Below are 56,013 nucleotides of genomic sequence, written 5' to 3' on the forward strand. Positions count from 1 at the left end.
GCGGGTGGCCTTATTTGCAGCGGTCACAAAATGCGTCGTATTCGATATTGAATGACTTGCTTATGTCGCTGGTCAGCGCCCTTGCCGCGGCCCTCAGTTCGTGGCAACTGTCACGGACCACTGCGGAGTTGAGGCAAAGTTTCACGTTGGCCGGTATGTCTTCAGCTTTGACGGTCATGTCGACCCCATTTCCCTTGGTGATGTGGAGGGAATCGGTGTAGTCGATCTTGAAGTCATCTTTGTAGTCGCATCTCATCTCTCTCACCTCTTTTCACCTCTTCATTATGCCAGATCGTGACTCTAACGGGTAGGGGAACTCCCCGGGGAACCAGGGGTACACACCCGCTAGCATTTCCGATCAACCTCCCCGTTCAAGTCAGGGCGTGCCCCATACTGCAGCGCCGGACTGCGCCGCTATGGAACGGACCGGCTGTTCCAAAAACGGTACGTGTTCCACCGTGGACCGCGGCAGTCGTTCCGTTTTAAAGCATGTCCTCGTAATCTTCCTGCCTCGACAAAAGCTCTTATAAGTGAAAACCCCTTTGTTTACAAACAGTAATAGGTTCATCAGGTTTTGATATCAATCCGGAGGCTGGTGTAGGTACGACAGTTGCTATAAAGGCATTCTATTTAACCGTATGCATTGTTGCCGCTTCAAAGCGTGCAAGAGAAATACTAGATAGTACGCGTTTATGTCGTACATTCATGTGCAGGAATTTTGTCATACAAAAACTGCGTCAGAAGCAAGTGGTAAGTTGATGTCTGTAAAGTATGACAATGCAGTAAAAAGAGTTTTTCGATTATGAATTGGAGAAATCAGGAGGAAAGAATGCAGAAAAAGATGATCACCATGCTGGCGGCCCTGGCTGTCGCGGCAATCGCACCTTCGGCGCAGGCCTTCGACATCGGCGGCGCCAACGGCTGGAAGTTTTCCACGGACGGCTTCCTCAACGTCTTCGCCACCTATGAATCGGTCGGCACGCGCCCGGCAGGCGTCATCGGCGGGGAGATCGGCGGGAACCAGACCGGCACCGGCGAAAACCAGCAGCAGTTCAGGGTGAGGACCGGCCTGCTTCCGGTGGGCGTGGGGCTCAACATCCAGGCTCCGACCACCAATGGCGTGGACTACGCGGTACGCCTGGGACTGTACCCGCAGGTCCAGAACAACGGTGGTTCCCGCACCGACCTCTCGCCCAACATCGACTTCCGCGAGATCAACATGACCGCCACGGGTTCCTTCGGCCAAGTGCTCGCCGGCCGCGCCATCAACCTGTACCAGGCCAAGAACATCCTGACCGACATGACGCTCTTCGGGGCGGGGGTGATCGGCCCGGTGGACAGCGGGCCTACCATGGGGCACATCGGTTACGGCTACCTCTACCCGAACTTCGGGGCGCAGATCAGGTACACCACCCCGGACCTCAACGGTCTGAAGGTCGCCTTCAGCGTCAACGACACCAACAACATCGGGGCCGCGACGATCCGCAACGTCCCGCGCCTGGAGACCGAGATTTCCTATGCCACCCCCTTCACCGGCGGCAAATTCCAGGCCTGGGTATCCGGCCTGTACCAGCAGGCGGGTTTCTCCGACGCCAAGTTCGTCACGGTTCCGGTCACCGTGAATCCGGATGGAAGCATCACTCCCGAGCACGTGGTCCCGGCGGTTCGCCCGGGCGGACACGTGACCTCGTTGGGCGGCGCGGGTGGCGTGCAGCTTGACGTTCGCGGTCTCCAACTCCTCACCTCCTGCTACGGCGGGAAGGCGCTGGGCATGCTCGGGATGCAGGGTGCTGACGCGCTCTCCGCGGACGGCAAGGAAAGGACCAACTGGGGCTTCCTGAACCAGGCGACCTACCAGGTCACCCCGGTGGTGAAGCTGGGACTCAACTACGGCCAGAGCAGGGCAGAACTGGCAGGAGACGATACCGAGCTGAACATCCAGAAACAGCAGGCGGCCACGGTCGCGGTGACCTACAACGTGAACAAGTTCGTCCAGGTGATCGGCGAGTACACCTGGGCGCAGGACCGCTGGTTCAACGGCGCGACCCAGGACGCCAACATCGGCGCCGTCGGGACCTTCATCTACTGGTAGTTGCACGGGGCGGGAACGCTCCGCCGACTTCCCTGCCGCTTCATCACGGGCGCATCCCATTCGGGGTGCGCCCGTGTTCGTTCAAGGAGGCCACGATGAAGGAGGGCGTTGCGGGAATTTTGACATTCGATGGGCCGCTGCTAGAGTTTGGTCCTGAATCAGTCGGGCGAGCCAACCCACTATGACTGCGAGCGCATCGTCCGCTTCGGCGTCGGTGGCTATCGCAATGGAGAAATGACATGACAAAGCCAGCAAAGAACACCGTCTGCCTCTGGTACGATGGGGACGCCGAAGAAGCGGCGCGCTTTTATGCCGGGATCTTTCCCGATTCATCCGTGGACGCCGTGCACCTCGCGCCGGGAGACTACCCGTCCGGGAAGAAGGGCGATGTGTTGACGGTCGAGTTTACCGTGATGGGTATTCCGTGCCTCGGGCTCAATGGGGGACCCGAGGTCAAGCACAACGAGGCATTCTCGTTTCAGGTCGCAACCGCGGATCAGGCGGAAACGGACCGGTACTGGAACGCCATCGTCGGCAACGGGGGGGTGGAGGTTGTGTGCGGCTGGTGCAGGGACAAATGGGGCATCTCCTGGCAGATCACGCCGGTGGCCCTGACGGAGGCGATAACGGATCCCGATCCCGCGGCGGCCAAGCGCGCCTTCGATGCGATGATGCAGATGGTGAAGATCGACATCGCCGCCATCGAGGCGGCGCGACGGGGGTGAGAGGGCTTGGGGTGCCGCGTTTTGCTTGCATCGATTCATAAAAGTGGCTAGAGTCGCTCCCATGTCACTGGAACAGTACCTGGGCGACCAAGGCAACAGCATCGATATAGGACTGGTTCTCCTGTCGCAGGACTGGCAGGTGCTCGGCATGAACGAGCACGCCCTGCGCATTGCGGAACCGGGCATGGCACCCGTGGGGCAGAACCTGTTCCAGATGCACCCCGCAAGGAGCCGGGAGAAGGTGCGCGGCATCCTCGACGCGCTCTCGGGCCTGCAGGGGGCGAAGCCGAGGTCGATGGTCATCGATTTCCTGGGCAAGGTGCTCATGATCACCCTGTCGCGTCTGGTGGTGCCTGGCAGCCAGATGGCGTGGGCGGTCTCCTTCATGGACCTGTCGGAACAGACCGGCGCCCGCACCAACCCGACGAGCGGCCACCTGGAACTGAAGAAAATGCCGATCTACGAGAACGGCGCCTTCCACTTCCTTTCCGCGGACCAGGTACACCTGATCGAGGCCGACGGCAACTACTGCCGCATCCATACCCCGCAAAAAAAGTTTTACCTCCTGATGAGCCTCAAGGCGGTCCTGCAGCGCTTCCCGACCCCCGATTTCCTCAAGGTGCACAAGAGCTTCGTGGTGAACCTCAGGCACGTGAAGGCGATCGGGCCTGCCGGCGACAGCCGCATGATGGTCTCCTTCTCCGAACCCGCCATCCCCGCCGTTCCCGTTTCCCGCCGCCTGGTGCCGGCAGTCAAGAAGGCCCTCTGCTCCGCCGGCACCGTTCATCCCTTTGATTGACCCGTTCATCAAGTTCTCCTTGAGCCTGCGGCAGCTGAGTGGGATAGTGCGCGGCAACGGCGTTACGCCGTGTACGGAACTTTCTGACTGAAGGAGAACTCGGATGAACATCAGATCCACTAGCGGCAAATCGATCACTCGCATGGCGCTCCTGCTTATCTGCCTCGCCCTCCCGGCATGGGCCGGCGCGGTTGGCCCGGGCGACGGGAAAGGGGAGCGCCGGGGCTCACCGGTACAGGTTGCGGGATCGGCCCAGTTGTCGGAGGAGATCCTCAAGAGGAGTGCCTCATTTTTTGCGGCTCCCCCCTTCATGACGGCCGAAGAGGTGTACTCGGAGGTGGTGAAAGGCGGCGACCATGGCTTCTTCCTGGTAAGCCTGCAGTCCCGCGCGGAGTTCGCCAGGGGGCACGTCCCGGGTGCGGTAAACATCCCGTTCGACGAACTGACGGAGCAAAAGACGCTCGACCTTCTGCCGCGCGACAAAAAGATCGTGCTGACCTGTGACGACGGGCATCGTTCCATGGTGGCGTCGCTTTACTTCAACCAGCTCGGCTACAGCGCCACCGCCATGCCGATGGGGCTCAGCCACTGGAACCGCGCCGAATCCGCCGCACCTTACACGGCTTCGGCAGGGTATCCCGCCGGTGTCGAGAAAACGGAAGCTGCACCGGGGAAGGCGCTTCCCCCCCTTTCCAGCAAGGCGGCGAACGGGATGGGACTCATCATGGAACGGACCAGAGACGTGGTGAGCTCGGGCAGGAATCTGTTCATGGACCGCAGCGAACTTTCCCGTGAGGCCGCCAAAGACGGGGGCAAGGGGGTCTTCGTGGTCAGCATTCAGCGCCCGGAGGACTACGACAAGGGGCATGTCCCCGGGGCGATCAACATCCCCTTCAAGGACCTCGCCAGCAAGGAGAGCCTCGGCAGGCTGCCGACGGACAGGAAGATAGTGGTCGTCTGTTACATCGGCCACATCGGAGCTGCGGCGACCCTGATGCTGAACCAACTCGGCTACGAGGCCTACGATCTCCGCTTTGGCACGCTGGGATGGAACGACACGACGGAAGGACTGGGAAAGATGAAGGGCTTTCTCCTCAGCCTGGCGGAAGACAGGAAGTACCCGGTCGAACGGGGGAGCGGGAAGTAAGGTGGTGAGGACCGGAACAGGAGCCCGAGCCGCAACGCCCGGCGGCGATGGTCCTGTTCCGGGCGTCTTCAGCCTTGAACATCCTCCGCCGATTTCTTGCGCGTGTCCCAATCGGTAACTGCCGCGAGCCAACTGGCTATGGACACAATGTTGAGGCCGTACAGGCCCCAGGCGGCATTGGTCAACGCCTCGGAAAGAAAAAGCATGCTGATCGCGGTCGATATGGTGGCCGCGATGACCCTCACCCTATGCAGCTCGAAGAATGAACAAATGGCGTAGGCAAGCGAGCATACCACCAATATGTAACTGATATTGCCGATCTGCCTCCCCCCCACGTACACGTTGAAGCCCACCTTTACCAGCGGCATGAACCACAAAATCATTCCCACGACGCCCAGAGAAACCCCTATCGCTTTGCCTTTCATGCAGTTCCCCCTTGGCCGCGGCGTTCCCGCAAACGGGTAGCGTCGATGTTTTGTCGGCGAGGCTACCTCTGTGGCTCTGGTACAGAAAAGAGCCGCGCCATCTGCGGACTAAATGAAAGTATCCTAATGGTTTGTTTTGTCAATGCGCGAAGGAGAGGAACGGTGGGAACGGCGGCTGAAATGGGGAAGGGGGGAGGGAGCGAAGAACAAGGAAGGGCACCCGCTCGGTAACGGGTGCCCTCGGGAATCGGGAGAAGGATCAGTAGCCGGGGCGATGCCTGGCCACGCGCCGGTACACCGGACGATAGACCCGGCCGTCGTAGTGGCCCCTGTCGCGCACGTAACGCCGGTATTCGACATCGCGGTATTGGCGTATGTTCACGACTTCGTAGCGCACGAAGAGCGGAGGATACGCGTTGCGCGGGACATAGCTCCACGGGCCGTTGTAGTAGGCGCCGCGGTACCAGTTGCCGCCGTAGAAGTAGAAGTATTCGTTGCCGGTGTAGATGAGATCATACGGGACACCCACCGCGACGTAGGCGCCCATCTGGGGCGAGTAGACGAATTCGGGGGGCTCCGCTTCGTACTCTTCCGGCGCAGGCACGACGACGCGCTCGGGGGGAGGAGGCGGAGGGGGCGCCATGACCGGCGGGGCGTCTACCGGCGGCGGAGGAGCGACCGGGGGAGCGGCCACCAGCGCAGGAGGCGGTGCGGCGGGGCGGGCCGCTACCGTTTGCCTGGTCCCGGGAATCTGGTTGTTGTAGGTGTACATGCACTGGACGTAGGCGTTGTCGTACTGGCGCTGTGCCTGCGCCCCGTAGACCTGGGCCGAACCGGAACCGGCCGCGGCCCCGAACAAAAGCCCGGTCGCGGCACCGATGGCGGCGCCGGCACCGGTGTTGCCCGAGGCGGAGCCGAGCACGGCTCCGACGCCGGTGCCGACTGCGGTACCCACCACCGCGCTGGTCGCCATGTTCTTGTCATAGGTTTCCTGCACCGGCGACCCGATCTGGGAATTCGCCCACTGCCTGCAGGTCGCGTCTTCCTTCATGAAGGTTTCGAAGGATTTCCCCCTGGTCGGGAGGACCTTCACGCTGGGGCCGGTGGGTACCGTAACGCACCCTCCCAGGGCCAAAAGCACAACAAACGATGTGATCCGTCTTTTCATTGATACCCCCTTCTGTGTGGCACTGCCTGCGGTCCGTACCGGCCTACTCCAGGCAGATTCCTCATTGCACGGGCTCACCTTAACCACAAAATAGGGAAGCAATGTGGCAGAAATGAGGAAATTTCCCGGAGCTGAACCGTCTCAAGCGACATTTTCCTGCGCCTGTGGCTGGCTCAAGGCCCGCGCCGACCTGAAACGGCGCACCACCATCGGTACCAGGAGCATGAGCGCCAGGATGATCCACATGGTGGTGTCCGGGTCCTTTATGTACTTGTTAAGGCGCAAGGTGGAGAAGGCGATCACGCCGAAGTAGAGCATGTCGCCGGCTATGGCAAAGGCCCACCCGGCCAGGAAACCGTGCCCGGCGGCGAGCGCCGAGGCCCGCCCGGTCATGGGATCGACGCCGAAGGCGATCATGACCAGTGCGACCGGTCCGGTGGCCGTCCCCTGGAAGTGGGCGGCGCTGCGGGCGTTGGCCGCCCGCATGGCGGCGCTGACGCGGCGCAGCAATGGGACCCTGCCGCAGACGAAGGCGATCACCTGAAGTACGGGTTCGAAGGCGATGGCCAGGATGACATCCGAGACGAGGTAGAGGAGCGTGGTGACAGGCCAGGTCAACCCTTTGGTCTTGGCGAGGAGCACTCCGGCGGGGATGCCGCCACCGACCGGGATCAGGAACAGCGCCAGCACCGACTGCATGGCGGAAGCCGAGGGGAGCCGGTCGAGGAGGAACTTGAACAGGTGGGGAATGGTTTCTGTCATCGGGTCGGGTACGCACTCTTCTTTGGTTCGGGAAGTTCGCCCGCAAAGGGAGCAAACCAGCGAGCATCGTACCTTAAAGAAGGAGCGGACCGCAACAGCTTTCGCAGTACGGGGAGGCTAGCCACCCTCCACCAGGGTCAGGGTGACTTCCCCGATCTTCATGGTGGTGCTTATCCTGACGGGGACCCGGCGGCTGTCGTCGGTGAACCAGAAGGTGGCGTTGCCGACTTTGGCCGCCTCGCCGTTGTGTGTCAACCGGGAGGTCACCATCACGGTCTTGAACGTCCCCCGCGGCGTCTTCAACTCCTGGCGCCGCACCACCCGGACCTCGGTGTTCCACAGGCGCTGGGTGTCGTAAATGTCGAAGGAGATGGACTGCCCCGGGGTCAATTCGCTGCTGCGTATGAAGTATATGCTGGAGAGATTGTCGTAGGTCCTGGGCGTGATGGCATCGCTCTTCTCGATCCTTTTCAAAAGGTCGACGCTGTTGGCCTTAAGCGAGGTGAAATTGAAGGTCGCCTCCCGCGCGGCCCGGTAACTCCCCTCCCGCTTGTTCTCGCGGAAGAACTTCGGCTTCCCGGCGCGGGTGATCACCGATTCGGTCCGATCGTCGATCTTGAAGAAGGCGGCGACGATCCCCGTTGAGCGGATGGTGTTGGTAAGGCGCAGTTCCTCCCCCTGGGGGGCCACCTCGAGGAGTGCGGAGCCGGCCTTGATCCCGGACCAGGTCACCTCGTAGACCAGGTGCTCGGGGACGGGAAGGGGGGCCGCCGGTGCGGCGATCAGGAGAACGGCGAGGAGGGCGCCTGTCAGGGGACGGATTTTTTCCATCCCTAGAGGGTACAACAGTGTTGGCGTTTTTTAACCTGCTACCCCTGGAAAATCATGCTCGGGCCTCGTCGAAACGGCGGGTCGTGCGCGACAAGTGGCGGTGCCAGTCACAGGTTTCCGGCTTGACGCCGCACTGCAGGCAGGGATTGCCGCCGGTACGAAACCAGAGGTAGACAAATCGCTGGGAGTCGCTTACTGCTTCGCAACTGCTACCGACATAGTCATTCATGGTTATTCTCATAGTCACCTCCATTGGTGACAACAAGAGTACAGCGTTATATATTCATTGCATCAACGACGAGAAAAAATTTCTTCTTATGGAAATATAAGTTATTTGATTCGGAACCGGGCCGCGGCAGGGGAATAAAGTGGAGCCGTGGATGCTGCGGTGAAAAAGAAAGCGGCAGGAGGCCCGGGGCTCCCTGCCGCTTTCGTGCAAACTCCGGGGGGAGTTTACAGGTCCCAGTTGTCTATCTTCATGGTTCCCTTCTTGGCCAGGTTCACCTGCATCTTGAAGACGCGGTCCAGAAGCTGCGGCTCGTGGCCGGCCTTCCTCCCCAGGCAGTCGTGGGCGGCGCGCTCGAAGTAATCGGAGAGGAGCGGCTTGTAGTCGGGGTGCGCGCACTTCTGGATGATGAGCTTGGCGCGGCTCTTGGGATCGAGGCCGCGCAGGTCGGCAAGCCCCTGCTCGGTGACCAGGACGTCCAGGTCATGCTCGGTATGGTCGACGTGCGGCACGTGCGGAACCACGCAGGTGATGCCGGTCGGATCGGTCTTGGTGGGACGCGCCGAAGGCGTGTGCATGATGGAGAGGTACGCGTTTCTCAGGAAGTCGCCGGAGCCGCCGATGCCGTTGATCATCCTGGTGCCGCCGACCAGGGTGGAGTTGGCGTGGGCGTAGATGTCGAACTCCACGGGGGTGTTCATGGCGATGCAGCCCAGGCGGCGGATCGGCTCGGGGTGGTTGGCGATGGAGAGCGGGCGCATCATCACCTTGTTGCTGTACTTGTCCCAGTTGCCGTAGAAGCGCTTGAAGCCGTCCACCGAGAAGGAGAGCGAGACGGTGGAGGCGAAGTCGAGCTTGCCGGAGTCGAAGAAGTCGAGCATGGTGTCCTGCAGCACCTCGGTCCAGACCTTGAGGCCGGTGAAGGGGCCGTTGGCCAGACCGCCGATGACGGCGTTGGCGATGGAGCCCACGCCGGACTGCAGCGGCAGGAGGTTTTTCGGGAGCCGCCCGGCCTTCACCTCGGCGGAGAAGAAGTCGATGATGTGTGTCGCGATGGCCTCGGAGGTGTCGTCCTGCTCGCTGAAGGCGCGGCCGTTGTCCGGGCGGTCGGACTCGACGATGGCGACGATCTTGTCGTTGTCGACGCGGACGTAGGGGGAGCCGGCCCGGTCGTCGACGCGGCAGATCAGGTAGGGGAGACGGTTGGGCGGGGTTATCGGTTCGACGATGTCGTGCAGCCCCTCGAAGTTCGGGATCGAGGTGTTGATCTCGATGATGATCTTGTCGGCGATCTGAACGATTTCGGGAACGGCGCCGCAGGAGGCGGTGAGAACGAGATCGCCGTTCTCGGTGATGGCGGAGCACTCGATGATGGCGAGGTCGAGGCGGCCGCCGTTCTCCTTGGTGTAGAAGCCGTACCCCAGGTCCTGCGCGAACATGGAGAGGTGCTTGTCACCCATGCGGATGCGCCCTTCGTTGATGCCGGCCTGGATGTTCTTCCCGGTCTGGTAGGGCCAGCGGCGGTCGATCATGTCGAGGGAGGCCCAGCGGTCTTCGGTCTCGACGCCGACGGAGGCGCCGATGAAGAGGTTGAACCTCAGTTTCCCCTGCAGCTGGTTCTTCTCAACGTGGTCGGCAAGCGCGATCGGCACCACCTTCGGGTAGCCGGCCGGGGTGAAGCCGGACCAGCCTATGTTCATCCCGTTTTTGAACATGGGGATGACCTGGTCGACGTTGACGATCCGTGAGTGAAGGCTGGACTTCCTGATCCTGTTGTGCAATTCGGACATTAATCTGGATCCTCCTGTAATGGTTTCAATCCGCTGCTCAAGCGGAAAAAGGGATTGCAGAGTTCCGGTGGCAGAAGCGTTAAAATCGAACGTTCGTTCGAATACAACATAACAGCACGTCGTTTTATTTGCAATAGAATTGGTATTTCGCCTGGAATTTTGCTAATGTCTTGCCGGTTTGCATCACTTGGGCGGGGTTTGGTCGATGGAAAAGACGGATTGCAACAGGAAGCTACTGGAGGTGGCCACCCAGCTCTTCTCCGAGCGGGGGCTGCACGGTGTCAGCATCAGGGAGCTCTCGCAGGCGGCGGGGACCAGCATCTCGATGATCTCCTACCATTTCGGGAGCAAGGAAGGGCTCTACTCGGCGGTATTGCAGCAGCAGTTCGCCTGTTTCGCCGAGATCCACGAGATCAGGCAGCGGGTGAGCGACCCGGTCGAGATGGTGGAGAGTTACCTGCGCTGGACCTTCCAGCGGCACCGCAACAACCCCTACCTGCTCCGCTTTTACACGAGCGAGCTCACCAACCCCACGGCGTTTTTCGCCACCCTGGTCATGCCGGTCATCGATGAGGTGATCGTGATCATGGCGCAGGCCATCGCGGAGGGGATACGGCAGAAGCGTTTCCGGGCCGATGTCGATCCCACCAACGCGGCCCTGGCGCTGGCGGGGATGGTGAACTACTTCTTCCTGAGCAGCCAGGCGACCGAAAACCTGATCAGCCATTCACCGGAGCAGGACGAAAAGCTGGTGCAGCAGTACCTGGCCATCTTCACCCGCGGGGTGGGCGCCCCGTAATCGGCCCCGGCCGCGACCATTCCCTTCCCGCATCCCGTGCCATCGAGCAGGCCGGTCTCACCGCTTCGCGGGGAGCTTCGGGCAGTCGACGGTGCAGCGGTCGCAGCCGCCGACGCAGGGCTCGATGTGCACCAGGATGTGGCTGTAGGGGAGGCGGCGCTCGATCTCGGCCGTCACCTCGTGGCTCAAGGCGTGCCCCTTCTCGACGGTCATCTGCCTGGGGACCACGAGGTGCATGTCGATGTAGCGGATGTGCCCGGACTTGCGGGTGCGCAGCTTGTGATACTCGATCAGGTGCTCGCGGTAGTTCTCCAGCACGTCGCGGATCACCGCCTCCTCCTCTTCCGGGAGCTTCACGTCGAGGATGTGGAAGAAGGCGGTCTTGGTCAGGTCCCAGGCTGCCTTGACGATCATGAGGGCGACCACGATGGCGACGATGGGATCAAGTATCGGGACCCCGGTCAGCTTGATCGCGACCAACCCGCCGAGGACCCCTGCCGAGGTATAGACGTCGGTGCGCAGGTGCATGGCGTCGGCTTCCAGCGCCACCGAGTCGGTGGCGGCCGCGACGTTCAACAGGTGTCGGGACACCAGGTAGTTGGCGACCGCCGAGACGGCCATGACCGCCGCGCCCAGACCGAGACTCTCGATCTCGACCACGCCGGTCCTCAGTTTCTGGACGGCTTCCCAGATGATGTAGAACGCGGCACCGAAGATGAGGACGGCCTCGATGGTGCCGGCGACGTTCTCGATCTTGCCGTGACCGTAGTGATGGTCCTCGTCGGCTGGCTTTGCGGACTCGCGGACCGAGTACCAGGCGATGCCGGCCGCGACGAGGTCGATGCCGGAATGGATGGCTTCCGAAAGGACGGACACGGAGCCGGTGACCAGGCCGACCGCCAGCTTGAGGGCCACGAGGACCGCGTTGGACGCCACCGACAGCCGGGCGGCTCCCCTTTTCATGGCGTCGTGTTCTGCTGAAACCATTTTTCTCCTTCCTCCGAAACCGCCGGCGGCTCGTCACTAAAAAAAGGCCCCGGATTTCCGTGGCCTTTTACCTGCGCTTATCGCTTTAAAACAAATGATTCTATACAACTCCCGCCGGGAGATGTCAACCCTTGCCAAGAATCTGCCGTGCCCGGTCGATCTGGTTGGGAAAGAGGTCCTCCGGCACGGCTTCCTTGCCTGCTTCCCTGCGCACGGTGAAGCGCGCGCACGCCTCGAAATTGTCAGTGCAGTACATCATCTTGAAGACGGTGCTGGTGGAAGGCATGTTCGCCATCTGGTCGTTGAAGAAGATACATCCCGACAAAACCTCGCAATCTGGCATCACTCTCCTCCTGTCCTTTTTGACGGTGGGGTTAAAACCGGCCGAGCGTCTCACCCCGCACGATAAAGCCGCACGAGTTGTGCGGGAATATATACCTTTGTCGCCGCCGCTGCAATAAGATTTTATTAAATAGTGGAGACTCAGGAGTGTGCCGGAATCCTGCGGGCGCTGATCAGGCTGGCGAGGGTGACGGAGCCGAGGATCAGCGCTCCGCCGACCAGGGTGTTGGCGGTGGGCGCTTCACCCAGGACCAGGAAGACCCAGACCGGGTTGAAGACCGGCTCGATGACGGCGACGAGGTTGGCGCTGACGGCCGAGATCCGCTTGATGCCGTAGGAAAAGAAGAAGGCTGCCAGGCCGATCTGCACCACGCCGAGGACGAGGATGCTGCCGATGGACTTGGCGGAGAAAACGGGCAGAGGAAGGAAGACGGCGATGGCCAGGGCGACCAGCGCGGCAACGGCGTGCGAGGCCATGAACGACTGCAGCGGGTCCCCCTCCTTCTGCATCCGGGTGAAGATGAACATGAGCGAGAAGGTGAAGGCGGAGGTGAGCGCCATCAGGTTCCCCGCGAGCTGTCCCGGCGAGAGGCGGTCCAAAAAGAGCACCACCATGCCGACGAGGGTCATGAACAGGGCGAGCACCTGCTCGCGGTACAGGCGCTCCTTGAGAAAGAGCACGCCGAAAACGGCGGTGAACACGGGCGCCAGGTACTGCAGCAGGATGGCGTTGGCGGCGGTGGTGGTCTTGTTGGCCGCCACGAAGAGGAGCATGGTGGCGGCGTTGGCGAGCGCGGCACCGGCAAGAGGCCAGGACCATTGCAGCCGTACCGTGCCGACCAGCGCCAGCAGGAACAAAAAGGCGATCAGGCTCCTGAGCCCGGCGATCAGGAACGGGTTCCAGTCCAGGACCTTGATGAAGAGGCCGGCGAGGCTCCAGAGAAAGCCGCAGACGACCATGGCGAGGACGCCGGAGAGCGCGGGTGAAAACCGGTTTTGCATGTTCCAACCATAGGACTGCGGTGCAATAGGGTGAGAGGGCGGTGCGATCGGCAGCAGATTAAGACACGCGCCGCGCGATGTCAAAGGGATTCAGGGAAGGGTGGGGCGGGAAGGCTGCGGACGGCCCGCGGGGCGTCGGGGCGAAGGGGCAGCTCCGGGGGGGGGCCGCCCCTTGTTCGCTCGCTAGTTTTTGGGTGCTTCTTTGGGAGCCTCTTTCTGCTTCTGGATGACGGCGCTCTTGTCGCCATAGACCACGGTGCAGTCGGTGCTGAAGGGGAAGTACCAGTAGCCGGTCTGGCCGATCAGTTCAACGTTGTTGATGCCCCCCTTGTGGGCGGCGGTGAGGATGGAGCCGTCGCCGAAAAGCGGGATGAAATAGAAGATGTTGAAGGTACATGCCTCCCCTCGCTTCATCTGGTTCAGTTCGATGAACTTGATGTTTTCCACTCCGACGGGTGTGTTGTCCGCATAACGCAGACTTTTCGCAAGGTCATGTGTAGGAATGCAGCCGCACAGACCAGCCAGTACCAGCACCACTGCGCCCAGCCTTTTCATAGCGCCTCCTTTTCCTGCTTGTTATGAGAGACAACCCATCATAAATAGTACTTCGACGCGGTTTCGTGACAACGATTATAATTGTTCAATGTGCGGCGGCGGGACAGGAATGAAAGGGATGGATTTCCTGTTGGTCGCGCACAGCAAAGCGGCTACAATCGCCGGGTGCCGGCGGCGGGTGTCATCCCCGACGGCGCCATGGAGGCGGCAGATGCATAAGACAGTAACGACATCGGAAGCGGCGTCTTTTCGGCGCATCATTCTCGACCACTACCGTACCCAGGGACGGCGCCTCCCCTGGCGGGAGACCCGCGATCCCTACGCCATCCTCGTCTCCGAGATCATGCTGCAGCAGACCCAGGTGGACCGGGTGCGGGAAAAGTACCTCGAGTTCCTGGCCGTCTTTCCGACCTGGCAGGAACTGGCCGGTGCGGAACTCTCCCGGGTGCTGTCGCTGTGGCAGGGGCTTGGTTACAACAGGCGCGCGGTGTCGCTGCAGCTTTGCGCCCGCGCCGTCTTGCAGCGCTTCGGGGGGGCACTCCCGGAAGAGGTGGAGCGGCTGGAGTCGCTGCCCGGGATCGGCCCCTACACCGCCCGCGCCGTCGCCGCCTTCGCCTTCGGCCTGGCCACCCCCTTCATCGAGACCAACATCCGCTCCGTCTTCATCCACCATTTCTTTGCCGACGCAGAAGCGGTGCGCGACGCAGAGATCCTCCCCCTGGTGGAGTTCACCCTGGACCGGGACAACCCCCGGGATTGGTACTACGCGCTTATGGACTACGGGGCCACGCTCAAGCGCGGCGGGGCGAACCCGGGGCGCAAGAGCGCCCACCACGTGCGCCAGTCGCCGTTTCGGGGCTCTAACCGGGAGCAGCGGAGCCTGATCCTGAAAAGGATCCTGGCGCAGCCCGGTCTGAGCATCGCCCGCCTGGAGGAGACGCTCTCACTGGATGCCGCGTCGCTGGCGCGCAACATCGCCCAACTGGAACGGGAAGGGCTCATCAGGCAGGAAGAAGGAAGGCTCTGGGTGCCTTGAACGATGCTCGCGGCTGTTGCAAAAAACCTTTCCCCAGGTAGACTACTATGTGCGGTATCCTCCAAAACGGTCCATCTGCAGCGAAAAGTCCTATTGCTGTTCCCCTGTTCCAGTTGAACGTCAGGCGTTGACAGTCGCACCCGGCTCCAAGAGATTCCTGATCGACATGCACTGAAGGAGGAGAGGGTGGACGAAGTGCCAAAAAAGAATGCGAAGGTCGCGCTGGCGCTTCTGCTTCCATTTCTGGCCTGCGCGGTGCAGTTGCTCCTCTGGGATTTCCTGCAGCCTTTCGCCTACCTCCTCTTCTACCCCGCCGCTTATTTCAGCGCCCGCCTGGCCGGCAAAAAGGGGGGGGGCGCCGCCACCATCATCTCCGCGCTGCTCATCGTCTACTTCTTCATCCCGCCGCGCTTCTCGCTGCTGCTTCCCCAGGGAAGCCACCTCTTTTCGGTCCTGGTCTTCGTGGTCATGGGGTTCCTGTTCTGCTTCTCGCAGGAGCGCCTGCAGCAGGCACGCGAAGGCGAGACGGACGCGCGGGCGCTGGCGACCAGTTCCGAGGCGGAGCTGCGCGAGGCGCGCATCGAGCTCCTGGAGATGGAGCGGCGCCTGGCCCAGGAACGGCTTCAGGAAACGGAGGAGCAGTTCCGCATCATGTTCATGGAGTCGAGCGTTGGGGAGGCCCGGCTGGACCCCGAGAGCGGCGCGTTCCTCAAGGTCAACCCCGCCTTCTGCCGCATGACCGGTTATCGGGAAGCTGAACTGCTGGGGACGGACCTGGTCGCGGTGACCCATCCGGCCGACCGGGACACCTGCCGGGAGAGCCTCAGGAGCCTGGGGCAAAGCGGGCGGAGCGCGGTGCAGACGGAGCTTGGCCTGCTGCGGCGCGACGGCGCGTCGGTCTATTGCCAAGCCACCCTCAACCTGCTGCGCGGCTCCGATGGCCGCGCGAACTCCATCCTCGCGGTGCTTCAGGACGTTTCCGACCGGCGCCAGGCCGAAGAGGCCCTGCTTAAGTCCGAGGAGAAATTTTCCCGTGCCTTTTCCGGGAACCCGGCCGCCATCGCCCTGAGCCGGTTCGAGGACGGGGTGTTCCTGGATGTGAACGAGACCTGGGAGGCCCTGACCGGCTACAGCAGGGCAGAGGCGATCGGCATGTCCGGGCGGCACATCTGGCCCGACCCGGAAGCGGTGCAGCGCTTTCTGGCGCAGTTGCGGAGCACCGGCACGCTGCGGGGATGGGAACAGCAGTTCCTGCGCAGGAACGGGGAAACCTTCGTGGCCCAGCTCTCCTCGCAACTTCTCTCGGTGGGAGGGGAGCGGGTCATCCTCTCGACGCTGGTGGACATCACCCAGCTCAAACAGGCGGAGGCCGCTCTCAGGGACAGCGAAAACCGGTTCAGAACCATCTTCGATCAGGCGCCGGTGGCCATCGGCATCGGTGCCGTCGATGACGGCCGGCTCTTGGACGTGAACCCGGCCTGGCTGCGGCTCATGGGGTTCCAGCGGGAAGAGGTGGTCGGGCGGACCGCGCTGGAACTCGGGATCTACCTCGACGAGGGGACGCGCGAGGAGATCGTGGCGACCATCCGGCAGGGGCAGGGCTTCAGCCAGGAACTGCAGCTGAAGCGGAAATCGGGGGAGGTGATCGACGTCCTTTTTTCCGCCGACGTGGTGGTCCTGGAAGGCGCCCCATCTCTGCTGGTCATGCTCAACGACGTCACCGTTCAGAAACAGGCCGAGCGGGCGCTGCAAAAAAGCAAGCAGGACTACCAGCAGCTGTTCCGGAACATGCTGGAGGGGTTCGCCTCCTGCCGCATGGTCCGGGACGATTCGGGATCGGCCGACGATTTCGTCTTCCTGAACGTCAACCGCGCCCTGCTGCAGCTGACCGGACTCGAGGACCTGGTCGGCAAGCGGGTCTCGCAGGTGATTCCGCGGGTGCGGGAGAGCAACGCCGACCTGCTCGAGGCCTGCGGGCGGGTGGCGCAGACGGGACAGCCGGAGCACCTGGAGACCTTCGTTCCCCCGCTGGAGCAGTGGTACGCGGTGTCGCTTTACAGCGTGGAGCGGGGCTACTTCGTCGCCCTTTGCAGCAACATCACGGCGCGAAAGCGCGAGGAGATGCGGCGCAACGCGACGGTCGAGCTGTTGCGCATCTGCAACGAGGCCCAGAACCTAAACGAGCTGATGTCGCGCACGGCGCGGTTTTTCCGCGAGCTCACCGGGTGCCGTGCCATCGGCATCCGCCTGCGCTCGGGGGACGACTACCCCTACTACCAGACCATAGGGGTGCCGGAGGACTTCCTGGGGGCGGATGACGTGTTGTGGTACCGCGACGCCCAGGGGCGTTCGGCGCTGCGCTGCCTGTGCGGCGACGTGATCACCGGACTTTTAGGCGACTCCGACGGGGGCACCCCGCACGGCAGCTACTGGACCTCGAACGGGATAGCGGTCCCGCCGGGGACCGCGGGAAGCCGCTGCCATGTCGAAGGGTTCCAGTCGTTCGCCCTGATCCCGTTTCGGGCCAACGGCAGGCAGATCGGCCTTTTCCAGTTCAGCGACCGGGCGGCGGGGCTCATGTCCGCAGAGAAGGTCGCACTGTACGAGGACCTGATCGACTACATCGCCATCTCCTTCTCCAAGCTCAAAGCGGACGAGGCGCTGCTCGAGGCGAGCCAGTTCAACCAGCAGATCATAGCGGGAGCCCAGGAAGGGATCATCGTCTACGACCGGGAGCTGCGCTGCCAGGTCTGGAACCCGTACATGGAGCAGCTCACCGGGATCGGGGCGAAGGACATCCTGGGACGGCACCCGCAGGAGCTCCTCCCCTCCCTCGAGGAGAGCGGCATCGTGGCGATGCTGAAAAAGTCGCTCGAAGGGGAGGAATCGAGGTCCATCGACTTCCGCTTCTCCGTGGAACAGACCGGGCGCTCGGGATGGGCGACGGACACCCGCGCTCCGCTGCGTGACGCGCAGGGGGAGATCATCGGCGCGATCGCCACGGTGCGGGACATCACCGCGGAGCGCCGCCTGGAAGAGCAGCTCCGGCAGGCGCAGAAGATGGAGGCGGTGGGGCTTTTGGCGGGGGGGGTGGCGCACGACTTCAACAACGTGCTGCAGGTGATCATGGGGTACTGCTCGCTGCTGGAGGCGGACCCCAAGCTGGACGAGCGGCAAAAGGGGGAGGTGGAGCAGATCCTCGTCTCCGCCGAGAGGGCGGCGCAGCTCACCAAGGGACTTCTGGCCTTCAGCAGGAAGCAGGTCATGGAGCCCAGGCGGGTCAACCTCTGCGAGATCGTGCAGCACGTGCAGAGGTTCCTGGTGCGCATCATCGGGGAGGACATCACCCTCAAGGTGGTGCCCTGTGCCGAGCCGGACCTGCCGGTCATCGCGGACAGCGGGCACATCGAGCAGGTGCTGATCAACCTGGCCACCAACGCCCGGGACGCGATGTCCAAGGGAGGATCGCTCACCGTCGAGGCGGAGGTGGTGGAGGTGGAGGAACCGACCGAAACGCAGTTCGGACACCGCGAGCCGGGAAGCTACGCCTGCGTCGTCATGACCGATACCGGCTCCGGTATGGACGAGGCGACCCGCAACAGGATCTTCGAGCCGTTCTTCACCACCAAGGAGGTCGGCAAGGGAACCGGTCTGGGGATGGCCATCGTCTACGGCATCGTCAAGCAGCACGGCGGTTTCATAAACGTCTACAGCGAGCCGGGGCGGGGCACGACCTTCAGGGTCTACCTGCCGCTGGTAAAGGACGTCACGACCGGGCCGACCGGGCAGGTGGAGCTCCCGCCGCCGTGCGGCGGTACCGAAACACTGCTTTTGGCCGAGGACGACCTGGAGGTCCGCAGGTTGCTGGTGACCGTCCTCACCAGGTTCGGCTACCGGGTCATCGAGGCCGCGGACGGCCAGCAGGCGGTGGATCTCTTCGCCGCGCACCGCGACAGCATCGCGCTGGTGGTGATGGACCTCATCATGCCCAGGAAGAACGGCATGGAGGCGGGGGTGGAGATCGTGCAGCTGAAGCCGGGAACCAGGATCCTGTATTCCAGCGGGTACACCTCCGATTTCATGGAGCGGCGCGGGATCCTGGAACAGGGGATCCAGCTGATCACCAAGCCGGTGCAGCCGGTACAGCTTTTGAGAAAGGTGCGCGAGATGCTGGACGGGTAAGGGGTGGAATGCAGCGCAGATGGTGGAAAAGGCCTATTGAGAAAAAGCATACCGGGTTCTATATTTGGCTGATCTGATGCGCCTCGACAGGCGCAGCAGCAACGACCAATTGGCAGGAGGCCCCTCATGACTAGGATACCGTTTGGCATAGCTCTTCTGGGCATACTTTCCCTGGTGCAGGTTGCGGCAGCGGCCCCCGACGATCCCGCCCCCATCTACGGGGTGGGCGCCGAGCGGGCCATCCCCGGGCGCTACATCGTCGTCTTCCGGCCCGGCAGCCCCGGACAGCAGGTGAGCGCCGCGGTGCAGGCGGCAGGCCGGCTGGGAGGCAAGGTGCACTACCTCTACACCGACGCGCTGCAGGGATTCGCGGCGACGCTCCCCGACCAGGCCCTGCAGGGGGTGCGCCACAACCCCAACGTAGAATACATCGAGCAGGACCAGGCGGTCTCCATCGGCATCGAGGTCTCCCAGGCCGTCTCGACCTGGAACCTGGACCGCATCGACCAGCGCGCCCTTCCCCTCGACGGCTATTTCAACTACCTAAACAGCGGCGTCGGCGTGACCGCTTACGTCATCGACACCGGCATCCGCACCTCGCACACCGAGTTCGGCGGCCGCGCCTCGATAGGCTACGATGCGCTTGGGGGGAACGGCCAGGACTGCAACGGGCACGGCACCCACGTCTCGGGCACCATCGGCGGCTCGCATTACGGCGTGGCCAAGGACGTGGCGCTGGTCGGCGTGCGGGTGCTCGATTGCTCCGGCTCGGGTGCCATCTCCGGCGTCGTTTCCGGCGTGGACTGGGTCACCAAATACAAGAAGCTGCCGGCCGTGGCCAACATGAGCCTTGGGGGCGGCGCTTCCACCGCCCTGGACAGTGCGGTCAGCAACTCCATCAACGGCGGGGTGACCTACGCCATAGCCGCGGGTAACAGCAAGCAGGACGCCTGCCGGTATTCGCCGGCCCGCGTTCCGGCGGCCCTGACCGTCGGCGCCACCACCTCCAGCGATGCCCGTGCCTCCTACTCCAACTACGGCGCCTGCCTCGACCTCTTCGCGCCCGGCTCCAACGTCACCTCCTCGTGGTACAGCAGCGACACCGCGACCGCCACCCTGAGCGGGACCTCGATGGCCACCCCCAACGTCACCGGCGTCGCCGCGCAGTACCTGCAGACAAACCCCGCCGCCACCCCTGCCGGCGTCGCCGCCGCCCTGACCGGGAACGCGACTCCGGGTGTGGTGGGGAACCCGGGCAAGAAATCGCCGAACCTCCTTTTGTTCACCGACTACTGACAGAACCCGTCACGGGTCGAAGCACCCAGGCCGGCCGCGATACCTCTTCGCGGTCGGCTTTTTTTTTCGCCGGCGTGCCGGACGGTTGACAGGGACGGTAAAGAAGTTGTAGAGTGCAACTATATGGACACCCTGACCGAATACAGATTGGACAAGTCGCTGGGGCACCTGGCCTCCCGGTTCTCGAGAATCGTGCTCAGGCGCTTCACCGCGGTGCTGCAGCAAAACGGCATGACGATCACCTCGGAGCAGTACTCGCTGCTGGTGCAGCTTTGGGACTGCAACGGGCTCCCCCAGGGAGCGCTGGCGGAGAAGACGGCCAAGGACAAGACCACCATGGCCCGCCTCGCGGCCGGGCTCGAGGAGCGAGGACTGATCGCCAGGCTGCCGAGCCCAAGCGACGCCCGCGAGCGGCTGCTCTACCTGACCGACCGCGGCAAGGAGCTGATGGATCAGGCCACCGCCCTGGCGCGCGGCATCCTGGAAGAGGCACAGCAGGGGATCGACGCGAAGGAACTCGAGATCTGCCGCGATGTCCTGCGCCGCGCCTGCCGCAACTTGCAGTAGTTTTTTTGACCCGATAGTTGTATTGAACAACTTTTCGGCCAAGCGAGGTTGTACCGATGGTTTTCGCCAAAACCGCAGCAACGATCCACCCGACCGAGATGACCCGGCGCCAGCTGACCGTCTTCGTCCTCATCCTCGGCGCCCTGACCGCGTTCAGCGCCATGTCGATCGACATGTACCTCCCCGCCTTCCCGCAGATGGCCCATGACCTCAAGGTGCCGCTCGGCACGGTGCAGCTCTCGGTGTCGGCCTTTTTGTTCGGATCGGCGGCCGGGCAGCTCTTCTACGGGCCGCTGGCGGACCGCTGGGGGAGGCGCCGCCCGCTGCTTCTGGGGCTGTCCCTGTACGTCGCCTCGACCATCGGCTGCGCCATGGTGCACACCGGGGGTGGCCTCCTGGCGTGGCGGGTGGTCATGGCGCTCGGGGGGGGAGCGGGTATGGTCATCTCGCGCGCGGTGGTGCGGGACCTCTACGACACCGCCGAGGCGGCGAGGATGTTCTCCCTGCTCATGCTGGTCATGGGGCTGGCGCCGATCCTGGCGCCGGTGGCGGGGGGGCAGCTGCTGCTTTATAGCGGCTGGAGGGGGATCTTCGTCTTCCTGGGCGTCTTCGGCCTCGCCTCGCTTTTGGCGGCGGCGCTGGCCCTCCCCGAGTCGCTCCCCGCGGAGCGGCGCATCCGGCGCAGCGCCTCGGACATGACCAAGGTGTACTGGCACCTGCTGAAGAACCGCCACTACCTGCGCTACGCCGTCGCCCTTGGGTGCGTGGCCGGCGTCAACTTCTCCTACATCTCGGGCGCGCCCTTCGTCTTCATCGAGCTGCACGGACTTTCGCCCCAGTTCTTCGGCGTCTTCTTCGGCGTCAACGCCTGCGGCCTGATCGGCGCTTCGCAGATGAACCGGCGCCTTTTGCGCCGCTATACGCCCGCGGCCATCGCCCGCAGCGCCTTCATGGTGGCCGGCAGCGCCGGCATCGCGCTGATCGCCGCGACGGCGACAGGCTTCGGCGGGTTCCCGCTGCAGATGCTCTTCATCTTCGTCTGCCTCTGCATGACCGGGCTGCTCTACCCCAACATCACCGCGCTGGCCTTGGCCCCCTTCGACAAGGCGGCCGGGAGCGCGTCGGCCCTTTTGGGGACCATCCAGTACCTCCTGGGTGCCTCGGGAGGGGCGCTGGTGGGGGCCTTCCACAACGGCACCGCACTTCCCATGACCGGCACCATGGCGCTTTGCGGAACGCTCGGCTTTGTCGCGGTACTCGGGGCGGGAAGGAGCAAAGGGCATCAGCGCGCCTGACCCGGGAGGTTGGCCAAGGTATCGAATTGCGGCGGGCAAGCTGCGGCGGGTGGACTAGCTGGGCTTGAAATCCTGAGTGGGGCAGCAGTAGTAGTCCCTGCTGCACCAGATCATGACCTTAGTGCCGGGGGTGGGCGGGGTCGGGCTGTCGATGGCGAACTGGTGGTTGTCGCAAAAGAGGGTCCCGTCCTGGCGCACCTCGGCGAGGTAGCGGCCGTAGAACAGGGGAGTAAGCGCCGGCGGGTGGATTTCGCGTAACTCGATGAGATGATAGATGTGCATCAAAGGCTCCACGTGTTCCTGCTTTCTGGTACCCGTATCGGCACGGCTTCGATTTTATTTACGCAATTGCGCATGACGCGGTAACGAAGGCAATTCCCCCGAAGGACCAGACCTGCTCGCGCAGGCCCAGACAGCGTCAAACCTAAAGCAAATAAAAAGGGCGGCCCAAACGGGCCGCCCTTTTCACATCTTGTCTGCCTGGTTCCGAACGCCCGGGTCAGTGGGCGCCGTTGACCTGGCTCTTGGCCACCAGGTAGTAGACGATCCCGAGGATGAGGAGGGTGCCGGCCAAAAACGCCTGGGTCTCCAGGGCGTCGTGGCGCAGGGTGGAGATGAGGATCTCCCGGATCAGGGCCACGATGATCACGCCGATGAAGATGAGGATGTTGAATTTCCCCCCCTTGAGCGTCTTGATCTCGTTGTCCATCAGTTCGATCATCATCCACAGGATCAGCAGGGAGCCGAGCGCTGAGAGGATGCCCTTCTCGAAGTCGCCCCGGAAGATGTGGACCAGGTCCCAGAAAAAGAGGGTGACCACCGAGAGGGAGACGCCGCTCAGGGCGATGACCAGGATCAGGTTGAGACCGTAGGTGAAGCGCTCGGCGGCGTGGATCAGCTTGGACTCGATCTTGTGCGAGACGAAAACCTTGCGCAGCTCCTCCTCCTGGTAGGAGGTGCTCATGATGTCGAGGTTGATGTCGAGGATCTTCTCCACCGCGATCCGGTACTTGCGGCGCACCGAGATGTCGGGGAAGTTGGCCTGCAGCATCTCGATCAGGAAGCGGCGCACCACGTTCATGGCGGCGTTCACGTAGTGGGCGCTCACCTTGATGCGGACGTGCGCCTGCCCGATCGACTGCAGGGTCAGCATGTACTCGTTGTCGTAGCGGCCGCAGAAGAGGGAGAGGAACCACTCGGTATGGGTCCTCTTAAGCCGCGCCAGGTCCTTGGGGTCGCGCAGGAAGACGGCGGTCTCCGGGATCTTCAGAAGGTAGGTGTAAAATTCCTCGACCATCGCCTCACTGTTCGTCTGCGCCAGGGGAAAAAGCTCTTTGAGCATTTCGGCGTCTGTATCCGAGAAGTAATAGTGGTTCTTTATTTCCTGCATGGTAAGCATCAATGGTTCTCCTGAGACAGTATTTCGCGCATCCTGATCCATTAGCTGTCGGTCAGACGGCAATCAATGCTAGCACACACCACACCTTTTGCCAGGTCCGTATACGCGCCTGCCCCGAAGCAAAAAGCCGCCCCGGCAGGGACGGCTTTTTTGTCGTGCGTGAAGCGGGCGCTCCCCATCCGGCAGGGGGGGACGAAAGGATCCGGACCGCGGGAACTGCCCGTTGGCGCCGCGGTGAGCGGGTGCGGTCATTCCCGCGCGGCGGAGGGGGAGCCCAGCAGCGAGAGGAGACAGAAGGAGAGGGCCATGACGGCATAGCCGGCGGCCAGGTGCCACACGATGGGGTGGGGCGGGGCGAGGGGTGAGAACATCGCGCCCGAGGGAAGCGGGGAGTGGATGATGCCGCAAAGCGACAGCGCCGAGCAGAGAAGGAGGTAGACGGCGGCCTTGCCGGGGCGGTGGTCCAGCACGTTGGCAAAGGCGGCGCCCCAAAGGAGCGAGGTGACGATGAAGCCGTTGCCGAGGATGATGGTGGCCTGCCAGGTGGCCAGGAGATCGCCGGTGAGGTCGGCGGAACTCTTGCCCAGCCCGGCCAGCATCTGCCCGAACTCGATGGTGGTGAGGCAGGCGATCACCGGGATGAAGGAGATGGCTACCGCGCGGTAATGCAGCTTGGGCGTCGCTTCGAAGGCCTGCGCGGTGATCTCGATGCCGATGAAGATGAGGATCGGAGCGACGGCGGCCTCCGGGAGGAGCCCGACGAAGAAAGAGAGGTAGCCGGAGACGGCGGCAAAGCCGATGAAGAGCGCGGTGGCGATGGTGTAGCCGGCGCGCCCCCCCATGTCCTTGTAGGCGGGGTGGCCGATGTAGGGGCAGGACTGCATCACGCCGCCGCACAACCCGGCCACAAGCGTGGCGGCCCCCTCCACCAGCAGGATGTCCCGGGTGTTGTACTCGTCTCCCGCAACCGCCGCGCTCTCGGTGACGTCGACACCCCCCACCACGGTGGCCAGCGCGAAGGGGATGGCCAGCGGCAGGTAGGCGAGCGCCCTCGGTATCCCCGGGAGGAATTCCAGGGTGGGGAGGGGGAGGTAGAGGGCTGGCTGCGCTGCCGCCAGGAGGGGATGGACGCCCCCCGGGAGGAGTCCCAGGCTCCCCAACAGGTAATAGGCGACGGTACCGCTCATGATCCCGGCGAGGGCGCCGGGGAGGCGCAGCGGGAGCCGGAAGCGGGCCAACAGCGAGATGAAGACGATGCCCAACGAGAGAAAGCCGACCACCGGCGAGGAGAAGAGCTTCAGGAAGGGGAGGTAGGCGATCAATAAAAGTGCGACGGCGGCGATGCTCCCGAGAAGTCCGGCCCGGGGGATGTTCCTTCTCAAGGCGGGGCCGCAGAAGGAGACGGCGATCTTGAAGGCCCCCATGAGCACGATGGTCGCCATGCCGACCTGCCAGGTCAGGTGGGCGTCCCTGGTGGCGAGGAAGCAGGGGCCGAGTACCCCGAAGGCCATGCCGAAGGTCGAGGGGGTGTCGAGCCCCAGGGGCATCGCCGTCACGTCGCTGCGCCCGGTGCGGCGGGCCAGGCGGTAGGCGAGCCACGAGTAGAGCAGGTCGCCCAGGAGAACCCCGACCGCGCTGCCGGGGAGCATCCGGGACAGGACCAGTTCACGCGGCATCCCGAAGACGCCGGTGAGGATCCCGGCCATGATCACCAGGCCGGACATGTTGTCCAGCATGAGACCGAAGAAGGCGTTGATGTCGCCGGCGGCAACGAGCCTCGGTTTGTTTGCATTCATGGGGGTCATCTCCTGAGTGCCCAAAATTGCCATAGCAGAACGGTCTTTGCAAGGTGAATGTCGCTGCAGGTGGGGGAGGCGTGGCGGCGGGGTGGCCGCCGGTGCGCCAAATGACCCAGAGGCCGTTAACTTGTTGTTTAGATTGGATTAATATTGAGGCGCGGGCGCTGGGGTGGCGGTTTCGTTTTTGCTAATGATTACAGTAGGAAAAGTCATCGGGGCCGCCGGATGGAGTAGCGCCGGGACAGACATCTTGTTTTTGGAATAGAAGTTGCTGTTCCCTTCGGATGCTCGCAAAACGAGAGGAGGGGCGTGACCGCGACAAGCCATCGGTACGATCGGTGCGGGAACGCGTTTCATAGCAAACCAAACCAGTCTGAGAGGGTATGGTAATGGAAAAGCAAGAGATAAACAACGCGATCACTGAACATGCCATGTACAAGTTCAAGCTCAACGACTTGATCAGCAAGGGACAGCTGGAAGACCACAAAGGCCCCTGCACCGAGACCGATTGCCAGTTCGGCAAGTGGTTTTACGACACCTCCTTTTCGTCCCGCCACAGTTCTTCCTCCTTCTACAAGCAGGTCAAGCAACTCCACGGTGAGTTCCACCAGGTAGCATGCAAGGTGGCGGGGCTGGCGGTCGAGGGAAAGACCGAGGAGGCCCGGAGGCTGATGGAGTACGATGGCGAATTCCAGCAGGCTTCCAACAAGCTCATGGAAACGCTGATGAGATGGCGAGATATGGTCTGACCAATTTTTATGGTCTGTTTAATTAGATCAAAAAAAGGTGAACTGCGCCGAAAAACGTGCTAGCTTTACGCCGCTTTTGAAGCGGAAACGTTTGACAAGGTGAACGCGCCCGTAAGGGCGCAGCGGTTCGTCTCCTGCGTTGCATCCCCCTTTAGCAGAGAAACCACCCCCAGCCTGCGACTTTCCCCGAAAGAGTGCCCATGTTGTCGACCGATATGGTGCGGCCCCCGCTGTCCGTCACGGCAGCGCTGTGCCCGTTCCCGCGCCGTTGACAATCCCCCTGTAGTGCGTTTTTCAGCTACCGCCAGGTAGTCAGCATGTACCACAAAGGAGAGCACCTTGAAGAAGAGATCGATCCGTAGCGCCCTGTCCACCGGGTTGAAAGTCCTGGCCCTCGCCGCCCTGCTGCTGGCACCGTTTGCCGCCGAAGAGGCACAAGCCGGCGTGACCCTCTGGAATGAGACCAACATCCAGTACCTGTGGGGGGGGCAGTTCAAGAATCCCTACGCGCACACCCAGGGCACCCAGTCCACCGTCACGGTCGAGCATGCCAACGCCTGGAAGTACGGCGACACCTTCCTGTTCTTCGACGTGACCAACACCGAGAAGGACAACACCGGGATCTACGGCGAGCTTTCCCCGAGACTTTCCCTCGGCAAGATCACCGGGCGCGACCTCTCCGCACCCTTCGTGAAGGACGTCCTGGTCGCCGGCACCCTCGAGATGGGTCAGGGCTTCCGCAACTACCTGTACGGCGTCGGCCTCAGCCTGAACCTCCCCAAGTTCAACTTCGCCGACCTCAACGTCTACGTGCGCAACGATCCCAAGCAGTCCGGCAGCACCTACCAGGTGACCCCCTGCTGGCAGCTCCCCTTCGCCGTGGGTAAGGCCAACATGATCTTCGAAGGGTTCTCCGATATCGCCGGCGGCGAGGGGAACCTCTCCTTCAACATCGACGCGCAGCCCCGCTTGCTCCTCGACCTGGGCAAGTTCTGGGACGCCCCCAACGGCATTTACGTGGGCACCGAGGTGATCTACTGGCATAACAAGTACGGCGTGAAGGGCGTGAACGAGTTCGCGCCGCAGGCGATGATCAAGTTCGTGATGTAGCGGGAAACAACGGACAATTGACAATGGACAGTTGCCAATTGTCGCGGTGGCGGCGCACGGTGGTGCGCGCCGCGCTGCAACGATAAACAATGGAACTGGAGAAGGGGCCGGGACGTCGACGGCCCCTTTTCTCATTGGAAGCCTTGCCAAGGTGGCCTGCGCACGCTAGAGTGTCCCTCATGCCCGCAAGCGTCCGCCAACACTACGAACTCTACCCCTACCCGGACTACCCGCTCTTCGCCTCGGTGCGCCGCCCAGATACCTACGCCAACAACCTGGACGCCCTCTGGGCCCTCTTCAACGGGGAACTCCCCCCCCCGGCCGGCCGCATCCTGATCGCCGGCTGCGGCAGCTTCGCCCCCTATCCCTTTGCGCTCGCCAACCCCGGCACCCCCATCACCGCGCTGGATCTCTCCGGCAACAGCCTGAAGCGGGCGCGGCTGCACTGCCTGCTGCACGGGATAACGGGGGTGGACTTTGTGCCGGGGGATCTCTGCGACCCGGCCCTGGCGCCGGGCCCGTACGCGATGATCGACGCCTACGGCGTGCTGCACCACCTGGCGGAGCCGCTGGCCGGGCTGCGCGCGCTGGCGGCGCGGCTTTGCGAAGGGGGGATCCTGAGGGTGATGCTCTACAGCCACTACGCGCGTAGGGAGGAGGACTCCATCCGCCGCGCGCTGAGGCTTTTGCAGGTGCGGGATCCGGAACAGGTGCGAAGGATGGTGGCGAAAAGCGGGAAACGGTCGCGACTGAGGAACTTCTTCGAGAGCTCTGACGAGGTGGCCAGCCGCTCCGGGCTTGCCGACGCGCTGCTCCATCCCCAGGTCACCAGCTACCGCATCGGAGAACTCCTGGAGCTGATAGCGGCCAGCGGCCTCGCCCTGCTGCGCTTCGCCCATCGCGGGGCGCTGCCGGAGCCGGAGAGTGAGATCGCCAGGTTGCGCGAGCTGGAGCGGCAGAGGCGCGCGCCGGGCAACTTCGTGTTCTACCTCGGGCGGGACGTGCAGGGCCCATGCCCTGAAAAGGAGGGGGTGTACCGGCTGAACCCGTGCCTCGCGCCGGCGCTCGCCCCCTGGCGCCTGGCGCCGCTGCACCTTCCCGGGAGGCTCGGACATGAAAACGCCGCCCTGGACGGTGCCGAGCGCCGCTTCCTGCGCCGCTTCCGCAACCCCGTCCCGGCGGCCGATCTCTCCCGCGCCGAGCTGGTAAAGGCCGGCCACTACGCCGACCGGCTCTTCCTCATGCGCTGCCGCGCCTGAGTCACCTTCCCTACCTCTCCAGCATCTCCCGCACCTTATTCAGGAGCTCCCGCGGGCGCACCGGCTTCATGAGCAGTTCAGTCCCCTCCTCGATGAGGTCCCGGTTCTTGATGATGTCCATGGTGTAGCCGCTGGTGTAGAGCACCCGCGCGGCCGGGTCGAGCTCCCTGATCCGCTGGCAGGCCTCTTTGCCGCTCATGCCGGGCATGATCATGTCCATGAGCACCAGCGAGATAGGGGCCGTGCGGCGGGCGTACTGCTCGATGGCGGCGGCGCCGTCCGCGGCCAGGATGACACGGTACCCGGCGCCGGCGAGTATCTGCTCCAGCAGGGTGCGCAGGTCCGCTTCGTCCTCGACCACCAGGATGGTCTCGCTGCCGCCCCTGGGCTGTTCCAGGTCCCGGAGCGTCTCTTCGGCCAGCGGGCTGGTGGCGCTCAGCGGCAGGTAGATCCTGAAGGTGGTGCCGATGCCCGGCTCGCTGTAGACGTTGACGAAGCCCGAGTGCTGCTTGATGATCCCGTACACGATGGACATGCCCAGGCCGGTCCCCTTGCCGACCTCCTTGGTGGTGAAGAAGGGCTCGAAGATCCTCTTCCTGGTCTGGTCGTCCATGCCGACACCGGTGTCGGAGATGGAGATCACGGCGAAGGGGCCGGGCTCGCCGATGCCGTTGGCCTGTACGAAGGCGGCGTCGATGCGCTGCAGCGACGTCTCAACGGTGAGAAGCCCCCCGCGCGGCATGGCGTCGCGCGCGTTGGTGGCCAGGTTGACCAGGACCTGCTCGATCTGGTTGGCATCGATGTCGACCGGCAGGGGGTGCCCGGCCTGCACGGCCCTCAACTGCACGTCTTCGCCGATGATGCGGGACAGGAACTTCTCCACGTGCCGGATCACGTCGTTGAGGTCGACGGTCTGAGTCTTGATCACCTGCTTGCGGCTGAAGGTGAGCAGCCCCGAGGTGAGCTGGGCCGCCTTGTCGGCGGCGTCCATGATGCGGTCGACCTGCTCCCGGTGCGGCGCGGCAAGGGACGCGTCGTTGCGCAGCATGCTGCCGTACCCCATGATCACCATGAGGATGTTGTTGAAGTCGTGCGCCACACCCCCCGCCAGTTGCCCGATCGCCTCCATCTTCTGGGACTGCAAAAGCTTTTCCTCGAGCTGCCTGCGCTCCGTTATGTCCTCGGCGATGCCGAGCAGGTAGCGCGATTTACCCTGCTCGTCCAAGAGCGGGATCTTCTTGGTGCGCAGGATCCGGTCGCCGGAGGCGGTGGTGATGACCTCCTCCGGTATCTCCATCAGCTCCCCTTTTTCCAGGGTGACGCGATCCTTGCAGCTGAAAAACTGCGCCTGCGCTGCGGGGAAGAGATCCTCGTTGCGCTTGCCCAGGATCTCCTTTCGTGAAAAGCCGAGCAGTTCCTCGCCGTACTTGTTGATGGTGATGAAGCGCAGCTGCTGCGCGTCCTTGGCGAAGACCATGGCCGGGATGTGGTCCACGATGTTCTTCAGGAACTCCTCGCTTTGACGCAGCGCCTCCTCGACGGCCCGCCTCTGGGTGATGTCACGGGCCACGGCCAGGACGTAGGCGCGATCCCTGAAGTGCATCCGGTTCAGCGTCAGCTCGGCCCAGAAGCTCTCCCCGTCATGCCGGTGCAGTTCGGTGACGATAAGGTCGCGTACTTCCGCATCCTCGTCGGAGCGGATCAGGGAGACGGCGGCGGGATTGTCGTGCAGGTCGGAGAGGTCGAACAGGGATTTTTCCAGGAGCTCGCTGCGGCTCCATCCCATCTGGCGGCAGGCGGATTCGTTCAGGTCGACGATCCTCCCGGTCCGCACCTCGACCAGGAAGATGGCGTCGTTGCTGTGGTCCAGGAAGGCCTTGAGACGCTCCAGTTCCTCCAGGCGCTCCTGCAGCTCCGGGTAATAGGTCTTGCGCATGGAGTTTTCGCCGAGCCCCGCTAGTTTGCGCTGCAGCGCTTCCAGCGCCTCCTGGGAGGAGGCGTCGGGGGAGTCCTGCACCTCGTCGGAGTCGGGGGGGCGGGGATCAGAGGGACTCTTCATAGACGACCTCTATATCCCTCTTGGAGGCGCGACGCGGGTTGGTGGCCATGCAGGGGTCCTTCAGGGCATGCTCGCTGTAGAGCTTCAGGTCGTCGCGTCCGACCCCGACTTCGGCCAGGGTGCGTCCCACCCCCGCCTCGGCCTTGAGCTTGCGGACGTACTCCAGGAGGTGCTTCTTCTTCTGGGAGAGGGAGAGCCCGCGCAGGTCGAGCCCGAACGCCTGGGCGATCTGCTCGAAGCGCTCCGGTGCGGCGTCGAAGTTGAAGTCGATGACGTGGTCCAAAAGGATCGCGTTGCATTCGCCGTGGGCGAGGTCGAGCGCGCCGCCGAGGCTGTGCGCCATGGCGTGATTGGCACCGAGGATGGCGTTGGAGAAGGCGAGGCCGGCCTGGAGGCTTCCCATCATCACCTGGCTCCTGAACTCCTCGTTGTCGAGGTTGCGGATGCTGGGGATGAGGTTCACCGACAAGAGCCTGAGCGCCTCCAGCGCGTGCAGGTCGGTCATGGAGGAGCTCGCGGTGGAGACGAAGGCCTCGATGGCGTGGGTCATGGCGTCCAGCCCGGTGCAGGCGGTCAGGTAGGGATCCATGGTGATCAGGGTGACCGGATCGATGAGCGCTATGTCCGGGACCACCGACTTGCTGATGATGGCGATCTTCACCCGTTCACGCGGGTTGCTGATGATGGCGAACTGGGAGACGTCGGCGGAGGTGCCGCCGGTGGTGGGGATGCAGATGAGGGGAGGCATGGGGGACTTCACCATGTCCACCCCTTCGAATTCGAGGATGTGCTTGTGGTTCGAGGAGACGATGCCGATGCCCTTGGCGCAGTCGATCGGGCTGCCGCCGCCGACCGCGACCAGGGCGTCGCAGTGTTCCGCCTGGTACAGCGCCACTCCCGCCATGACCTCGTCCGCCTTGGGGTTGGGGGTGAGCGCGGTGAAGAGGACCCAGGGAACTCCAGCGGCGTCCAGGCTGTCGGTTACGTCCTTGGTCCACCCTGCCTTTACCACCCCCGGGTCCGAGACCACCAGGACCTTGCGCCCCCCCAGGTTTTTGGCGTAGCGCCCGGCCAGCTCTCTGGCGCCGACACCGAAGATGAATTCCGGGGCGAGAAACTTTCTGAGTTGCAAACCTTCCGCCATCTAACCATCTCCCTGATCGAACAGATCGCTCTGTCATAACAGATGTTAAGGACAGCCAACGTCCGGGCAACTTGTGTAGTGTAGCAGTATTTCATGTCTTTTGCCACGGGAAGCTGGCACCACTCTTAGTGGTGCCTAATCGGCCTTTCAGCGGAAAACTTTAAGGAAAACTGGTAGCGCTGAAGAAGCTGCGGCAGATTCGGACCCGGGTGCCAAGGCGGCTGTGACAGGAGCCGCCGTCCGGGAAAATGCGCAACTTTCGTTACAATTCGACTGATACATCCCAAAGCGGTCCGAGCCGATAGGTAATTGCTGATGCTTAACGACTGCAGGGGGACTGGAGGCAAAAATGGCAACCATCCGTGCCAAGATCATCATGAACATGGCGGTCATGCTGATTACCATCGCCGTCATCGTTACCCTTGAGTTCCGCGCCATCGCGACTCTCGGCAGGATGCAGGATGAAGGTGCCCAGCGCTCGGACGCTGCGGTGTTGGCCAAGGAAGCCTCCATGGGGGGGCTCGCCCTGTACCGGGTCATAGCCGATGCGGAAGTCAACAGGGATCTGGAGCGTATCCTCAAGACCTGGCAGGCCAAAAAGGCAGAGGTGCTGAAGAACCTGGAGGCGACCGCTGCCATTGCCGATACTGCCGAGGAAAAGAGATTTGTCGCGGCGGTGAAGGACGCCGTGGCCGCGGTGATCGGAACCTTCGAGCAAAAGATGGTGCCGCTCTTGCGCGAAGGCGACGGCACGGTCCAGGAGGTCCGCGCTCTGGACCGCCAGATAGAATTGCAGGTGCAAAATATTGAGTCCGAGATGGACAAGGTGACCGATTCGCTGGTCCGGGAGATGCGGCAGGCGGACCGTGACTTCGACGCGGAGCGGCGCAAGGCCCTGTTCGAGGGGGTGATGATCGGCCTGGCGGGCGTCCTGCTGCAGACCGGGCTGGGGATCATGCTGCTGAAGGGAATCATGACGTCGGTGAACGCCATTCGTGCGCTGCTGACCGCGGTGAGCGCCGGGGACCTCACCCGTCAGGCGGAGATCGGCACCAGGGACGAGCTTGCCGAAACGGCCAGGGAATTCAACGGGTTCGTCCTGAACCTGCAGGACATGGTCCGGCAAATCGCGGCAACGGCGCATGTGGTAGTGGCCTCTTCGGAGCGGCTCAGTTCGGGCGCGGAAAAGATTGCCGCTGCGGCCGAGGAGGTGGCGCAACAATCGGCCACGGTGGCCACCGCCGGGGAGGAGATGTCCGCCACCTCCGGCGACATCGCCCAGAGCTGCCAGCGGGCCTCCGAGGGTGCCATCGTGGCCAGCCGTTCGGCCCAGGATGGTGCCCAGGTAGTGGAGACCACCGTTTCGGTGATGGGGCAGATCTCTGCCAGAGTGCAGGAGTCATCGAGGACGGTGGAGAGGCTAGGGGAACGCTCGGACTAGATCGGTGCCATCATCGTCACCATCGAGGACATCGCCGACCAGACCAACCTGCTCGCCCTGAACGCGGCGATCGAGGCGATCGAGGCGGCCCGCGCCGGCGAACAGGGGCGGGGGTTCGCCGTCGTTGCCGACGAGGTGCGTGCCCTGGCGGAGCGGACCACCCGCGCCACCCACGAGATCGGCGAGATGATCAAGGCGATCCAGAAAGAAACCAGGGATGCCGTGGCGGTCATGGAACAGGGGGTGGGGCAGGTGGCGACCGGGACGGTCGAGGCTGCTCGTTCCGGCGAGGCGCTGCGGGAGATCCTCGAGCAGGTACAGGGGGTGGCCATGCAGGTGAATCAGGTGGCAACGGCAGCCGAGGAGCAGACTGCCACTACCGGTGAAATTTCACGCAGCATGCAGCAGATCACCGAGACCGTGCGCCAGACCGCCTCCGGTGCCCACGAGTCTGCCGCTGCCGCGCACGAGCTCAACGGAAGCGCCGAGAAGTTGCAGCGACTGGTCGGACACTTCAAGCTGTAGCCCACCTCTACGGGCGCCCCTGATGGCCGGGCCGTAAGGGCGCCAACGACGTGGCCGCGGGGAGCCGGAATGCAGACAACGCGCTGCAGACCGAGAAGATCGCCCGGCACCTCGCGCTGAACGTAGCCAGCGAGTCCTTTAGTCCGATCACTTCGCGCAGCAGTCCGCAACGGGCTGCTGCGCCTATTCCACGCTTTTCCACCGCCAGCCGCTTAAACGGTCCATCCTTCTCCCCGCTCCTGTTGCTCCTCCTATCCATCACATCCGCAGTGCGTTCGTTTTTCCTGACATGGAAGACATCAAAGTATTTGAATTATGTTTGACAACGGGTAGCAAAGCGGGTACGCTCTCTGCCCCAAAGGGCGTTTACGTGATTTTATTAATGATCGAAATCATTCGTAAACGTTGATATGAAGCATGTGGTCTAGTGGTTCCGGCTTATTATGCGGAAATGGTATTAAAAGCATAATTAAGTAATTGACTGAAAAAGGCAAAGCCGGGGTGACCCGGCGACGCAAAGCCACCTGTCCAGGACAAGTGCGAGGCGACCCAGCGGGCGCTCGACTGGAAAGAGGGGCTACCGAAGTCGGGTGGAGAAAGTGAGCCTATCCCGGTGGATGGGCTTTCTCGTTTCTGGAACTAACAGCTCGTTCGGCAAAGAGGAGGATCCCTTACATGAAACCGTACCTTACCCGAAAGCCGCACCGTGCTTTTGTTACCGGGTCGTTCCTGGTCGTGTTCGCACTGCTGTTGAACCTGCTCACGGCTCCGGCCTGGGCCGCCCCGGGGGACATCGTCACCATAGCGGGTGGCGGGGCGGGAGACGGCGGGCTGGCAGTATCCGCTCTGGTCGGGGCGACCAGGGTTGCCGCCGATAACGCCGGCAACGTCTACATCGCGGACAACGAGCACCACCGTGTGCGCAAGGTGGATTCCTCAGGTGTGATCACCACCGTCGCCGGCACCGGCGTGGCCGGCAACGCGGGGGACAACGGTCCCGCGACGCTGGCGAGGCTCAACTACCCCATGGGGATCGCCCTCGACGGCAACGGCAACCTCTTCATAGCCGACACCAACAACAACGTCATCCGCAGGGTCGACCCGGCGGGCATCATCACCACCGTGGCGGGGACGGGCATGGCCTCTTACAGCGGCGACGGCCCCGCCCTCGCTGCCGCCCTGAACGCGCCTGCCGATGTCGCGGTCGATCCCTCCGGCGCCCTGATCATCGCCGACCGCGGCAACTACCGGGTCAGAAAGGTTGCCGGCGGTATGATGACCACCGTCGCCGGGGTGGGGTGGTGGGGGAGCATCGGCGATGGCGGCCCGGCCACCGAGGCGGCGCTCACCTTCCCGAGCGGCATCGCAGTGGACCAGGCCGGCAACGTTTTCATTGCCGACGAGAGTAACCACAAGGTCCGCATGGTCGACGCCAGCGGGATCATCACCACGGTGGTGGGCACGGGCGAGCCCGGCTACAACGGTGACGGCCTGCACCGGACCGTGACCCAGTTGCAGGCCCCGAGAGGAGTCGCCTTCGACCCGCAGGGAAGGCTCCTCGTCGTCGACTCCAACAACAACCGCGTCCGCAGGGTGGATGCGACAGGTATCGTCACCACCGTGGCCGGAAACGGCGAGTGGGCTTTCTCGGGCGACGGCGGTCCGGCGACGGCGGCGGCGCTGCAGCAGCCGTGGGGGGTGGCCTGCGACCCTAACGGCAACATCATCGTGGCCGACACGGCCAACTTCCGCATCCGCAGCGTGGACTTCCTCGGCAACATCTCCACCTTCGCCGGCAACGGCACCCTCTCCTGGACCGGTGACGGCGGGCCCGCCTCGGCGGCGGCGTTCTCCTCGCCTGGCTCTCTCGCCATGGACCAGGCCGGCCACATGTACATCGCTGACGTGGGCAACAACCGCATCCGCAGGATCGACAGCTACGGCACGGTCACCACTTTCGCCGGCACCGGCATTGCCGGCTATGGCGGCGACGGCATGCCGGCGGCGACTGCGACCTTTGCCAACCCGACGGGGATAGCCCTCGACGCCGCAGGAAACCTCTACGTGGCCGACAGCGGTAACAACCGCATCAGGAAAATCGATAGCGCAGGCGTCGTCAGCACCGTAGCCGGAAACGGCGTGGGCGGCTACAACGGCGACGGCATGCCCGCCATCTTCTCCAGCCTCGACCGGCCGGTGGGGGTCACGGTGGACGCGCTGGGGAACATCTTCATAGCCGAGTTCGACGGCAACAGGGTACGCAAGGTCGACACGGCCGGGATAATGACTACCGTGGCCGGCACCGGCCTCATGGAGTACAACGGGGACAACATGCCGGCGATCGCGGCCAGCGTGGCGCGACCTGCCAGCGTGGCCCTCGACTCCGCCGGTAACCTCTACATCGCTGATTCCTATAACGCGCGCATCAGGAAAGTAGACACCTCCGGCATCATCACGACGGTGGCCGGAACGGGGGTAAGGGGGTACAACGGGGACGGCATGCCGGCAGTCGCGGCCGACCTGGAGTCCCCGGTCGGGGTTCGCGCCGTCAACGGCAACCTCTACATCATCGACGGCAACCGGGTGCGCAGGGTAAACCCGGACGGGACGATTGCCACCGTTGCGGGTGACGGCACGCCGGGTTTCCAGGGTGACTCGGGCCCCGCGACTGCGGCTTGGCTCCTGTCACCGAGGGACGCCTGGGTCGATGCCTATGGAGGGATCTTCATCGCGGATACCGGCAACGGCAGGATCCGCCTGGTCTTCCCGCAAAACGAGGCGACCCCGATTACGATCAACTGGGGCGCGAGCAGCACCGACTCCTTGAACGTGACGCTGACGCTGCAGTGCACGGGACTCCCCGGGGGGTGCTACGGGGCCCAATTCTCCCACGATGCCATCAACTGGACTGACACGGTCCCCTTCGAGCCGAGCAGGCCCTGGACCCTCATCCCCGGCGAGGGGGTGAAGACCGTGTACGTACGCTTCACGGACGGCTTCGCGACCTGGTCCGAGGTGTACAGCGATACGATATACCTGGTCGCCAGCGGCCCCGGTGTCGCCATCGTGGAGCCTGCGGCGGGCGCGGTCTACGGCAACGATCCGCTGCTCTCCTTCAACGTCTGGGGCCCGGTCGGGCCGGTCACGGTGTACCTGGACGGGGTCCAGGTTCCCAAGTATTCCGGGGATCACCTGGGTCCCCTGGCCGTGGGGCCGCACCTGGTCAGGGTCGAGGTGCGGGACTATTCCGGAGGGAACATGGCCTTCGCCGAGAGCGTCTTCACCGTCCAGGGGGCGGTGCCCTTCGGGGATGACTTCGAGAGCGGCGCGCTGAAATGGGAGACGGTGAACGGCCTGTGGCATGTGGCCGGCCCTGGATCTCTCTATCCCAACAGCCACAGTGGCGGCAACAGCATGTGGTACGGCCAGGAGTTGACCGGCAACTACGATGTCGGCGAAAACAGCGGCTGGATCGTCTCCACCCCTTTCACGGTCCCCAATAACGGCAGTCTCAGGTTCTGGAGCTGGGAGCAGGTTGAAGGCAGCTCGGCCCAGTACGACACCCGCAAGGTCTACATCTCGGTGGACGGCGGGGGGTGGGTCCCGTTGTACCAGTCCCTGGACAACAGCTCTGCCTGGCACCAGGTCGACCTCGACCTGGCGCAGTTTGCCGGGAGGACGGCGAGACTCATCTTTGAATTCAGGAGTGTGGACGGGGCGGCCAACGCCTTCCGTGGCTGGTATCTCGACGACATAACCGTCAGCGGCAGTGCTCCTCCTCCGGCCGCGATCGCTTTCGAGGGATTCGAGTCGGGACTGCTCCAGTCGCCGCCATGGACAGCGGAGGGGAGTCAGCCTTGGAGAGTCGTCTCGGACTCGAGCCACGGCGGGCTTTATTCCGCGCGCTCCGGCGCCATTTTGGATAGCCAGGTGTCGGTTATGGAGACGAGCGTGGACTGCGTTGCCGGAGAGATGAGCTTCTGGTTCGCGCTCGAGTCGGAAGGCAACTTCGACTTCCTCACCGTCCAGGTCGACGGCGTGGAGCGGGGGAGGTGGTCCGGTTCCTACGGCTGGACCCAGGCCACCGTTCCGGTCAGTGCCGGGCCGCATGTCTTCAAGTGGACCTACGTGAAGGACGGCTCCGTTTCGATCGGCCGCGATGCCGCCTGGGTTGACGACATCGTCTTCCCGACTGCACCGGCAGTCCCGGTGGTGACCATCACGTCGCCGGTGCAGGGCGCTCGCTACAAAGAGCCCCCGATACTCACCTTCGGCAGTACGGCACCTAACACGGCGGTGTACCTGGACGGCGTCCTGACGCCGGTGCAAAACGGCATGTACCTCCCCTGGCTTGCCGACGGCAGCCACATCGTCCGCGTCGAATCGAGCAACGCCGCGGGCACGGCAGCCGCTGACGTGAATTTCTTCATCGATGCCACGCCCCCCGTGGTGACCATCACGGCGCCGCTACCCGGTGCGGTAGTCGGCAACACCCCTGTCCTTGTCTACAGCGCCAACGAAGGGGGAGCGATGACCGTCTGGGTCGATGGCGTCCAGACCGAGGCTCCTTCGGGGATGCCGCTGAAGTATCTGGCCGATGGCTCCCACACCGTCCGCGTGCAGGAAATCGATCCGGCGGGCAACATCGGTTTTGCCGAAGTCGCGTTCATCGTGAGCGGGACGAGCGGCATCACCAGTTTCAGCGATGACATGGAAAGCGGTGGCGACAAGTGGGAATCCGCTGGGGGGCTGTGGCACCTGGTGAACGGCCAGACGTCGACCAACGGCAACAGCCACAGCGGCAGCACCAGTTGGTGGTACGGCCAGGAGTCAACGGGGAACTACGACGTCGGCATAACCTCCGGGGCACTGGTCTCCAAGCCCTTCACCGTCGGCACCGGCGCGAGCCTGAAATTCTGGAGTTGGGAGCAGACCGAGGGAAACACGAGCTACGACACCCGCAAGGTCTTCCTAAGCACCGATGGCGGGGGCACATGGAGCCTCCTGGTCCAGTTGACCGATGCAACCTCCTCCTGGCACCAGGTGGTGACGAGCCTCGCCCCGTATGCCGGGATGACGGTCAAGCTGAAGTTCGAATTCAACAGCGTCGACGGCGTGGGCAACGCCTACCGGGGCTGGTACCTGGACGACGTGACCGTGGCCGGCGCAGGGGGGGGCGCGCCGACAGCTGCGGGAGATGCCTTCGAAACCGGCGACTTCTCCTCCCTTCCCTGGGTGTTCAGCGGCAACGCTCCGTGGACCGTCACCACGGGCAACGCGCACGGTGGGCAGTTCGCCGCCAAGGCCGGAACCATCCTGGACGGCCAGAGTTCCACGATGCAGACGACAGTCGACTGCGCCGCCGGTGCCATGAGTTTCTGGTTCGCGGTCAGCTCCGAATACAACTGGGATTTCCTGCGCTTCTACGTGGACGGGGTGGAGCAGGTGGGTTGGTCCGGCAATGTGGGCTGGACGCAACTCGTCACGGTGGTGACCGAGGGCGTTCATACCTTCAAGTGGGTGTATGTCAAAGATAGCTCGGTCTCGGCCGGTTCCGACACCGCCTGGATCGATGACATCGTCTTCCCGACCAAGGCCGTCCCGACCGTGAACCTCGGTTCGCCCGTCCAGGGGGAAAGCTATAAGCAGGAGCCGATCCTCTCCTACAGCGTGAGCGAGGGGAGTGCGGTGGTGAAGCTGGACGGCGTGGTGATCAACGCCCCGTCAGGGAGCATCCTCCCCCCCCTGGCCGACGGCGTGCACGCGGTCCGCGTCGAGGCCAGCAACGCTGCCGGCACCGGGTACGCCGAGGCGAATTTCGTCATGGACCGGGTCGCTCCTTTGGTCACCATCACTTCTCCTTCTCCCGGGAAGACGGACAAGAGCCAGCCGTTGCTCGCTTACAGCGCAAGCGAGGGCACCCCTGTGGTCAAGCTCGATGGAGTCGTGGTCAGCGTGCCTTCGGGGAGCGCCCTGCCCCAGTTGGCCGACGGTCTTCACACCGTTCGTGTCGAGGCCGCCGATGCCGCCGGAAACCTCGGTTTCGCCGAGGTGAGCTTCACCGTCGACACCGTGCAGTTTGCCATCAGCATCGATCCGTTGCCGAGTCCTTCAAACAGCAACAGCTTTGTCCTTACCGGCACACGCGACAGCCGCGCCACCATGTTCGGTGTCGGCTCCAGCAGCTCTGTGAACTTCGGAACGCTCACCTTCCCGACGAACTCCACTTGGCGGCTGCCGGTCAGTGGATTACCTGACGGGAGCACGACCTTCAACGTCAGTGAGGAGGATGGAGCGGGACATGCCGCGGCGGTTTCACTCACCATCGTCATCGACACGGTGGCACCGGTGGTCACCATCGCCTACCCGGCGGCGGGAATCTCCGCTAATCGCACCCCCGTCTTGACCTACACGGTAAGTGAAGGGGCACCGGTGGTACAGGTGGACGGCGTGGTGGTCTCCAAGATCTCCGGCGATACCCTGGGGCCGCTCTCCGACGGTCCTCACACGGTCCGGGTTCAGGTTGCCGATGCCGCCGGCAATATCGGCTTCGCCCTGGTGAACTTCAGCGTCGACACCACGGCGCCGGTGGTTAATATCACCTCGCCCGGTACGGTCCTCGGGAACAACCGGACGCCGGTTTTGACCTACAGTCTCAGCGAAGGCAACGCGGTGGTGCGGGTGGATGGCGTGGTGGTTGCCAAGGTTTCCGGTGATACCCTCGGGCCGCTGGCGGACGGGGAGCACACGGTACGGGTGGAGGCGACCGATGCCGCCGGCAACACCGGCTTCGCACAGGTTAGCTTCAGCGTCGACGCGACGGCTCCGGTGGTCACCATCACCTCGCCCGGTACGGCCCTCGGGAACAACCGGACGCCGGTTTTGACCTACAGCGTGAGCGAAGGCAATGCAGTCGTGTGGCTTGACGGCGCAGTGGTTGTCAAGGCTTCCGGCGAAACCCTCGGGCCGCTGGCGGACGGTACCCATACGGTGAAGGTGGTGGCAACAGACGCGGCGGGGAACTCCTCGTTTGCCGAGGTAACTTTCAGCGTCGACGCGACGGCTCCGGTGGTCACCGTCACTTCACCGGCGTCGGGAACAACCCTGGACAGAACTCCGCTGCTACTCTACACAGTGGGGGACGGCAGCGTGGTGGTTAAGGTGGATGGCAATGCGGTCAACAAAACATCCGGCAGCAGCCTGGATGCGCTGGGGAACGGGAACCACATGGTAACGGTCGAAGCGACCGACGCGGCTGGCAACACCGCCATTTCCTCCGTCAACTTCACGGTTGCCTACACCCCCCTTGCCGTCGGCACCGCCTCGCTCCCCTTCGGGACCATCGGCACCCCCTACAATAGAACCTTGTCGGCAACGGGGGGCGTGCCGGGTTACACCTGGTCCGTCGCCAGCGGCAACCTCCCGGACGGGTTGACGCTGAACGGTTCCACCGGGGTTATCTCCGGGGTTCCCGGCGTGGCTGGCAGCTTTGCCTTTACGGTCAGGGTCGCTGACAACGACGGGGCAAGCGCCACCGCCTCCTTCTCCGTCTCGGTGTACCCGCCGTTGCAGATCGGCAACACCTCGCTTGCCGGCGGATATGCCGGTGCTTCCTACAGCCAGTCCCTTACCGCCAGCGGCGGGACCGGATCCTATACCTGGTCCGTCATCTCCGGGAGCCTCCCCGAAGGTCTCAGCCTCAACCCGACTACCGGGCAGATTGCCGGGACTCCGACAGCTGCCGGCAGCAGCTTCACCGTCGAATGCCGCGACGGCAACCAGACAGCGGCCACGGCCGCGTTGGCAATCGTCATCGAAGCGGCGCGTCCCGACTTGGTGGTCACTGCCGTTTCCGGCCCGACCAGCGGCACCAGGGGCAAAAAGGTGATGCTGACCGCCACGGTGAAGAACCAGGGGCAGGCCACGGCTGGCGCATCCACCTTGAGCTTCTACCTCTCGAGCGACGGCACCGTCAGTGGCGCCGACACCAAAGTCGCCGACGTCTCCGTAGGGAGCCTTGCCGCAGGCGGCTCCCAGACGGTGAGTTTCAATGCCACCGTCCCTGCCACCCTGCCGGCGGGAAGCTACGTCATCGGGGCTATTGCGGACCGGGTCGGTGTGGTCGCCGAAACGGACGAGGCCAATAACGCCAAGGGCGGCGGCAGCATCGACATCCGCTAGAGCCTGCCTCGGCGGCACTACGAGAGCGGGGCACGAGTTTCGTGCCCCGCTTTTTTCGTTGTTCCGAGATTTCGGGCAATAGAGGAAATCCCCCTGCCCCCCTTCGCAAAGGGGGGGGCGTGAGGTCTCGTGCGTCACTTTGTGGCGGACAACAGCACCGTTCGTTGAATTTCCGAACACCCTTCGCGTGGTCTCAGCAGCTTTCCCTCTCTACCTGCTCCAGCAGTTCCAGCGCCTCCAAGTCCTCGTACTCCTCAAACAACTCCCGAATGTTGTTGATGTAGGAGTGGACCAGGAACAGCTCGTCCAGGCATCGCCCGCCGTTGACATCGGGCTGCCCGACCCGCGTCAGCTTCTCCTTGAACTTCTCCCAGAATGCGTTGTTCTTCCCCGGGTCGTCTATGTGCCGGCGCAGCAGCGCGATCAGTTCCTGCGAGTTCTTATCACCCTCTATCCCAACGAAGGAGAGATAGCGGTCCGGATTATCCTGCTTCTGCATGTAAATCTCCTCGGGGGGGCTTAACGGATCAGGTCCAGGCGCAGGGCGAAGGTGAGGTTGCATCCGGCCAGGGGGTGATTCCCGTCCAGCGTCACCGCCTCCTCGGTCACCTCAGTCACCAGCATCACCCGCGCGGCATTACCGGCGAATTCGATGCCCAGTTTTTGGCCCGGAGTGATCTCTTTTTCGGCAGGGAAACAGCCACGGGCGACCTTGATGATGTTCTCCTTGAGTCGCGGACCGTAGGCCTCTTCTGCACTGAGAAAAATGTTCCTGGTTTCGGTCGGCCGCATGCCGACGATGGCGCTCTCCAGCGCCGGGAAGAGCTCGCCTCCCCCCAGAGTCGCCGTCAGCGGGCCGTCGGCCTCGGTGCTGTGGAAGATGGTGCCGTCGTCCAGGGTCCCGATGTAGCTGATGGTGATGGTGTCTCCCATCCTGGCTGTGCCCATGGTTTTTTCTCCTTTCCTTGGTGCTCTTGCCGCGCGCGAACCGGCTCAACGGCGGGGCTCAGGTCGGCGATGCAACAGCCACACCAGCTCTCCGCGCGGCTTCGTTTACGGATCTTCGGCTTGCCTAAGGAAGGGGGGATGTGATGGGTGAGGTTGCGGCAGGGGACGCAAATGGCGGACGCAAAAAGCCGGGCCGGGGGCGCCCGACCGGAGGAGTCTCAGGACCGGCCCCCCTGGTAGGGGTCGGCATAGGGATGGCCCGGAGGGGGCGTCCCCCCGGAGGGAGACTTGAGCGGGGTCCGGTCCTTCACCCGGAACACCTCGATGGCGGCCTTACCCTCCAAGGGACAGACGTTTTCGCAGATGCCGCAGCCGTTGCAGAGTTCATCCACCACGTAGGGCTGCTGCACGGTTCTCCTGGCACCGTCGAACCCGGTCAGCTCGACCCGCTCGGACCGGATCGCCTTCCCGGGGATGGGGCAATGTTCCTCGCAGACGATGCAGTCGATCCTCTTGGCGAAGGGGAGGCAGTGGTTCTTGTCGAACACCGCCTTCCCGATCACCTGGCGCTGCTTCTCCTCCCGGGGAAGGTCGGGGATGGCACCGGTGGGGCAGACCTGGCCGCACAGGGTGCAGTTGTACTCGCAGTAACCTAGCCGCGGCACCAATAAAGGGGTATAGAGCCCTTCCGCACCGGCCTGGAAGAAGGCGGGGTAAAGCGCGCTTCTCAGGCAGACCTTCATGCATTCGCCGCAGCGCACGCACTTTTTCAGGAACTCATCCTCGTCGCGCACCCCCGGCGGCCGCAACAGCTTCGCCTGCGCGGTGGGTTCCCGGAAGCGGAAGCCCCTGGCAAGTGCCACTCCACCCAACAGCCCCCCGAGGAACACGCGCCGCTCCAGGACCGGCCCGGTCTGCGGCTGCCTTGCCCGCCACCCGAAGTCGACCCGCCGGGACGGACAATGCAGGGCGCACTCCATGCAGAGGATGCACTCCTCCGTCTGCAGGAGTTCCTGATCGAAGGAGGTGGGGCAGTGCTCGCGGCAGGCCCGGCAGTCGGCGCAGAGCTTGGCCGGGGTGCGGCGCAGGGGACCGAGGCGGGAGAGCAGGCCGAGCAGTGTCCCCAAGGGACAGAGACGGCGGCACCAGGCGCGCCTTTCGTAGCGCTCAAGGAACAGGATCAGCACGAAGAGAAGCGCGGAGAGGAAGGCGAGAGGGTAGAGCGTCTCCCGGAAGGGGAGGAGGTAGTCGCGGATCAGGCGGTAACCCGGATCGAGGAGGTCGCGCCGGTCCCCGACGACGCCGTAGAGGGAGCGCCAGCCGCCGCGCACCGTATCCCCCACAAGGGGATGGAAGAAGAAGGTGAGGGCGCGCAGGAGAAGGGCGATGGGGTCGAGGAGGCCGGCGAGGTTCACCCCGAGCAGGGAGGCCGTGAGCAGCGGAAGGAGGAGCCAGTACTTGGCCCGCCCGGTGAGGGCGCGCAGTGCGCCCACCTTGCGGATCCTCCCGGTGATGAGGTCGAGGATGGTCCCCAGGGGGCAGATCCAGCCGCAGAAGAACCTCCCCAGGAACAGCGCGCAAAGGAGAACCAGGAGCCCGGGCAAGAGCAGCGGCTGGTACTGCCTGGTCGCCAGCATGGTGCTGGCCGCCGTGAGCGGGTTGGCGCGGAAAAAGCCGTTCACTGCGGCCACGATGCGGTCGCTCCCCCGGTACTCGGTCATCAGGAACAGGACCAGGAAGAGGGCAAGGAACAAAAGCTGCGCGATGCGGGCGGAGGTTACCTTTTTCACACCCGGACGATCCTCATTCTGTCGAGGTTCATCTCGCCCAGGCCGCGCTGGTAGGCGGACCGGGTCACTGCGATGTCGGCGGGTTTCAACCCGAAGAGGGTGGTGGCGTAGGCGTCGGCGGCGACGATGTCGGTCGAGGCGATCACCTGGTTCAGGACCTTGACGTCGGCGAGGTTCCCCCCTTGCGGGCCGTGGGCGGTGAGGATCCTGGTGGCGTCGATCACGGTGAGGTGGGGGCGGAAGGAGGCGTTGATGTCGGCCAGGGCCTGGTCGATGTTCTTGTGGATGGAGCCGCGGTTGCCCCCCATGATCCCCATCACGTTCTTCATCCCGAGGGTAAGGCGGCTCAGGCCGTGGTGCTTGGCGATCGGGACGTTGATATAGACGTCGGCGGAGAGCGCCTCGCCGTAGAGCTCCCACTCCTTGAGCACCTTGCCGTTCAACGCGACATTCTTGAAGCGCTCCTCCTCGAGGTGCTTCACCTCCACGTTCTTCATCCCCTTGAGTGCCGCTTCGATGCCGCTGGAGGCGTAGCAGCGGCGCGGGTCGTTGCAGGTACGGTCGAAGACCTTGACCCTTTTCGCGCCCGCCTTCAGGCATTCCTCCACCAGCGCCCTGACCACGACCGGATTGGTGGTGGCGGCATACTCGGGCGCGCGGTCCCAGCCGATGTTCGGCTTCACCACGACGGTCTGTCCCGGTTTCACGAAGCGTTGCATCCCGCCGAGCGCCAGGAGCGCCTTCCGGGTGATGCCAGCATGGTCCGTCCCTTGTGCGACGGCGACCACGGGGCCTTGCGCGGCGAACAGGTTGCGCAGCCAGCCATGCAGGAAAAGGGATGACAGGCCCAGTACCTTGATGAACTGCCGTCTTTCCATGGAGACCTCCCGGCAAAGGTGTAAGCGCTCCAGCGCCAGGTCTCATTATAGGAGGGATTGCGGCTAATTCAATTCGGCGCGGAAAAACGGGGCACCGGCGCGGAAAACGATGCCCGGCGTGTGCCAGCGCCGGGCAATAATGAGAAGTGTGGTTGAAACGCTGCGTTACTTCTGTCCGTGCTCTTCGTGGTGCCCGTCGTGCCGCACCTTCTTGCCATGCTTCTCCGGAGCGTGCCCGCCTGGTTCGCCGTGTCCGGCGTGACCGGCGGCGTCCTGGTGCAGCCGCTCGACGTAATGGGTGTAGTCGACGTAGGCCTCGACGAACTCCCGCCCCTGGGCCACGCTCTCGTCCTTGTGCTGGTAGGCCGCGGCGGCTCTCTGGTAACGCGTGCGGATCCCTGCCGCCACGTCATCGGTGACGAGCTTGACCAGTGCGTCCGCGGAGCCGCCGGCCAGCGCCTTGTCCGCCTCTGCGATGGCCGGTTCCACGCTCCCCGCAGGCTTCAGCCCGGTGAAGGGGGCTCCTTCGCCTGCGCGGTGCACTTTGACCAAGGTGCCGAAAAACTTGTGTTCGGCCGCCTCTCTCGCTTCCGGGCGTGCCGAGATGACCTTTTTGAAGGCAGCGCGAACGACTTTCTCGTCCTTCGTTTTCACCCACTTGAGAACCGGTGTCACGTCTTTGGCGGCGATGGCCTTTCTTGCATCCTGGATCACCGGCCCGTCCAGGGTGTCACAGTGCGCCGATGCGCTGTGGGGAGCTGCCAGGTAAAGGACGGCCGCCGCTGTCACGGCCCAAAAGGCTGATTTCAAATTCGCTATGCTCATTGCTATCTCCTCGTCATCTTTGATTGGCGGTGCCGAACCACCACCCTCAAGGTACGCCGCAAAAGTTGTAGATCCCTTGACCGACGTCATTTTTATTCACTCGAAAGGGTAATGCCGGTTCCCTTTGTGTCAACACCCCGCCACTCCTTCTTGGCCCCCTGGAATGTTTCCACGTGATCGAGAGGGGGGACTTCGCCGGTAGCAACCACCTGTGACGAGAAACAGGTTCCCGGAAGCACCTCTGTTTTTTGTGTGTGGAGATTTCTGTTGACCCGTCTACAGCTTCACGGTTTAGTATTCCTGCTGTCATGGCCATGACGCCACTAACAGCAAAAGGAGGACACTATGAGCAAGGTAACTGTGGAAGAGTGGACGGCCCGGTTCAGGGCGATAGGACTGGACGACGCGGCCATGGAACAGTGGCACCGCCTGTTCGAGCGGGAGAACCCGGAGGGGCACCAGGAGTTCCTGGAGTGGCTGGGGCTTTCGCCCGAGCGCATCGCCGCCATCCGCAAGCACCACGCCTGACCTCGCGGCCCCGGTGCCGCCTGCCTCACCTTATGGTGGGGCGGGTTACGGCCCCGGGGCCGCTTCCTTCGCAGGAGGACCCATGTACCGTATCAGCCAGTTGGCCGCGAAGTTCGGCCTGTCCCGCAGCACGCTGCTCTACTATGACCAGGAGGGGCTCCTCTCCCCCTCCGGGCGCAGCGAGGCCGGCTACCGCCTCTACTCCGATGGCGACCTCGAGCGCCTGGCCGCCATCGTTTCCTTCCGCAAGGCGGGGCTCTCCGTCGAGGAGACCCGCGCCCTGCTGGCATCGGGGGAGGGTGAACAGTCGGTCATCAGGAGGCGGCTTGACGCCATCGGCGAGCAGATCCGTGCCCTCCAGGCACAGCAGCACCTCCTGGCCCGCATGCTCCGGGTGCAGTCGGGGGAGGAGCTCCCCGAGAGCGTGGACAAGGAGACCTGGGTAGCCATGTTGCGCGCCGCGGGCATGGACGACGAAGCCATGGAAACCTGGCATGCCGAGTTCGAGCGGCGCGCACCCCAGGCGCACCACTCCTTCCTGCTGAGCTTGGGGATCCCTGAGCAGGAGGCGCGGGCGATCAGGGAATGGTCCGCGGCCGCCGGGACCGCAACCCCTGCCAAGCCTCGCCGGAACTTCCCCCGGGAGCGTTGAATTCTCCAGACACGTGGTTAGAATGTGCTACTTGTTGCGCGTCATTCTACCTGACAAAGGAGAACTACATGAAAACGTCGGAAATGTTCGCCGCCCACCCGCGAAAACTCACCATGGATGTAACCGCCATCACCGAGTGCATCAGCGTGCTCGTCGAGTGCGCCGACGTCTGCACCAGCTGCGCCGACGCCTGCCTCGGGGAGCAGGCGGTACAAAAACTCACCAAGTGCATCGGGCTCAACCTTGACTGCGCGGATATCTGCCAGACCACCGCCCGCGTCCTTTCCCGCCAGACCGACCCCGTTCCCCAACTGCTCAGGACCCAGCTCGAGAGCTGCGCCGTCGCCTGCCGGCTCTGCATGCAGGAGTGCGAGGTCCATTCCGAGATGCACCAGCATTGCCGCATCTGCCGGGCCAGCTGCCAGAACTGCGAGAAGCTCTGCCAGGACCTGATCTCGCGTCTGTCCGAGGGGGCCAGGACCACGTTCCTGTAATGGGGAGTGGGGCGGCTGCGGCCGCCCCTACTCGGCACCGGGTCCAAGACCAGGAGGCTGCAGATGAGCAAGTTGGCCTGTAACGTCGTCGCGTACCGACCTGATCCCGAAATGCTTGCCGCCCGCTTCGAGCCGCGCCAGGTGGAGGTGCTGCTGGAGCAGGCGGAGGGGCTGCTGGAGCGCGCCGTGGCCGAATTCAGGGAGTACGCCGCGCTGGACCGCGCCTGGCAGGAGCTGAGCCACGACCTGGCGATCCTGGAGCAGGAGCTGGAACTGGATCGGCGCCGGGTGGAACGGGAGGAGCCGGCGGCGGAGGAGGAGCCCCCCCCCGAGCCTGAGGCTTCCCAGGCGCGGGAGCAGTCCCCGGGGGAAGCGGCGCACGAGGAGAGCGACGCGGCGGCCGCGGCTGCGGCGGCGCCTGGGGAAGTGGTTGCAGAACAGGCTGCGGCGGCGGGGGAGCCGGAAGCCGTGACGAGCATGATCGAACTGCGCGGCGAGTCGATCCGGCGCAGGAGGGATTTGACCTCCCCGGGGGGACCCCTCGCACTCGACGAGCAGCGCGATCTGGTGCTGAGGCGCCTGTGCCGCGACTACGAGGAGGGGCTGAACCGGGTCGCGGTCGCGGAGGAAGGGGTGCGGCGCATCTTCGGCTACGAGGTGGCCTCGCCGCTCAGCTCCTGGTCGGAAACGCTGGGAGCCTCACTGGCCAGCAACATCATCTGGACCAGAAACGCACGGGAGTGGCTCGCGCTCTACCTGCAGGGGGAGCAGGCGTTCACCCGCGCCTTCTCGGTGCGTGCGCTGATGAACCGCAACGCCTGGGGGCAGCTCAGGCATGCCCGGGACAGCTTCTCGGTGCGACTCCAGATCCCTGCCGAGCTCTTCCAGGGGTTCGAGAACTGCCGCTTCCGCGGGGTGAGCGCCTCCCTGCTGGGCGAGGCGGGAGGGGTGCCGTGGTCGGCGCTGGTGAGGCTTCCCGAGGCGGCGTACTACCTTCGCTCGGGACAACGGGTGGAGGTCGATCAGCGGGAGCTGCCAAAGATCCTGTTGGGGCGGGTTGAGAACCGGCGTTCGGTGCGCCGCTCGGAGTTCTGCGGCATGTCGACCCACCTGAACGCGAGCCCGGTGGGGAAACCGGTAAACGAGGGGGAATGGACCGTGGAACTGATGCGACCGGTGGGTGCCGCCACGGAACTGTTCGCCCAGGTGGACGACCTGGTGATAGAGGTCAAGGTTTCCGGGGTCGCGCAGAAAACGGAGCGATGACGAGGCGTGCCGACGCGCCAGGCGCCGGCACAGGACAAGGGGGTGACTCATGGAAAAGATGAGGTTGATCAGCCCGGCCTTCCAGGACAACGGGCGCATTCCGGCGAGGTACACCTGCGACGGCGACAACATGAATCCCGAGCTGAGGTTCGAGAACGTCCCGGCCGGGACGAAGTCGCTGGCACTGGTCATGGAGGACCCGGACGCGCCGAACGGGCTGTGGGTGCACTGGATACTGTGGAACATCGGCCCCAGGGTGACCACGCTGGTGGAGCAGGCCGAGCCGCGCGAGGTGGTGATCGGAAAGAACAGCTGGGGGCATAACCAGTACGGCGGGCCCTGCCCTCCCTCCGGCAGCCACCGCTACATCTTCCGGCTCTACGCGCTGGACACGACCCTGGACTTGGCGGGGACGGCCAGCAAGGGGCAGCTGGACGTGGCCATGCAGGACCACATCCTTGCGGAGGCGGCGCTGACCGGTCTCTACGGCGGGGGGTAGGGGACGGGAGGCGAAGAAGGGACGGGGCACCCGGTCGATTTTACTGGGCCGGGTGCCTTTTTTTGTTCAGGATTCCTGCCGTTCGTTGATGAAATTGGTGAAGGCGCGGTCGGTGTTCTGGATATGCCCCACCAGCCAGTCCTTGAGAAACACCAGCACGTCGATGGCCACGAAGGATTCGCCGGCATCGGAGCGGTCCTTGAAGTTGTGGATTGAGTTGATGAACTTGCGGTGGGCGGCGGCGTGCGACGGGGCCGCTGCATAGTCGAGCTCCGCCATCAGCTGCTCTTCGGTCCGGAAATGGTACTGGGTGTAGTCGAGCAGCTCGGCAACCACCTCCTCGAGTTCGTGGCTGTGGTCGTGCAGCATGAGCGCGCGGTAGCACCGGTTCAGGATGTCGACCAGCCTGTGGTGATGTTCATCTATCTGTCCCACTCCCAGGATCAGGGAATCGTCCCACTCTACCAGTGTCATTGATTACTCCGGGTGCAGCAGTGAAAAATAAGCGACTCGGTCCAATTTATCGGTCGGAACGGCCAAAACTGCAATTTTTTGTTAGGTCTACTTGAAAGCGATCACTTCCAGCTTCCCGTAATCCCCTCGCTGTGCCTTGAGGGCGCGCCGCTCGAACTCTATCTCCCTTCTTTTGCGTGCAGTCTCCCGCTCATCGCCGCCCGCCGCACCGGCGCGTGACAGTGCCCGCTGCAGCACCATCCCGCCCACCAGCAGCGAGGCGAGCGCGTACTTCCGCTTGTAGAAAAGGGCCAGAGCGCCGCCTGCCAGCAGCGCCGCCCGGGGGTCGCGCAGCAGGTCCAGGGCCGACTGCAGCCCAAGCTTCAGGTTCAACTCCCTGACTTGCGGGTCCAGGTTGCCCCGCTGGTCCTCCCGGTAGTTGAGGGGGAGATCCGCCAGCCGTTCCAGATTGTCGCTGTTCATGCTTGGCTCCTTTTGCCGGGGATGACGACGAAGCTTATCTTAACAGCGCCGCAGCGTTCCTCAATATCCGCCTGGATTTTTTCGAATGGGGAGGGTGCTTGACTTCGACACTGCAGTGGTTAAAGTGAGGCTTTGTTAATTTACTGGGGCGTGGGGGAATCGTCATGGCTGCCAACCTAAGCAGGGAGCTGGTCGAGGGTGCCCTCGGCAACTGTGTGAGTATTATCGACCCGCTGCGTAACCACCGCTGGGATCGCTTCGTACAGCAGCACCCCTACGGCTGGATCACGCACCTGTCGGGATGGAAGCGGGTGCTGGACAAGAATTTCCCCCACATGACCGGCTACTACCTGGTGCTAAAGGATGCCGCCGGAGGCATCAGGGCCGCGCTCCCGGTCTATGCGGTGGAGAGCTGGCTCATGGGACGGCGGTTGGTGAGCATCCCCTTCGCGACCCTGTGCGACCCGCTGGTGACCGATACGGCCGACATGGAGCTGCTCAGTGAGGCGGTGCTGCGCCTGGCGGGGGTACTTGGCATCTCCCGCATCGAGATCAGGACCGCCGCCGCCTCTCACCTGCTGAACCGTGACCTGTTCCGCGCCGATTGCGTCAACAAGCATCACTTCCTGCCGCTTTGCGAGAATCCGGAGCTGGTCAGGGAGCGCTTCCACCGCAGCTGCGTGCGGCAGCGCATCGCCCGGGCGGAGCGGGCAGAGCTTCGACTCATCCGGGGCAAGCGGGAGTCGGACCTCAGGGAGTTTTACCTGCTGCACTGCGTCACCAGGAAGAGGAAGGGGCTGCCGCCCCACCCCTACCTCCTGGTGAAGACGCTCTGGCAGACCTTCGCGCTGCAGGGGGTGGTGGAGCTGCTGCTTTGTCGCAGGGGGAGGGAGACCGTGGCGGGGCTGCTCCTTTTCAAGTACAAAAACCGCGTCTCCATCGAGTACTCCGCCGTCAACGCACTGCATAACGATTCCAGCCCGGTTCATTTCCTGTTCTGGAACGCGATCAGGGAGGCCTGCCTCGCGGGATACCGGGTGCTCGATTTCGGCAAGACCTCGGAGCACAACAAGAGCCTGATGGAGTTCAAATCCCACTGGGGCGCTGAGGTCACCGATCTCCCCCATTTCCTCTACCCCAACACCCCGCCCCCCCCCTCCCTGGCGGGGGACCAGTCCATCGCCAAGAAGTTGCTGCAGTTTGTCTGCACCAAGGCGCCCGATACGGCGCTTAGCTACCTGGGGGAGTTCTGTTACCGGCACCTGGGCTAGACCAACCGGTTGGTTTTGAGGGGTTCTCTGCTACCCTTTTACGGGCCGGGTTAGAGTTGGTTCACGACCCGGCTGGCCGCAGTAGTTCGGGATCATCCCACAGCGGGATGGAAGGAGGAAAACATGGCCGAGGCAAGAAGGATCCAGATTCAAGAGGCGCGCAGGAAGGTGCAGGCAGGCGAAGCCCTATTCGTCTGCTCATACGACAGCGAGGAGATGTGCGGAGGCATCCGCCTGGAGAAGGCCTGGACGATGGGAGAGTTCAACGCCAGGCTTCCCGAGGTGAAGAAGGACCAGGAGATCATCTTCTACTGCAACTGACCGCAGGAGCATACCTCTGCCGGTCGGGCAGCTGAATTTGCAGAGAAGGGATTCACGAAGGTCTGGGTGCTGCAGGGCGGGGTGAACGCCTGGAAAGAGGCGGGGTACAAGTAAGGGGAGGCACATCGAGTGAAAAGGGCCCTCCGGCGGTTGCCGGAGGGCCCTTTTGCTTTACTCGGAGTCGGGCGCTTCCGCCGGCTCCTTCTTGTCGGGGGACTCGCCCAGGAAGGTGGCGATCCCGTCCCGGGTCCACATCACCGCCTGCCTGTTTCGGAAGGGCTGCAGGAAGTAGTAATCCTTGGGGGCGATGGACACCGTCTCCTTCTCGTAGGTGATCAGCGCGATCTTGTCGTGGCCGGCAGCATAGGCGCGGATCTGGTCCCGGCTGGGGAGCTCGACCAGGGGCTGGCTCAGCCGCCCCATGAAATGGAACTGCCCGTGGTACTTGCCGGCATGCAGCACCTGGTACCCCTCGGCCTGTTTCTGCCGGATCGCCGCCGCGATAGGGTGCAGGTCGTAGCGCTGGAACATGGTGTTGCCGCCGACGAGGACCAGGACGCAGCAGGCCAGGGAGGCCACCGCGACCTGGCTGACCAGGGCCGGCATGGTGCGCGGGCGCAGCAGCAACAGCACCGCACCCAGCACGATCAGCCCGGCGGCCGCGATCCTGATCTCCATGAGGTCGAAGTGCTTCAAGAGCTTGCCGTGCCTGATGAAAGACGCGGTGATCAGGCCGGCGCCGAGGAAAAGGTAGAGGCCGGCGATGGGGAATCTGAAGCGGGCCACATCCCCCTGCTCCTCGGCGACGCTCCTGGCCATGAGCAGGCTGAAGGTCGGCAGCACCGGGATCAGGTAGTGCACCTGCTTGCCGCTCAATAGGGAAAAGATCACCAGGCTCCCCCCTCCCCAGATCAGCAGCATCCTGAAACCGGGGTCGCCGGAAAGGCGCTTCCAGGCCCGCCAGGCGGGAGGGAACAGGGGCCAGGGGAGCAAGAGGGTCGGGATCCAGGGGAGGTACCACCAGATGGGGCGCTTGTGCGCGAAGGAGTTGGTCATGCGGTGCACCGTCTGCCCCCACAGGATGGCGCGCCGGTAGGTTTCGCCGCCGGTGAGCGCGGCCGGAACCAGCCAGAAGAGCACCACGCCGACGCCGATCAGGATCGAGAGCCCGAGCCAGGCGTACCACTTGCCGGAGAAGCGCTCTTTGGGAACCCAGAGAAAACCGAGCAGGGCGACCGGGAGGACGTAGACCAGTACCACCGGCCCCTTGGTGAGTATCCCGCCGCCGATGGCCACGCCGAGCTGCAGGTACCAGGCGAGGCGGTGCTCCCGGGCCGCGCAGGCAACCGCCAGCACCGCGAGGAGCACCCAGAAGGCGAGGATCACGTCGAACATGATCACCGAGGACCAGAGCAGGTAGGAGAGCATGGACGCGAGGATCAGCGCCGCGTAGCGCGCCACCTGCCGGTCGTCCCACAGCTTGAGCGCGATCCGGTACACGAGGGTCAGGTTGATAAGGCTGAAGATGAGCGGGATGAAGCGCAGCGTCCCTTCGTTTACCCCGAACAGGAGCCAGTCCAGGTTCAAGAGCCAGAAGAGCAGCGGCGGCTTGTGCGAATAGGGGAGCCCGTTTTGCAGCGGCACGATGAAGGAGTGGTTGTTCCACATCTCCCACGCCACGCCGAGGTAGCGCGTTTCATCAACCGGGAAGTAGGGGAGCCGCAGGGCAAGGACGATCCCGGGGATGACCAGGATCGCGAAGGGGAGGCCCAGCTCTTTAATCAGCGGCCGGATCGCTTGATGCATCTTTCTTTTCCTTGTGGATGAAAAAGAGGTTTCTGAGGTAGACGGTGGTGCCGAAGGCCTGTCCCAGGATGAAGACCGGATCCTTGCGGTACAGGGAATAGACCAGCAGGATCAGCGACCCGAAGATGCTGAAGTACCAGAACGACTCGGGTATGACGCTTTTTCTCTGTCTCTCGGTGGCGATCCACTGCACCACGAAGCGCATGGTGAAGAAGAACTGCCCGGCCAGGCCGATGGCCACCCAGGCCTTTTCCGTTAAAACCATCTAGTCGCACCTCGTGATCTTTACGTTCTTCGCGCGCATGCGCAGCCAGCACACCCCGAAGATGTCGACGATGCCGACCCAGAGGCGGTTCAGTGTGCCGTATTTGGAGACCCCTGCGGTGCGGGGGCGGTGGTTCACCTCGACGGAGATGACGTCGCCACCCTTCATCTTGATCAGCGCGGGGAGGAAGCGGTGCATGTGGTCGAAGAAGGGGAGCTCCAGGAATGCTGAGCGGTAGAAGACCTTGAGGCCGCAGCCGGTGTCGGGGGTCTCGTCGCGCAGGAAGGAGCGGCGGTAGGCGTTGGCGATCTTGGAGCAGATGATGCGCCAGACGTGGTCGTCCCTCTTCTTGCGGAACCCTGCCACCATCTTGAGGTTGGGGTTGTCGCTTTTCAGGATCGCGTCGACCATCTTCGGCACGTCGGCAGGGTTGTTCTGGCCGTCGCCGTCCATGGTGGCGATGATGGCGCCGCTGGCCTCCCTGATGCCGGTGGCCACGGCGGCACTCTGCCCGTAGGCGCGGTCGTGCTGGATGATCTTGAGGGAGGAGACCGAGCTCTTCAGGGCGAGCAGCCTGGCATGGGTGTCGTCGGTGCTGCCGTCGTCCACGACGACGATCTCACACTCAAGTCCGGTGGCGACTATTTCCCGTACCAGGTTCACGATATTGTCCGCCTCGTTGTGGGCAGGTATCACGACTGAGATAGTGGTCATAAATTCTCTGTTTTTTCAATTAGATGCCGCTAAGATGGGTGCGAGTGAACAATTTGACAACATAGCACAACCAGAAAGGTAAATCATAGTTTTTTCTGAATGACATAGCTCCCGGACTGTGCTGTCGCAGGGCGAAAGGCCCCCACGTTCACGGCTCAGCGGCCAAGGGGAAAATTTGGTATACGCGGTTACGTTTACAGCTGTTTAGTGTTAGTCTTTGCGCATGGTTACTTCTCTGCTCTCCACCGACGATCTCACACAGGCTCGGGCACTGCTCGAAGCAACCGGCCTGCAGTTCGAGACGCCCTATGACGACCTGGTCGGCATCTTCGAGGCGGGGCGCCTGGTCGCCGTCGGCGCCCGGCAGGGGCGCACCCTGAAGATGCTCGCCGTGGCGCCGTCGCACCAGGGGGGGACCCTCCTGGACGAGGTGGTCACCGAACTGGTCGGGCGCGGCTACCAGGAGGGGGTCGACTCCTTTTTCGTCTTCACCTCGCCCGCCCTGGCGCCCAACTTCGAGACGCTCAACTTCAACCTCCTGGCCGCTTCGGGGAAGACGGCGCTGCTCGAGTACGGCGACGGCCTCAAGCGCTACCTCGCCCGCTACACCCGCCTCATCCGTCCCGGCAACAACGGCGCCATCGTGGCGAACTGCAACCCGTTCACGCTCGGGCACCGCTACCTGGTCGAACAGGCCGCGGCCGCCGTGGACCAGCTCTTCCTTTTCGTGGTGCGCGAGGAGCGCTCGCTGTTCCCCTTCGGCACCCGCCTGCGCATGGTGCAGGACGGCACCGCCGACCTCGCCAACGTCACCGTCGTCGATACCTCGTGGTACGCCGTCTCCAGCATCACCTTCCCCACCTACTTCCTGAAAGACGGGGACCCGGGCGGGGCCATCCAGATGGAACTCGACCTCCTGCTCTTCGCGCAGCGGATCGCGCCGCACTTCCAGGTCAGGACCCGCTTCGTGGGGAGCGAGCCCCTGTGCGGCACCACCGCCGCCTACAACGAGGCCATGCACCGGATACTCCCTCCCCTGGGGGTCGAGGTGCGCGAGATAGAGAGAAAGAACGCGGACCAGAGACCGATCTCCGCCTCGCGGGTGCGCGAGATGCTCTTGCGCGGTGA

The 56,013-nt window shown here is 63.7% G+C and carries 50 protein-coding genes, 1 pseudogene and 1 riboswitch (1 of these 52 only partly in view); of the genes and pseudogenes, 25 read left to right on the forward strand and 26 right to left on the reverse strand.

Going from position 1 to position 56,013, the window contains the following annotated elements:
• Positions 1-10: 10 nt before the first annotated feature.
• A complete protein-coding gene (locus KOM00_RS17515; RefSeq protein WP_216500213.1) occupies positions 11-265 on the reverse strand; it encodes a hypothetical protein in 255 nt (84 codons plus the stop codon).
• A 564-nt stretch (positions 266-829) separates the two neighbouring features.
• Here KOM00_RS17515 and KOM00_RS17520 point away from each other — a divergent pair.
• The 4 genes from KOM00_RS17520 (at position 830) to KOM00_RS17535 (ending at position 4,763) form a co-directional block, all read left to right on the forward strand.
• Positions 830-2,092, forward strand: coding sequence for a hypothetical protein (locus KOM00_RS17520; RefSeq protein WP_216500214.1), 1,263 nt, complete (start codon positions 830-832; stop codon positions 2,090-2,092).
• A gap of 239 nt (positions 2,093-2,331) precedes the next feature.
• Positions 2,332-2,817, forward strand: coding sequence for a VOC family protein (locus tag KOM00_RS17525; RefSeq protein ID WP_216500215.1), 486 nt, complete (start codon positions 2,332-2,334; stop codon positions 2,815-2,817).
• A gap of 61 nt (positions 2,818-2,878) precedes the next feature.
• Entirely contained in the window at positions 2,879-3,616 is a 738-nt protein-coding gene (locus tag KOM00_RS17530; protein WP_216500216.1) for a LytR/AlgR family response regulator transcription factor, read from the forward strand.
• A gap of 103 nt (positions 3,617-3,719) precedes the next feature.
• Complete coding sequence (locus KOM00_RS17535) at positions 3,720-4,763, forward strand: rhodanese-like domain-containing protein (protein WP_216500217.1); 1,044 nt, start codon at positions 3,720-3,722, stop codon at positions 4,761-4,763.
• Between the two features lie 68 nt (positions 4,764-4,831).
• On the opposite strand, the gene KOM00_RS17540 is transcribed toward KOM00_RS17535, so the two are convergent.
• From KOM00_RS17540 to KOM00_RS17565, 6 genes are all read right to left on the reverse strand, one after another.
• Positions 4,832-5,188 (reverse strand): hypothetical protein, encoded by a 357-nt coding sequence (locus KOM00_RS17540; protein WP_216500218.1) that lies wholly within the window; start codon positions 5,186-5,188, stop codon positions 4,832-4,834.
• Positions 5,189-5,447: 259 nt separating this feature from the next.
• Complete coding sequence (locus KOM00_RS17545; RefSeq protein WP_216500219.1) at positions 5,448-6,356, reverse strand: YMGG-like glycine zipper-containing protein; 909 nt, start codon at positions 6,354-6,356, stop codon at positions 5,448-5,450.
• Positions 6,357-6,497: 141 nt separating this feature from the next.
• Complete coding sequence (locus KOM00_RS17550; RefSeq protein ID WP_216500220.1) at positions 6,498-7,118, reverse strand: hypothetical protein; 621 nt, start codon at positions 7,116-7,118, stop codon at positions 6,498-6,500.
• A 117-nt stretch (positions 7,119-7,235) separates the two neighbouring features.
• Positions 7,236-7,949, reverse strand: coding sequence for a DUF3108 domain-containing protein (locus KOM00_RS17555; RefSeq protein ID WP_216500221.1), 714 nt, complete (start codon positions 7,947-7,949; stop codon positions 7,236-7,238).
• Positions 7,950-8,001: 52 nt separating this feature from the next.
• The gene (locus KOM00_RS17560) at positions 8,002-8,190 is read right to left on the reverse strand and encodes a hypothetical protein (protein WP_216500222.1); all 189 of its coding nucleotides are present in this window, start codon (positions 8,188-8,190) and stop codon (positions 8,002-8,004) included.
• Positions 8,191-8,402: 212 nt separating this feature from the next.
• On the reverse strand, positions 8,403-9,965 hold the full coding sequence (locus tag KOM00_RS17565) for an acetyl-CoA hydrolase/transferase C-terminal domain-containing protein (RefSeq protein ID WP_216500223.1): 1,563 nt from the start codon (positions 9,963-9,965) through the stop codon (positions 8,403-8,405).
• Positions 9,966-10,170: 205 nt separating this feature from the next.
• On the opposite strand from KOM00_RS17565, the gene KOM00_RS17570 reads away from it, so the two are divergent.
• Entirely contained in the window at positions 10,171-10,764 is a 594-nt protein-coding gene (locus KOM00_RS17570; protein ID WP_216500224.1) for a TetR/AcrR family transcriptional regulator, read from the forward strand.
• 57 nt (positions 10,765-10,821) lie between these two features.
• Here the strand turns inward: KOM00_RS17570 and KOM00_RS17575 are convergent, their stop codons facing one another.
• From KOM00_RS17575 to KOM00_RS17590, 4 genes are all read right to left on the reverse strand, one after another.
• The gene (locus tag KOM00_RS17575) at positions 10,822-11,751 is read right to left on the reverse strand and encodes a cation diffusion facilitator family transporter (RefSeq protein WP_216500225.1); all 930 of its coding nucleotides are present in this window, start codon (positions 11,749-11,751) and stop codon (positions 10,822-10,824) included.
• A gap of 124 nt (positions 11,752-11,875) precedes the next feature.
• On the reverse strand, positions 11,876-12,094 hold the full coding sequence (locus KOM00_RS17580) for a hypothetical protein (RefSeq protein WP_216500226.1): 219 nt from the start codon (positions 12,092-12,094) through the stop codon (positions 11,876-11,878).
• 140 nt (positions 12,095-12,234) lie between these two features.
• Complete coding sequence (locus tag KOM00_RS17585) at positions 12,235-13,095, reverse strand: DMT family transporter (protein ID WP_216500228.1); 861 nt, start codon at positions 13,093-13,095, stop codon at positions 12,235-12,237.
• Between the two features lie 183 nt (positions 13,096-13,278).
• Positions 13,279-13,650 carry a TRL domain-containing protein gene (locus KOM00_RS17590; RefSeq protein ID WP_216500229.1) on the reverse strand — a complete coding sequence of 124 codons (372 nt, stop codon included), beginning with the start codon at positions 13,648-13,650 and terminating at the stop codon, positions 13,279-13,281.
• A 211-nt stretch (positions 13,651-13,861) separates the two neighbouring features.
• Here KOM00_RS17590 and KOM00_RS17595 point away from each other — a divergent pair, with 211 nt between their 5' ends.
• The 5 genes from KOM00_RS17595 (at position 13,862) to KOM00_RS17615 (ending at position 22,026) form a co-directional block, all read left to right on the forward strand.
• Positions 13,862-14,686, forward strand: coding sequence for an A/G-specific adenine glycosylase (locus tag KOM00_RS17595; RefSeq protein WP_236027052.1), 825 nt, complete (start codon positions 13,862-13,864; stop codon positions 14,684-14,686).
• A gap of 186 nt (positions 14,687-14,872) precedes the next feature.
• A complete protein-coding gene (locus KOM00_RS17600) occupies positions 14,873-18,868 on the forward strand; it encodes a PAS domain S-box protein (RefSeq protein WP_216500233.1) in 3,996 nt (1,331 codons plus the stop codon).
• 126 nt (positions 18,869-18,994) lie between these two features.
• A complete protein-coding gene (locus KOM00_RS17605; RefSeq protein WP_216500235.1) occupies positions 18,995-20,164 on the forward strand; it encodes a S8 family peptidase in 1,170 nt (389 codons plus the stop codon).
• 123 nt (positions 20,165-20,287) lie between these two features.
• Positions 20,288-20,731: a MarR family winged helix-turn-helix transcriptional regulator gene (locus KOM00_RS17610; protein WP_216500237.1), complete on the forward strand. Its 444-nt coding sequence runs from the start codon at positions 20,288-20,290 to the stop codon at positions 20,729-20,731.
• A 56-nt stretch (positions 20,732-20,787) separates the two neighbouring features.
• Positions 20,788-22,026, forward strand: a complete 1,239-nt coding sequence (locus KOM00_RS17615) for a multidrug effflux MFS transporter (protein ID WP_216500239.1) — start codon at positions 20,788-20,790, stop codon at positions 22,024-22,026.
• Between the two features lie 54 nt (positions 22,027-22,080).
• Here KOM00_RS17615 and KOM00_RS17620 read toward each other — a convergent pair whose 3' ends face one another.
• The 3 genes from KOM00_RS17620 to KOM00_RS17630 form a co-directional block, all read right to left on the reverse strand.
• Complete coding sequence (locus KOM00_RS17620) at positions 22,081-22,308, reverse strand: hypothetical protein (RefSeq protein ID WP_216500240.1); 228 nt, start codon at positions 22,306-22,308, stop codon at positions 22,081-22,083.
• Positions 22,309-22,525: 217 nt separating this feature from the next.
• Positions 22,526-23,425, reverse strand: a complete 900-nt coding sequence (locus tag KOM00_RS17625) for a protoglobin domain-containing protein (RefSeq protein ID WP_216500241.1) — start codon at positions 23,423-23,425, stop codon at positions 22,526-22,528.
• A 248-nt stretch (positions 23,426-23,673) separates the two neighbouring features.
• Positions 23,674-25,221, reverse strand: coding sequence for an MFS transporter (locus KOM00_RS17630; protein WP_216500242.1), 1,548 nt, complete (start codon positions 25,219-25,221; stop codon positions 23,674-23,676).
• Between the two features lie 392 nt (positions 25,222-25,613).
• On the opposite strand from KOM00_RS17630, the gene KOM00_RS17635 reads away from it, so the two are divergent.
• From KOM00_RS17635 to KOM00_RS17645, 3 genes are all read left to right on the forward strand, one after another.
• Complete coding sequence (locus tag KOM00_RS17635; protein WP_216500243.1) at positions 25,614-25,973, forward strand: CZB domain-containing protein; 360 nt, start codon at positions 25,614-25,616, stop codon at positions 25,971-25,973.
• 339 nt (positions 25,974-26,312) lie between these two features.
• Positions 26,313-27,083, forward strand: coding sequence for a DUF5020 family protein (locus KOM00_RS17640; RefSeq protein ID WP_216500244.1), 771 nt, complete (start codon positions 26,313-26,315; stop codon positions 27,081-27,083).
• A gap of 179 nt (positions 27,084-27,262) precedes the next feature.
• The gene (locus KOM00_RS17645) at positions 27,263-28,342 is read left to right on the forward strand and encodes a class I SAM-dependent methyltransferase (RefSeq protein ID WP_216500245.1); all 1,080 of its coding nucleotides are present in this window, start codon (positions 27,263-27,265) and stop codon (positions 28,340-28,342) included.
• Positions 28,343-28,352: 10 nt separating this feature from the next.
• Here the strand turns inward: KOM00_RS17645 and KOM00_RS17650 are convergent, their stop codons facing one another.
• Both KOM00_RS17650 and ercA read right to left on the reverse strand, forming a co-directional pair.
• The gene (locus KOM00_RS17650; RefSeq protein ID WP_216500246.1) at positions 28,353-30,401 is read right to left on the reverse strand and encodes a hybrid sensor histidine kinase/response regulator; all 2,049 of its coding nucleotides are present in this window, start codon (positions 30,399-30,401) and stop codon (positions 28,353-28,355) included.
• Complete coding sequence (ercA, locus tag KOM00_RS17655) at positions 30,385-31,545, reverse strand: alcohol dehydrogenase-like regulatory protein ErcA (protein WP_216500248.1); 1,161 nt, start codon at positions 31,543-31,545, stop codon at positions 30,385-30,387. Before ercA ends, KOM00_RS17650 begins: the two co-directional genes overlap by 17 nt.
• Before the next feature lie 349 nt (positions 31,546-31,894).
• On the opposite strand from ercA, the gene KOM00_RS17660 reads away from it, so the two are divergent.
• The 3 genes from KOM00_RS17660 to KOM00_RS17665 all read left to right on the forward strand — a co-directional run bounded on the left by KOM00_RS17660 (position 31,895) and on the right by KOM00_RS17665 (position 41,692).
• Positions 31,895-32,986, forward strand: coding sequence for a methyl-accepting chemotaxis protein (locus tag KOM00_RS17660; RefSeq protein ID WP_456264253.1), 1,092 nt, complete (start codon positions 31,895-31,897; stop codon positions 32,984-32,986).
• Between the two features lie 12 nt (positions 32,987-32,998).
• Positions 32,999-33,511 (forward strand): methyl-accepting chemotaxis protein, encoded by a 513-nt coding sequence (locus tag KOM00_RS21150; protein ID WP_456264254.1) that lies wholly within the window; start codon positions 32,999-33,001, stop codon positions 33,509-33,511.
• Between the two features lie 479 nt (positions 33,512-33,990).
• Positions 33,991-34,096, forward strand: a riboswitch (cyclic di-GMP riboswitch).
• 90 nt (positions 34,097-34,186) lie between these two features.
• Complete coding sequence (locus KOM00_RS17665; protein ID WP_216500250.1) at positions 34,187-41,692, forward strand: NHL domain-containing protein; 7,506 nt, start codon at positions 34,187-34,189, stop codon at positions 41,690-41,692.
• Positions 41,693-41,885: 193 nt separating this feature from the next.
• On the opposite strand, the gene cowN is transcribed toward KOM00_RS17665, so the two are convergent.
• The 5 genes from cowN to KOM00_RS17690 form a co-directional block, all read right to left on the reverse strand.
• Positions 41,886-42,191, reverse strand: coding sequence for a N(2)-fixation sustaining protein CowN (gene cowN / locus KOM00_RS17670; RefSeq protein ID WP_216500251.1), 306 nt, complete (start codon positions 42,189-42,191; stop codon positions 41,886-41,888).
• Positions 42,192-42,211: 20 nt separating this feature from the next.
• Positions 42,212-42,640, reverse strand: a complete 429-nt coding sequence (locus KOM00_RS17675; RefSeq protein ID WP_216500253.1) for an FKBP-type peptidyl-prolyl cis-trans isomerase — start codon at positions 42,638-42,640, stop codon at positions 42,212-42,214.
• Between the two features lie 218 nt (positions 42,641-42,858).
• On the reverse strand, positions 42,859-44,430 hold the full coding sequence (locus KOM00_RS17680) for a 4Fe-4S binding protein (protein ID WP_216500255.1): 1,572 nt from the start codon (positions 44,428-44,430) through the stop codon (positions 42,859-42,861).
• Entirely contained in the window at positions 44,427-45,308 is an 882-nt protein-coding gene (locus KOM00_RS17685) for a DUF362 domain-containing protein (protein ID WP_216500257.1), read from the reverse strand. Before KOM00_RS17685 ends, KOM00_RS17680 begins: the two co-directional genes overlap by 4 nt.
• Before the next feature lie 165 nt (positions 45,309-45,473).
• The gene (locus tag KOM00_RS17690; protein WP_216500258.1) at positions 45,474-46,133 is read right to left on the reverse strand and encodes a DUF6448 family protein; all 660 of its coding nucleotides are present in this window, start codon (positions 46,131-46,133) and stop codon (positions 45,474-45,476) included.
• A 345-nt stretch (positions 46,134-46,478) separates the two neighbouring features.
• On the opposite strand from KOM00_RS17690, the gene KOM00_RS17695 reads away from it, so the two are divergent.
• The 5 genes from KOM00_RS17695 (at position 46,479) to KOM00_RS17715 (ending at position 49,572) form a co-directional block, all read left to right on the forward strand.
• Entirely contained in the window at positions 46,479-46,661 is a 183-nt protein-coding gene (locus KOM00_RS17695) for a MerR family transcriptional regulator (RefSeq protein ID WP_216500259.1), read from the forward strand.
• A gap of 82 nt (positions 46,662-46,743) precedes the next feature.
• A complete protein-coding gene (locus KOM00_RS17700) occupies positions 46,744-47,313 on the forward strand; it encodes a MerR family transcriptional regulator (protein WP_216500260.1) in 570 nt (189 codons plus the stop codon).
• A 68-nt stretch (positions 47,314-47,381) separates the two neighbouring features.
• Entirely contained in the window at positions 47,382-47,807 is a 426-nt protein-coding gene (locus KOM00_RS17705; RefSeq protein ID WP_216500262.1) for a four-helix bundle copper-binding protein, read from the forward strand.
• Positions 47,808-47,870: 63 nt separating this feature from the next.
• Positions 47,871-49,073: a hypothetical protein gene (locus tag KOM00_RS17710; protein ID WP_216500264.1), complete on the forward strand. Its 1,203-nt coding sequence runs from the start codon at positions 47,871-47,873 to the stop codon at positions 49,071-49,073.
• A 49-nt stretch (positions 49,074-49,122) separates the two neighbouring features.
• On the forward strand, positions 49,123-49,572 hold the full coding sequence (locus KOM00_RS17715; protein ID WP_216500266.1) for a YbhB/YbcL family Raf kinase inhibitor-like protein: 450 nt from the start codon (positions 49,123-49,125) through the stop codon (positions 49,570-49,572).
• Between the two features lie 66 nt (positions 49,573-49,638).
• Here the strand turns inward: KOM00_RS17715 and KOM00_RS17720 are convergent, their stop codons facing one another.
• Together KOM00_RS17720 and KOM00_RS17725 are read right to left on the reverse strand one after the other, a co-directional pair.
• Complete coding sequence (locus KOM00_RS17720) at positions 49,639-50,046, reverse strand: bacteriohemerythrin (protein WP_216500268.1); 408 nt, start codon at positions 50,044-50,046, stop codon at positions 49,639-49,641.
• An 87-nt stretch (positions 50,047-50,133) separates the two neighbouring features.
• Positions 50,134-50,508 (reverse strand): hypothetical protein, encoded by a 375-nt coding sequence (locus tag KOM00_RS17725; RefSeq protein WP_216500269.1) that lies wholly within the window; start codon positions 50,506-50,508, stop codon positions 50,134-50,136.
• 164 nt (positions 50,509-50,672) lie between these two features.
• Between KOM00_RS17725 and KOM00_RS17730 the strand changes: the two genes are divergently transcribed.
• The 3 genes and pseudogenes from KOM00_RS17730 to KOM00_RS21075 all read left to right on the forward strand — a co-directional run.
• On the forward strand, positions 50,673-51,779 hold the full coding sequence (locus KOM00_RS17730; protein WP_216500271.1) for a lipid II:glycine glycyltransferase FemX: 1,107 nt from the start codon (positions 50,673-50,675) through the stop codon (positions 51,777-51,779).
• 123 nt (positions 51,780-51,902) lie between these two features.
• The gene (locus KOM00_RS17735) at positions 51,903-52,100 is read left to right on the forward strand and encodes an ArsR family transcriptional regulator (protein WP_216500273.1); all 198 of its coding nucleotides are present in this window, start codon (positions 51,903-51,905) and stop codon (positions 52,098-52,100) included.
• Between the two features lie 27 nt (positions 52,101-52,127).
• Positions 52,128-52,214, forward strand: a pseudogene (locus KOM00_RS21075) (rhodanese-related (seleno)protein); the annotation flags it as partial.
• 57 nt (positions 52,215-52,271) lie between these two features.
• Here KOM00_RS21075 and KOM00_RS17740 read toward each other — a convergent pair.
• From KOM00_RS17740 to KOM00_RS17750, 3 genes are read right to left on the reverse strand one after another with little or no spacing between them, the layout of a single operon-like run.
• The gene (locus KOM00_RS17740) at positions 52,272-53,906 is read right to left on the reverse strand and encodes an ArnT family glycosyltransferase (RefSeq protein ID WP_216500274.1); all 1,635 of its coding nucleotides are present in this window, start codon (positions 53,904-53,906) and stop codon (positions 52,272-52,274) included.
• Complete coding sequence (locus tag KOM00_RS17745; protein WP_216500276.1) at positions 53,878-54,171, reverse strand: lipid-A-disaccharide synthase N-terminal domain-containing protein; 294 nt, start codon at positions 54,169-54,171, stop codon at positions 53,878-53,880. The genes KOM00_RS17740 and KOM00_RS17745 overlap by 29 nt, the downstream gene beginning before the upstream one ends.
• A complete protein-coding gene (locus tag KOM00_RS17750) occupies positions 54,172-54,885 on the reverse strand; it encodes a glycosyltransferase family 2 protein (protein ID WP_216500278.1) in 714 nt (237 codons plus the stop codon).
• Positions 54,886-55,108: 223 nt separating this feature from the next.
• Here KOM00_RS17750 and citC point away from each other — a divergent pair, with 223 nt between their 5' ends.
• A protein-coding gene (citC, locus tag KOM00_RS17755; protein WP_216500280.1) for a [citrate (pro-3S)-lyase] ligase crosses the window boundary here: on the forward strand, positions 55,109-56,013 show its 5' portion. The gene runs 97 nt beyond the window's last position; only the first 905 of its 1,002 coding nucleotides appear in the window; the start codon lies at positions 55,109-55,111; its stop codon lies beyond the right edge, outside the window.

Origin of the sequence: Geomonas diazotrophica, assembly GCF_018919385.1 — a bacterium.
Lineage (GTDB): Bacteria > Desulfobacterota > Desulfuromonadia > Geobacterales > Geobacteraceae > Geomonas > Geomonas diazotrophica.

What these genes read in the sequence shown, in the direction of transcription:
- KOM00_RS17750 (WP_216500278.1), bottom strand. Translation starts at nt 54,885, where the DNA reads ATGACCACTATCTCAGTCGTGATACCTGCCCACAACGAGGCGGACAAT.
- KOM00_RS17565 (WP_216500223.1), bottom strand. Translation starts at nt 9,965, where the DNA reads ATGTCCGAATTGCACAACAGGATCAGGAAGTCCAGCCTTCACTCACGG.
- KOM00_RS17605 (WP_216500235.1), top strand. Translation starts at nt 18,995, where the DNA reads ATGACTAGGATACCGTTTGGCATAGCTCTTCTGGGCATACTTTCCCTG.
- KOM00_RS17620 (WP_216500240.1), bottom strand. Translation starts at nt 22,308, where the DNA reads ATGCACATCTATCATCTCATCGAGTTACGCGAAATCCACCCGCCGGCG.
- KOM00_RS17590 (WP_216500229.1), bottom strand. Translation starts at nt 13,650, where the DNA reads ATGAAAAGGCTGGGCGCAGTGGTGCTGGTACTGGCTGGTCTGTGCGGC.
- KOM00_RS17710 (WP_216500264.1), top strand. Translation starts at nt 47,871, where the DNA reads ATGAGCAAGTTGGCCTGTAACGTCGTCGCGTACCGACCTGATCCCGAA.
- KOM00_RS17625 (WP_216500241.1), bottom strand. Translation starts at nt 23,425, where the DNA reads ATGCTTACCATGCAGGAAATAAAGAACCACTATTACTTCTCGGATACA.
- KOM00_RS17610 (WP_216500237.1), top strand. Translation starts at nt 20,288, where the DNA reads ATGGACACCCTGACCGAATACAGATTGGACAAGTCGCTGGGGCACCTG.
- KOM00_RS17555 (WP_216500221.1), bottom strand. Translation starts at nt 7,949, where the DNA reads ATGGAAAAAATCCGTCCCCTGACAGGCGCCCTCCTCGCCGTTCTCCTG.
- cowN (WP_216500251.1), bottom strand. Translation starts at nt 42,191, where the DNA reads ATGCAGAAGCAGGATAATCCGGACCGCTATCTCTCCTTCGTTGGGATA.
- KOM00_RS17550 (WP_216500220.1), bottom strand. Translation starts at nt 7,118, where the DNA reads ATGACAGAAACCATTCCCCACCTGTTCAAGTTCCTCCTCGACCGGCTC.
- KOM00_RS17575 (WP_216500225.1), bottom strand. Translation starts at nt 11,751, where the DNA reads ATGGTTTCAGCAGAACACGACGCCATGAAAAGGGGAGCCGCCCGGCTG.
- KOM00_RS17745 (WP_216500276.1), bottom strand. Translation starts at nt 54,171, where the DNA reads ATGGTTTTAACGGAAAAGGCCTGGGTGGCCATCGGCCTGGCCGGGCAG.
- KOM00_RS17535 (WP_216500217.1), top strand. Translation starts at nt 3,720, where the DNA reads ATGAACATCAGATCCACTAGCGGCAAATCGATCACTCGCATGGCGCTC.
- KOM00_RS17585 (WP_216500228.1), bottom strand. Translation starts at nt 13,095, where the DNA reads ATGCAAAACCGGTTTTCACCCGCGCTCTCCGGCGTCCTCGCCATGGTC.
- KOM00_RS17530 (WP_216500216.1), top strand. Translation starts at nt 2,879, where the DNA reads ATGTCACTGGAACAGTACCTGGGCGACCAAGGCAACAGCATCGATATA.
- KOM00_RS17705 (WP_216500262.1), top strand. Translation starts at nt 47,382, where the DNA reads ATGAAAACGTCGGAAATGTTCGCCGCCCACCCGCGAAAACTCACCATG.
- KOM00_RS17650 (WP_216500246.1), bottom strand. Translation starts at nt 30,401, where the DNA reads ATGAAGAGTCCCTCTGATCCCCGCCCCCCCGACTCCGACGAGGTGCAG.
- KOM00_RS17725 (WP_216500269.1), bottom strand. Translation starts at nt 50,508, where the DNA reads ATGAACAGCGACAATCTGGAACGGCTGGCGGATCTCCCCCTCAACTAC.
- KOM00_RS17715 (WP_216500266.1), top strand. Translation starts at nt 49,123, where the DNA reads ATGGAAAAGATGAGGTTGATCAGCCCGGCCTTCCAGGACAACGGGCGC.
- KOM00_RS17615 (WP_216500239.1), top strand. Translation starts at nt 20,788, where the DNA reads ATGGTTTTCGCCAAAACCGCAGCAACGATCCACCCGACCGAGATGACC.
- KOM00_RS17570 (WP_216500224.1), top strand. Translation starts at nt 10,171, where the DNA reads ATGGAAAAGACGGATTGCAACAGGAAGCTACTGGAGGTGGCCACCCAG.
- KOM00_RS17580 (WP_216500226.1), bottom strand. Translation starts at nt 12,094, where the DNA reads ATGCCAGATTGCGAGGTTTTGTCGGGATGTATCTTCTTCAACGACCAG.
- KOM00_RS17540 (WP_216500218.1), bottom strand. Translation starts at nt 5,188, where the DNA reads ATGAAAGGCAAAGCGATAGGGGTTTCTCTGGGCGTCGTGGGAATGATT.
- KOM00_RS17635 (WP_216500243.1), top strand. Translation starts at nt 25,614, where the DNA reads ATGGAAAAGCAAGAGATAAACAACGCGATCACTGAACATGCCATGTAC.
- KOM00_RS17685 (WP_216500257.1), bottom strand. Translation starts at nt 45,308, where the DNA reads ATGGAAAGACGGCAGTTCATCAAGGTACTGGGCCTGTCATCCCTTTTC.
- KOM00_RS17630 (WP_216500242.1), bottom strand. Translation starts at nt 25,221, where the DNA reads ATGAATGCAAACAAACCGAGGCTCGTTGCCGCCGGCGACATCAACGCC.
- KOM00_RS17735 (WP_216500273.1), top strand. Translation starts at nt 51,903, where the DNA reads ATGGCCGAGGCAAGAAGGATCCAGATTCAAGAGGCGCGCAGGAAGGTG.
- KOM00_RS17560 (WP_216500222.1), bottom strand. Translation starts at nt 8,190, where the DNA reads ATGAGAATAACCATGAATGACTATGTCGGTAGCAGTTGCGAAGCAGTA.
- KOM00_RS17645 (WP_216500245.1), top strand. Translation starts at nt 27,263, where the DNA reads ATGCCCGCAAGCGTCCGCCAACACTACGAACTCTACCCCTACCCGGAC.
- KOM00_RS17665 (WP_216500250.1), top strand. Translation starts at nt 34,187, where the DNA reads ATGAAACCGTACCTTACCCGAAAGCCGCACCGTGCTTTTGTTACCGGG.
- KOM00_RS17700 (WP_216500260.1), top strand. Translation starts at nt 46,744, where the DNA reads ATGTACCGTATCAGCCAGTTGGCCGCGAAGTTCGGCCTGTCCCGCAGC.
- KOM00_RS17730 (WP_216500271.1), top strand. Translation starts at nt 50,673, where the DNA reads ATGGCTGCCAACCTAAGCAGGGAGCTGGTCGAGGGTGCCCTCGGCAAC.
- KOM00_RS17675 (WP_216500253.1), bottom strand. Translation starts at nt 42,640, where the DNA reads ATGGGCACAGCCAGGATGGGAGACACCATCACCATCAGCTACATCGGG.
- KOM00_RS17595 (WP_236027052.1), top strand. Translation starts at nt 13,862, where the DNA reads ATGCATAAGACAGTAACGACATCGGAAGCGGCGTCTTTTCGGCGCATC.
- KOM00_RS17660 (WP_456264253.1), top strand. Translation starts at nt 31,895, where the DNA reads ATGGCAACCATCCGTGCCAAGATCATCATGAACATGGCGGTCATGCTG.
- KOM00_RS17740 (WP_216500274.1), bottom strand. Translation starts at nt 53,906, where the DNA reads ATGCATCAAGCGATCCGGCCGCTGATTAAAGAGCTGGGCCTCCCCTTC.
- KOM00_RS17695 (WP_216500259.1), top strand. Translation starts at nt 46,479, where the DNA reads ATGAGCAAGGTAACTGTGGAAGAGTGGACGGCCCGGTTCAGGGCGATA.
- KOM00_RS17525 (WP_216500215.1), top strand. Translation starts at nt 2,332, where the DNA reads ATGACAAAGCCAGCAAAGAACACCGTCTGCCTCTGGTACGATGGGGAC.
- KOM00_RS17690 (WP_216500258.1), bottom strand. Translation starts at nt 46,133, where the DNA reads ATGAGCATAGCGAATTTGAAATCAGCCTTTTGGGCCGTGACAGCGGCG.
- KOM00_RS17520 (WP_216500214.1), top strand. Translation starts at nt 830, where the DNA reads ATGCAGAAAAAGATGATCACCATGCTGGCGGCCCTGGCTGTCGCGGCA.
- KOM00_RS17545 (WP_216500219.1), bottom strand. Translation starts at nt 6,356, where the DNA reads ATGAAAAGACGGATCACATCGTTTGTTGTGCTTTTGGCCCTGGGAGGG.
- KOM00_RS17720 (WP_216500268.1), bottom strand. Translation starts at nt 50,046, where the DNA reads ATGACACTGGTAGAGTGGGACGATTCCCTGATCCTGGGAGTGGGACAG.
- ercA (WP_216500248.1), bottom strand. Translation starts at nt 31,545, where the DNA reads ATGGCGGAAGGTTTGCAACTCAGAAAGTTTCTCGCCCCGGAATTCATC.